At 62.3% G+C, this 56,591-nt stretch carries 53 protein-coding genes, 8 tRNA genes and 1 riboswitch (2 of these 62 cut by a window edge); of the genes, 27 read left to right on the top strand and 34 right to left on the bottom strand.

The features are described from left to right. From AC6I99_RS09500 to AC6I99_RS09490, 3 genes are all read right to left on the bottom strand, one after another. On the bottom strand, positions 1–1,549 hold the 5' portion of the coding sequence (locus tag AC6I99_RS09500) for an ATP-binding SpoIIE family protein phosphatase (RefSeq protein WP_497960854.1). The gene continues 179 nt to the left of window position 1, outside the view; only the first 1,549 of its 1,728 coding nucleotides appear in the window; the start codon lies at positions 1,547–1,549; its stop codon lies off the left edge, out of view. An 845-nt stretch (positions 1,550–2,394) separates the two neighbouring features. Continuing rightward, on the bottom strand, positions 2,395–3,525 hold the full coding sequence (locus AC6I99_RS09495) for a tyrosine-type recombinase/integrase (RefSeq protein WP_497960853.1): 1,131 nt from the start codon (positions 3,523–3,525) through the stop codon (positions 2,395–2,397). An 87-nt stretch (positions 3,526–3,612) separates the two neighbouring features. Beyond that, a tRNA-Leu gene (locus AC6I99_RS09490) sits at positions 3,613–3,694 on the bottom strand. 198 nt (positions 3,695–3,892) lie between these two features. Between AC6I99_RS09490 and AC6I99_RS09485 the strand changes: the two genes are divergently transcribed. Further along, a complete protein-coding gene (locus AC6I99_RS09485) occupies positions 3,893–4,498 on the top strand; it encodes an ANTAR domain-containing response regulator (protein ID WP_216923235.1) in 606 nt (201 codons plus the stop codon). 137 nt (positions 4,499–4,635) lie between these two features. Here the strand turns inward: AC6I99_RS09485 and pyk are convergent, their stop codons facing one another. The 11 genes from pyk to hisI form a co-directional block, all read right to left on the bottom strand. Further along, positions 4,636–6,126 (bottom strand): pyruvate kinase, encoded by a 1,491-nt coding sequence (gene pyk, locus AC6I99_RS09480; RefSeq protein ID WP_309931740.1) that lies wholly within the window; start codon positions 6,124–6,126, stop codon positions 4,636–4,638. 55 nt (positions 6,127–6,181) lie between these two features. After that, positions 6,182–7,639 (bottom strand): glutamate synthase subunit beta, encoded by a 1,458-nt coding sequence (locus AC6I99_RS09475; protein WP_224089680.1) that lies wholly within the window; start codon positions 7,637–7,639, stop codon positions 6,182–6,184. Beyond that, complete coding sequence (gltB, locus tag AC6I99_RS09470; protein ID WP_224167133.1) at positions 7,632–12,245, bottom strand: glutamate synthase large subunit; 4,614 nt, start codon at positions 12,243–12,245, stop codon at positions 7,632–7,634. The genes AC6I99_RS09475 and gltB overlap by 8 nt, the downstream gene beginning before the upstream one ends. 260 nt (positions 12,246–12,505) lie before the next feature. After that, complete coding sequence (lgt, locus tag AC6I99_RS09465; protein ID WP_497960852.1) at positions 12,506–13,660, bottom strand: prolipoprotein diacylglyceryl transferase; 1,155 nt, start codon at positions 13,658–13,660, stop codon at positions 12,506–12,508. A gap of 23 nt (positions 13,661–13,683) precedes the next feature. Then, positions 13,684–14,496 (bottom strand): tryptophan synthase subunit alpha, encoded by an 813-nt coding sequence (gene trpA / locus AC6I99_RS09460; protein ID WP_497960851.1) that lies wholly within the window; start codon positions 14,494–14,496, stop codon positions 13,684–13,686. Then, the gene (gene trpB / locus AC6I99_RS09455) at positions 14,496–15,872 is read right to left on the bottom strand and encodes a tryptophan synthase subunit beta (RefSeq protein WP_497960850.1); all 1,377 of its coding nucleotides are present in this window, start codon (positions 15,870–15,872) and stop codon (positions 14,496–14,498) included. The genes trpA and trpB overlap by 1 nt, the downstream gene beginning before the upstream one ends. A 113-nt stretch (positions 15,873–15,985) precedes the next feature. Further along, on the bottom strand, positions 15,986–16,804 hold the full coding sequence (gene trpC, locus AC6I99_RS09450; protein ID WP_497945336.1) for an indole-3-glycerol phosphate synthase TrpC: 819 nt from the start codon (positions 16,802–16,804) through the stop codon (positions 15,986–15,988). 2 nt (positions 16,805–16,806) lie between these two features. Next, positions 16,807–17,079 carry an HGxxPAAW family protein gene (locus AC6I99_RS09445; RefSeq protein ID WP_216923214.1) on the bottom strand — a complete coding sequence of 91 codons (273 nt, stop codon included), beginning with the start codon at positions 17,077–17,079 and terminating at the stop codon, positions 16,807–16,809. A gap of 131 nt (positions 17,080–17,210) precedes the next feature. After that, on the bottom strand, positions 17,211–17,813 hold the full coding sequence (locus AC6I99_RS09440) for a Trp biosynthesis-associated membrane protein (RefSeq protein ID WP_497960848.1): 603 nt from the start codon (positions 17,811–17,813) through the stop codon (positions 17,211–17,213). Beyond that, complete coding sequence (locus AC6I99_RS09435; RefSeq protein ID WP_497960847.1) at positions 17,810–19,393, bottom strand: anthranilate synthase component I; 1,584 nt, start codon at positions 19,391–19,393, stop codon at positions 17,810–17,812. The genes AC6I99_RS09440 and AC6I99_RS09435 overlap by 4 nt, the downstream gene beginning before the upstream one ends. A gap of 57 nt (positions 19,394–19,450) precedes the next feature. Further along, complete coding sequence (hisI, locus tag AC6I99_RS09430; RefSeq protein ID WP_224089670.1) at positions 19,451–19,867, bottom strand: phosphoribosyl-AMP cyclohydrolase; 417 nt, start codon at positions 19,865–19,867, stop codon at positions 19,451–19,453. A gap of 89 nt (positions 19,868–19,956) precedes the next feature. Between hisI and AC6I99_RS09425 the strand changes: the two genes are divergently transcribed. After that, on the top strand, positions 19,957–20,601 hold the full coding sequence (locus AC6I99_RS09425) for a TIGR03085 family metal-binding protein (protein ID WP_224090954.1): 645 nt from the start codon (positions 19,957–19,959) through the stop codon (positions 20,599–20,601). A gap of 83 nt (positions 20,602–20,684) precedes the next feature. On the opposite strand, the gene hisF is transcribed toward AC6I99_RS09425, so the two are convergent. From hisF to AC6I99_RS09340, 17 genes are all read right to left on the bottom strand, one after another. After that, positions 20,685–21,461 carry an imidazole glycerol phosphate synthase subunit HisF gene (gene hisF / locus AC6I99_RS09420; protein ID WP_497960845.1) on the bottom strand — a complete coding sequence of 259 codons (777 nt, stop codon included), beginning with the start codon at positions 21,459–21,461 and terminating at the stop codon, positions 20,685–20,687. Positions 21,462–21,505: 44 nt separating this feature from the next. Continuing rightward, entirely contained in the window at positions 21,506–22,366 is an 861-nt protein-coding gene (hisG, locus tag AC6I99_RS09415; protein ID WP_224089667.1) for an ATP phosphoribosyltransferase, read from the bottom strand. Between the two features lie 84 nt (positions 22,367–22,450). Then, complete coding sequence (locus AC6I99_RS09410) at positions 22,451–22,714, bottom strand: phosphoribosyl-ATP diphosphatase (protein ID WP_497960843.1); 264 nt, start codon at positions 22,712–22,714, stop codon at positions 22,451–22,453. A 111-nt stretch (positions 22,715–22,825) separates the two neighbouring features. Beyond that, complete coding sequence (ribH, locus tag AC6I99_RS09405) at positions 22,826–23,311, bottom strand: 6,7-dimethyl-8-ribityllumazine synthase (RefSeq protein ID WP_223948696.1); 486 nt, start codon at positions 23,309–23,311, stop codon at positions 22,826–22,828. Between the two features lie 18 nt (positions 23,312–23,329). Then, complete coding sequence (ribA, locus tag AC6I99_RS09400; RefSeq protein WP_224167125.1) at positions 23,330–24,034, bottom strand: GTP cyclohydrolase II; 705 nt, start codon at positions 24,032–24,034, stop codon at positions 23,330–23,332. Further along, positions 24,031–24,726 (bottom strand): 3,4-dihydroxy-2-butanone-4-phosphate synthase, encoded by a 696-nt coding sequence (ribB, locus tag AC6I99_RS09395; RefSeq protein WP_497960841.1) that lies wholly within the window; start codon positions 24,724–24,726, stop codon positions 24,031–24,033. Before ribB ends, ribA begins: the two co-directional genes overlap by 4 nt. Next, entirely contained in the window at positions 24,723–25,421 is a 699-nt protein-coding gene (locus AC6I99_RS09390; protein ID WP_224089665.1) for a riboflavin synthase, read from the bottom strand. The genes ribB and AC6I99_RS09390 overlap by 4 nt, the downstream gene beginning before the upstream one ends. Then, a complete protein-coding gene (ribD, locus tag AC6I99_RS09385) occupies positions 25,421–26,512 on the bottom strand; it encodes a bifunctional diaminohydroxyphosphoribosylaminopyrimidine deaminase/5-amino-6-(5-phosphoribosylamino)uracil reductase RibD (RefSeq protein WP_224090953.1) in 1,092 nt (363 codons plus the stop codon). Before ribD ends, AC6I99_RS09390 begins: the two co-directional genes overlap by 1 nt. A 41-nt stretch (positions 26,513–26,553) precedes the next feature. Then, entirely contained in the window at positions 26,554–27,246 is a 693-nt protein-coding gene (gene pnuC / locus AC6I99_RS09380) for a nicotinamide riboside transporter PnuC (protein WP_224167122.1), read from the bottom strand. 87 nt (positions 27,247–27,333) lie between these two features. Then, positions 27,334–27,488: riboswitch (FMN riboswitch) on the bottom strand. Between the two features lie 77 nt (positions 27,489–27,565). Continuing rightward, complete coding sequence (gene rpe / locus AC6I99_RS09375) at positions 27,566–28,252, bottom strand: ribulose-phosphate 3-epimerase (RefSeq protein WP_224089664.1); 687 nt, start codon at positions 28,250–28,252, stop codon at positions 27,566–27,568. 127 nt (positions 28,253–28,379) lie between these two features. Then, positions 28,380–29,930, bottom strand: coding sequence for an RsmB/NOP family class I SAM-dependent RNA methyltransferase (locus AC6I99_RS09370; RefSeq protein WP_497960839.1), 1,551 nt, complete (start codon positions 29,928–29,930; stop codon positions 28,380–28,382). Next, positions 29,927–30,847, bottom strand: coding sequence for a methionyl-tRNA formyltransferase (fmt, locus tag AC6I99_RS09365; RefSeq protein ID WP_497960837.1), 921 nt, complete (start codon positions 30,845–30,847; stop codon positions 29,927–29,929). The genes AC6I99_RS09370 and fmt overlap by 4 nt, the downstream gene beginning before the upstream one ends. Continuing rightward, positions 30,844–31,416 (bottom strand): peptide deformylase, encoded by a 573-nt coding sequence (def, locus tag AC6I99_RS09360; protein ID WP_224089662.1) that lies wholly within the window; start codon positions 31,414–31,416, stop codon positions 30,844–30,846. The genes fmt and def overlap by 4 nt, the downstream gene beginning before the upstream one ends. A gap of 50 nt (positions 31,417–31,466) precedes the next feature. Continuing rightward, the gene (locus AC6I99_RS09355; protein ID WP_497960835.1) at positions 31,467–32,420 is read right to left on the bottom strand and encodes a cytochrome; all 954 of its coding nucleotides are present in this window, start codon (positions 32,418–32,420) and stop codon (positions 31,467–31,469) included. Positions 32,421–32,457: 37 nt separating this feature from the next. Continuing rightward, positions 32,458–32,637: a hypothetical protein gene (locus AC6I99_RS09350; protein WP_497960834.1), complete on the bottom strand. Its 180-nt coding sequence runs from the start codon at positions 32,635–32,637 to the stop codon at positions 32,458–32,460. 237 nt (positions 32,638–32,874) lie between these two features. Further along, positions 32,875–34,356, bottom strand: coding sequence for a SpaH/EbpB family LPXTG-anchored major pilin (locus AC6I99_RS09345; protein ID WP_497960832.1), 1,482 nt, complete (start codon positions 34,354–34,356; stop codon positions 32,875–32,877). Between the two features lie 107 nt (positions 34,357–34,463). Further along, positions 34,464–36,701, bottom strand: coding sequence for a CLIPPER-2 domain-containing protein (locus AC6I99_RS09340; RefSeq protein ID WP_497960831.1), 2,238 nt, complete (start codon positions 36,699–36,701; stop codon positions 34,464–34,466). A 1,121-nt stretch (positions 36,702–37,822) separates the two neighbouring features. Between AC6I99_RS09340 and AC6I99_RS09335 the strand changes: the two genes are divergently transcribed. The 6 genes from AC6I99_RS09335 to AC6I99_RS09310 all read left to right on the top strand — a co-directional run bounded on the left by AC6I99_RS09335 (position 37,823) and on the right by AC6I99_RS09310 (position 42,056). Next, on the top strand, positions 37,823–38,254 hold the full coding sequence (locus AC6I99_RS09335) for a LexA family protein (RefSeq protein ID WP_497960829.1): 432 nt from the start codon (positions 37,823–37,825) through the stop codon (positions 38,252–38,254). Beyond that, entirely contained in the window at positions 38,247–39,545 is a 1,299-nt protein-coding gene (locus tag AC6I99_RS09330; RefSeq protein WP_497960827.1) for a Y-family DNA polymerase, read from the top strand. Before AC6I99_RS09335 ends, AC6I99_RS09330 begins: the two co-directional genes overlap by 8 nt. 271 nt (positions 39,546–39,816) lie before the next feature. Next, the gene (locus AC6I99_RS09325) at positions 39,817–40,101 is read left to right on the top strand and encodes an FAD-dependent oxidoreductase (RefSeq protein WP_497960825.1); all 285 of its coding nucleotides are present in this window, start codon (positions 39,817–39,819) and stop codon (positions 40,099–40,101) included. Continuing rightward, positions 40,059–40,934 (top strand): NmrA/HSCARG family protein, encoded by an 876-nt coding sequence (locus AC6I99_RS09320; protein ID WP_497960823.1) that lies wholly within the window; start codon positions 40,059–40,061, stop codon positions 40,932–40,934. The genes AC6I99_RS09325 and AC6I99_RS09320 overlap by 43 nt, the downstream gene beginning before the upstream one ends. 75 nt (positions 40,935–41,009) lie before the next feature. Beyond that, positions 41,010–41,486 carry a sigma-70 family RNA polymerase sigma factor gene (locus tag AC6I99_RS09315; RefSeq protein ID WP_224089646.1) on the top strand — a complete coding sequence of 159 codons (477 nt, stop codon included), beginning with the start codon at positions 41,010–41,012 and terminating at the stop codon, positions 41,484–41,486. A gap of 213 nt (positions 41,487–41,699) precedes the next feature. Further along, positions 41,700–42,056: a hypothetical protein gene (locus AC6I99_RS09310; RefSeq protein WP_224089645.1), complete on the top strand. Its 357-nt coding sequence runs from the start codon at positions 41,700–41,702 to the stop codon at positions 42,054–42,056. On the opposite strand, the gene AC6I99_RS09305 is transcribed toward AC6I99_RS09310, so the two are convergent. Next, a tRNA-Val gene (locus AC6I99_RS09305) sits at positions 42,027–42,101 on the bottom strand. The two genes, AC6I99_RS09310 and AC6I99_RS09305, sit on opposite strands and share 30 nt — an antisense overlap. Before the next feature lie 270 nt (positions 42,102–42,371). Here AC6I99_RS09305 and AC6I99_RS09300 point away from each other — a divergent pair. The 9 genes from AC6I99_RS09300 (at position 42,372) to AC6I99_RS09260 (ending at position 46,319) form a co-directional block, all read left to right on the top strand. Next, positions 42,372–42,444: transfer RNA gene (locus AC6I99_RS09300), tRNA-Gly, on the top strand. Positions 42,445–42,489: 45 nt separating this feature from the next. Continuing rightward, a tRNA-Cys gene (locus AC6I99_RS09295) sits at positions 42,490–42,560 on the top strand. 38 nt (positions 42,561–42,598) lie between these two features. Continuing rightward, positions 42,599–42,673: transfer RNA gene (locus tag AC6I99_RS09290), tRNA-Val, on the top strand. Between the two features lie 56 nt (positions 42,674–42,729). Next, positions 42,730–42,802 (top strand) — tRNA-Gly (locus AC6I99_RS09285). Positions 42,803–42,826: 24 nt separating this feature from the next. Beyond that, positions 42,827–42,901 (top strand) — tRNA-Val (locus AC6I99_RS09280). Between the two features lie 57 nt (positions 42,902–42,958). Beyond that, positions 42,959–43,034: transfer RNA gene (locus AC6I99_RS09275), tRNA-Gly, on the top strand. Between the two features lie 176 nt (positions 43,035–43,210). Continuing rightward, positions 43,211–44,665, top strand: a complete 1,455-nt coding sequence (locus AC6I99_RS09270) for an amino acid permease (RefSeq protein ID WP_216923133.1) — start codon at positions 43,211–43,213, stop codon at positions 44,663–44,665. Between the two features lie 83 nt (positions 44,666–44,748). Further along, positions 44,749–44,982 carry an antitoxin gene (locus tag AC6I99_RS09265; protein ID WP_224167109.1) on the top strand — a complete coding sequence of 78 codons (234 nt, stop codon included), beginning with the start codon at positions 44,749–44,751 and terminating at the stop codon, positions 44,980–44,982. A 116-nt stretch (positions 44,983–45,098) separates the two neighbouring features. Next, positions 45,099–46,319 (top strand): benzoate/H(+) symporter BenE family transporter, encoded by a 1,221-nt coding sequence (locus AC6I99_RS09260; RefSeq protein WP_497960822.1) that lies wholly within the window; start codon positions 45,099–45,101, stop codon positions 46,317–46,319. A 13-nt stretch (positions 46,320–46,332) separates the two neighbouring features. Here AC6I99_RS09260 and zapE read toward each other — a convergent pair whose 3' ends face one another. Continuing rightward, complete coding sequence (gene zapE / locus AC6I99_RS09255) at positions 46,333–47,373, bottom strand: cell division protein ZapE (protein WP_497961946.1); 1,041 nt, start codon at positions 47,371–47,373, stop codon at positions 46,333–46,335. 211 nt (positions 47,374–47,584) lie between these two features. Between zapE and AC6I99_RS09250 the strand changes: the two genes are divergently transcribed. The 3 genes from AC6I99_RS09250 to ybaK are packed head-to-tail and all read left to right on the top strand — an operon-like array spanning position 47,585 to position 49,569. Then, positions 47,585–48,511 carry a sulfurtransferase gene (locus AC6I99_RS09250; RefSeq protein ID WP_224089642.1) on the top strand — a complete coding sequence of 309 codons (927 nt, stop codon included), beginning with the start codon at positions 47,585–47,587 and terminating at the stop codon, positions 48,509–48,511. A gap of 37 nt (positions 48,512–48,548) precedes the next feature. Next, positions 48,549–49,016 carry a SufE family protein gene (locus AC6I99_RS09245; RefSeq protein ID WP_224089641.1) on the top strand — a complete coding sequence of 156 codons (468 nt, stop codon included), beginning with the start codon at positions 48,549–48,551 and terminating at the stop codon, positions 49,014–49,016. A gap of 58 nt (positions 49,017–49,074) precedes the next feature. Continuing rightward, positions 49,075–49,569 carry a Cys-tRNA(Pro) deacylase gene (ybaK, locus tag AC6I99_RS09240; protein ID WP_224167106.1) on the top strand — a complete coding sequence of 165 codons (495 nt, stop codon included), beginning with the start codon at positions 49,075–49,077 and terminating at the stop codon, positions 49,567–49,569. A gap of 2 nt (positions 49,570–49,571) precedes the next feature. Here ybaK and AC6I99_RS09235 read toward each other — a convergent pair whose 3' ends face one another. Beyond that, on the bottom strand, positions 49,572–50,840 hold the full coding sequence (locus AC6I99_RS09235) for an alpha/beta hydrolase family protein (protein ID WP_497960820.1): 1,269 nt from the start codon (positions 50,838–50,840) through the stop codon (positions 49,572–49,574). A gap of 135 nt (positions 50,841–50,975) precedes the next feature. On the opposite strand from AC6I99_RS09235, the gene AC6I99_RS09230 reads away from it, so the two are divergent. The 7 genes from AC6I99_RS09230 to AC6I99_RS09200 form a co-directional block, all read left to right on the top strand. Then, positions 50,976–51,467: a hypothetical protein gene (locus AC6I99_RS09230; RefSeq protein WP_216923124.1), complete on the top strand. Its 492-nt coding sequence runs from the start codon at positions 50,976–50,978 to the stop codon at positions 51,465–51,467. Between the two features lie 14 nt (positions 51,468–51,481). After that, positions 51,482–51,940 (top strand): peptide-methionine (R)-S-oxide reductase MsrB, encoded by a 459-nt coding sequence (msrB, locus tag AC6I99_RS09225; RefSeq protein ID WP_497960818.1) that lies wholly within the window; start codon positions 51,482–51,484, stop codon positions 51,938–51,940. Positions 51,941–52,125: 185 nt separating this feature from the next. Then, complete coding sequence (locus AC6I99_RS09220) at positions 52,126–53,493, top strand: DUF6421 family protein (protein WP_497960817.1); 1,368 nt, start codon at positions 52,126–52,128, stop codon at positions 53,491–53,493. Further along, on the top strand, positions 53,493–54,242 hold the full coding sequence (locus tag AC6I99_RS09215) for an SDR family NAD(P)-dependent oxidoreductase (protein ID WP_497960815.1): 750 nt from the start codon (positions 53,493–53,495) through the stop codon (positions 54,240–54,242). The genes AC6I99_RS09220 and AC6I99_RS09215 overlap by 1 nt, the downstream gene beginning before the upstream one ends. 10 nt (positions 54,243–54,252) lie before the next feature. Continuing rightward, positions 54,253–55,371: a threonine aldolase family protein gene (locus AC6I99_RS09210; protein ID WP_309930699.1), complete on the top strand. Its 1,119-nt coding sequence runs from the start codon at positions 54,253–54,255 to the stop codon at positions 55,369–55,371. Between the two features lie 69 nt (positions 55,372–55,440). Further along, positions 55,441–56,100, top strand: a complete 660-nt coding sequence (locus AC6I99_RS09205) for a DUF3000 domain-containing protein (RefSeq protein WP_216923118.1) — start codon at positions 55,441–55,443, stop codon at positions 56,098–56,100. 59 nt (positions 56,101–56,159) lie between these two features. After that, positions 56,160–56,591: the beginning of an HRDC domain-containing protein gene (locus tag AC6I99_RS09200; RefSeq protein WP_224089632.1), read on the top strand. Its footprint extends 912 nt past the window's final position; only the first 432 of its 1,344 coding nucleotides appear in the window; its start codon is at positions 56,160–56,162; its stop codon lies beyond the right edge, outside the window.

The following is a 56,591-nucleotide window of genomic DNA, read 5'->3' as shown; positions in this document are numbered from 1 at the left end:
CGGAATCGAGGCGGCGTCCCCGCCCGTAGTCCGTGATCTCGACCGTCACGACTTCTGGAGAGCGGCGCACTACGACGTCGACGTCCACTTCGGGACGGGATCGGTTACCGTGCTCAATGGCGTTCATGGCTGTTTCGGAGACCGCGGTCTTGAGAGCCTCGAGACGTTCGTGCGGGAGAAGGTGGCGGACGACCGTTGCCACGCGGTCCATCACATCGCGCTCATTGCCCGCTACGCTCGGAACGCTGAACGAAACCGTGTCCCGAGAACCGCCTGCGTGTCCGCGATGGAGCGCGACGAGAGTAATGTCGTCTTCCTGCTCGAGGTCTCCGGCGAAATCGCGAAGGCCTGCCACAGCAGTAGCCACGAGATCGTCGCCTGAAGAGGCGGCGGCGACGAGCTTCTGCGTCCTGCTGAATCCGAACATCTCGCCGGCGTTGTTGTGTTGCTCGGTGATGCCATCGCTGTAGAGGAGAACCAGGTCGCCGGGCTCTATAACGGTCTGGATTTCGTCGTACTTGCTCCCCGCCATGAGCCCAAGAGGCATGCCGCGCGCTCTCAGCTGAACGACGCTGCCGCCCCGCCGAACGTAGGGCAGGTTGTGCCCGGCATTCGCGAACTGGGTTGCACCGGTGTCGGGGTCGATCACGAGTACGAGGCAAGTGACAAACATGTTCAGCGGGATCTGAGGGATAAGCAGCTCGTTGACACGCGCGAGCACTTCGCCCGGGGAGGAACAGACGCCGGCCGTCGACCGTAGGAGCGCGTGCGTCGACGCCATAACCAGCGCGGCTGGCACACCCTTGTCTGTGACGTCGCCCGCGACGACCATGATCCGTCCGTCGGATAGCAAGACTAGGTCATAGAAGTCTCCACCCACTGTCCGTGCGGGTTGGTAGAAAGTCGCAACGTGCCACCCGGGCAGGTTGGGCACGTCGCCCGGGAGGAATTGTTGCTGGATGAGCTGCGCGACATGCAGTTCCTGATCCATTCGCTCCCGCGCCCGAGCTTCGATCTCCTGACGCCGAATAAGCTGCGTAAGCCTGAGAGCGGGGGCGGCGTACCGGCCCAGGCTGTCAAGTAGCTTCCGGTCGTTGCGCGTGTAGCTGCGCTCCGAGCGGCGCGGGCCGAGCGCGAGCACACCAACAAGCTCGCCGGAGGCTACGAGCGGGAGCACGATCTGGGTCTCTTGGTCCCGAAGATGCACGACTGCAGGGGAAGATGGCGGAAGATCCGCGATGTCGACAGGACCGAGAGCGGTCGCCAGGAAGGACAGGAGAGGATCACCCGGCTCTATCTGAACGTCGATCGCGGCGGCGCGGCTGACTGAGGCCCCGCCATTGGCGCGTACTTGGGGGGGCCCGGCGCTCGTCGAAGCCCCTGCCGTACGGCGCTCCACTGGGGCCGGGACCAGCGGCAAAACGGTCTGATACGAGTCACCAGATTTCGCCTGCTCGTCGACTCGGCCTGAATGCCTTCGATTTCGCGGCACGGACGGGAGCTGCTCACCGAACGGAGAGCCCGAACCCGTATCCAGAGTGCCGGCCATCGCCCCTCCTCAGCCCCGCGGAATTCGGGAATATCACCCATGATCCTCGCTTGACTTGCGTTATGGAATAGGTCCAGAATGCGGCGAAACCTACCTGCGAGTCAGTGCCGACCCCCCCCGCCGGGCTGTCACGGACTGGGGGGACTTCGCGCTGACCGGTCGCAGCGCCGAACAGGATGCGTTGGATACGTGGAACGCCTCGTCTAGAAGCCGTTGAGGCCACGCCCGCGCCGGGCACCCGAGCGGTGTCCGCTGCGGCGCGGGCGCTGTCTGCTGGGAGGTGGGAATGCTGCCTTCCCACGATGCTCGGCCAAATCTTGATTCCTCTCTTCAGCCATGAACATCGTGGCCTAGTCAAGTACACTCTGCTCGGAGAAATGTTCCCATTACAGACACACATAGCCGGGCGTTGGAAGTGGCGTCGTTCTTTGCATTTGCTCTGGTGGCACTAGCTCAGATCAGAATTGGGAACGCCCATGTTAACTTCCATCATGTTCCTTGGCGCAGAAATGCGAATGAACTGCCGAGAACAACGAACACGAGCGGGCTGACATGGACTTGGAATTCTTCGAACCTGCTGAAGCTGCAGCACTCATGCGCTGCAGCGAAGGTTGGCTGCGTGACGGGGCTGCCGCCGGGCGCTTCCCACACGCCTGTTGGGGCAAAGGCAAGATCGTCTTCACGTCTGAGCACATCACGGAGATAGCAAGGCTCAGTGAGATTTTGCCCGGCGCTCGGTCGGCTTCCAACCCCCGCGAGAGAAGCAACACCAACAGTCGTCTCATTGGGACTAGGGCCCGCACCCGAATGGCGTCCTAGGGTAGCGCTACGACGCACTTGATGTGTCATCGCATGAACGCGGACACCGACCGCTCCGTCGCATCCGCTCCGGCCTGCAAGGCTTCCGGCATAAGATGCCCATAAACGCCCTCGGTAGTCCTGGTCGATGCATGCCCCAAGCGACGCGAGATCGTGAAGATAGGGACACCGTCCTGAATCAGCCACGAGGCGTGAGTGTGCCTTAGATCGTGAATACGTGGATTCTTACGCAACCCGCGATCCTGGGCAGCCTTTACTGCCGGCACCCAGTAGTGGTGCCAGAACAGCTTGTGCACTATCCGCTCACCCTTGGGTGTTGTGAAAAGCAGTTCGCTGCTCGGCCGTCCCGCCACCAAGGGAATCAAGAGGTCAACCAGCGCAGGGTTCAACCCGATGGTCCTCTTGCCGGCGCCGGTCTTCGTCGGCCCAATGTAGAACTGGTTCCGCCCATCCCGCTTCCACGCCTTGTTGATACGGGCGGTTGCTGGCTTACCCAGCAAGTCAATGTCCGCGACGGTGAGCGCCGTCGCCTCCCCGAAACGCGTCCCTGTCATGACCAGGAAATTGGTGAAGTCGCGGTACCGCTCCCCCATGCCGTCCATGATTAGGCCGAACTCGGCGTGGGTGAGGAACATCATTTCGTCCTCGGCTTTCTCGATGCTCGGCAACTGAACGCCGCGGCAGGGATTGCGCGTGATGTACCCCAGCATCTCCGCGGTGTTCATCGACGCGGAGATCAGGCCGTGGACATTCTTGATCGTCTTGGGCGATCGCCCCTTGGCCAGCATCGACTTCACCCAGTAGGCAATCAGTCGGTAGTCGAGCTTATCCACCGGGACGTGGCCGACGACTTTCTTCACATGCAGATCGAGCATGGTTTGATACGTCTTCACTGTGCCGCTAGACGGCCGAATCAGGAGGTCTATATGTTCCTGAATAACCTCACTAACGGTCGGCACGCGCTTCTGGTTTGTGAGGATCGCGTGCTGCGCGATTTCAAAGTTCTGGCCGTTGGCATCGAGCAGACGCTTGAGCGTTTCTGCTTCGGATTCAGTGGCCACAGTAAGACCCTGGGCTTTGCCAGTCTTGGGGTCACGCCAGCGGACCATAAAGGACTGAGAACCGTCCTTTTTGGGTCGTTTAGAGATGCTGGCCATGCATAAAACGCTACGCCGCTGTACACACTTTTAGGGCTTTTGTCAACAGTCAGGGGCCATATAGGCCCCTGACCTGCGACAACATCGTGCCCGAGGTGGGACTCGAACCCACACACCTTTCGATACCGCATTTTGAGTGCGGCGCGTCTGCCAATTCCGCCACTCGGGCGCGGATTACCGGGAAGTTAACTCTCGCTGACTGCCCTCATTCCTGTGAGCAACGCGATCCTTTCCCAGCACGCGAAACTACTCTACATGCAGATAGGCTAAATCAAAGAACCGGGCACGCGAGTGCAACAAAATCATGTGCCGCAGCGGTCCACACTAAGATGGACATGAACCCGCCGAACCTTTTCAAGGAGATCCCGTGACCGAACAGACGGAGTCCACACCCGCAGCCCAGCCGGCCCGACGCGTCGTCGTAGCCGAGGATGAGACCCTCATCCGCTTGGACATTATCGAGATCCTGAAGGGCGAAGGGTACGACGTCGTCGGCGAGGCAGACAACGGCGAGAAGGCCGTGCAGCTGGCCGAAGAGCTGAAGCCGGACCTTGTCCTCATGGATGTGAAGATGCCCGTGATGGATGGCATCTCGGCGGCAGAAAAGATCGTCAAGGCCCGCATCGCCCCCGTAGTCCTGTTGACTGCTTTCAGCCAGAAGGAACTCGTGGAGCGTGCCCGCGACGCCGGTGCCATGGCCTACGTCGTGAAGCCGTTTACGCCGGCTGACCTCATCCCGGCCATTGAGATCGCGCTTTCCCGCCACGAGGAGATCAAGGCCCTCGAAAACGAGGTGTCCGACCTCCAGGAGCAGTTCGCCACACGCAAGCTCGTAGAGCGCGCCAAGAGCCTCCTGACTACGAAGATGGGCCTCACCGAGCCGGAGGCCTTCCGCTGGATTCAGAAGACGTCCATGGACCGTCGCCTGAGCATGCGTGAGGTTGCTGAAACGATCATCAACCAGGTCAACTAGCACCAAGCAGCAAACGACGGCGGCCGGTCACCTACGCGAAAGGTGACCGGCCGCCGTCGTGCCTGCTTAAGAGACGAAACAAGACAAAACAAAGCGGGCCCCGCCAAACGGCGGGGCCCGCTTTCAAACCGAGGGGACTACGCCCTGGTCTTGCTCTTCTTTTCGGGCCACGGACCCACAGGTTCCTTGCGCGACGCGTCAACCTTGGAAGTGTCGGCGAGGTCGCCCACCTTGTGGACCTTCAGCGAGTTCGTGGAACCGGCCTGTCCGGGAGGGGAACCGGCAGCGATGACAACGAGGTCGCCTTCATCGACGATCTTCATGTCCAGGAGGCTGCGGTCAACCTGTGCGGTCATTTCGTCGGTGTGGCCAACGGAGGGAACCAGCACCGGCTGGATGCCCCAGGTGAGGGCAAGCTGGTTCCACACGTGCTCAACAGGCGTGAACGCGAAGACCGGCTTGACCGGACGCAGACGCGACAAACGGCGTGCCGAGTCACCGGACTGGGTGAAGGTACAGATGTACTTTGCGTCCAGCTGGTCGGCGATTTCGACGGCGGCACGGGTGATGGCGCCACCACGGGTCTTGGGCTTGGTGCCCAGCGGGGGGACGCGCTCGAGGCCGTGTTCTTCGGTGGACTCGATGATCCGGGCCATGACCTTGACGGTTTCGATGGGGTACTGCCCCACTGAGGTTTCGCCGGACAGCATGACTGCATCGGCGCCGTCGAGAACTGCGTTGGCGCAGTCAGAAGCCTCGGCACGCGTCGGACGCGGGTTGTCGATCATGGATTCCAGGACCTGCGTTGCCACGATGACGGGCTTGGCCCAGCGGCGTGCCAGTTCAATGGCGCGCTTCTGGACGATCGGCACCTCTTCGAGCGGGAGCTCAACGCCGAGGTCGCCACGGGCAACCATGATGGCGTCGAACGCATCGATGATTTCGTGGAGCTGGTCCACGGCCTGGGGCTTTTCGATTTTGGCGATCACCGGAACGCGGCGGCCTTCTTCGTCCATGATTTCGTGGACGCGCTTGATGTCGGAGGCATCCCGGACGAAGGACAAGGCAACCAGGTCCACGCCACGCTTGAGGGCCCAACGGAGGTCGTCCTCGTCCTTTTCGCTCAGTGCGGGGACGTTGACGGCAACACCGGGCAGGTTGATGCCCTTGTTGTTGGACACCTTGCCACCGACCGTAACGGTGGCGACGACCTTGACGTCGTCAACCTCGATGGCGCGAAGGGCAACCTTGCCGTCGTCGATCAGCAGGGCGTCGCCCACGTTGACGTCTTCGGTGAGGCTCTTCAGCGTGGTGGAGCAGATGTCCTTGGTGCCGGGGACGTCTTCAGTGGTGATGGTGAACGTGTCGCCAACGGCGAGCTCGTGCGGGCCGTCGACAAAGCGGCCAAGGCGGATCTTGGGACCCTGGAGGTCAGCCATGATAGCCACGGGCTTGTGCAGTTGCGCCGCAGCCTTGCGGACATTCTCGTAGGTGTTGTCGTGCACGGAGTAGTCGCCGTGGCTCATGTTCATGCGGGCAACGTCAACGCCGGCTTCCAGCACTGCGAGAGTGTTGTCGTAGCTGGAGATTGCCGGGCCGAAAGTTGCCACAATTTTCGCGCGTCTCATATACCTACCCTAAGTAGTGTGCTGCTGATTGAGTTAAAGATCATTCCTACCGGCGTTATAAGACCGCGATTGCCCGGTCAGTGGGGGCGACCGGTGCCGGAAGGATTGTGCTTCCCATGAGGAACTTGTCCACTGCCGCCGCGCATGCACGGCCTTCGGCAATAGCCCACACAATCAGGGACTGGCCACGTCCGGCGTCACCGGCAACAAACACACCCTCGGTGTTCGTCATGTAGTAGCCGTCGCGGGCTACGTTGCCCCGACCGTCGAATTCTGCACTGACTTGCTCGGTGATACCGGACGGCTCAGCACCGGTGAAGCCGAGGCTCAGGAAGACGAGGTCAGCGGGAATGATCCGCTCGGTCCCCGCCTTCGGGAGGCGCTTGCCATCCACGAACTCCGTCTCGGCAACCTTGACCCCGGTGAGCTTGCCATTCTCGCCAACAAACTCCACGGTGGAGGCCAGGTAGGTACGCTCGCCACCTTCTTCGTGGGCGCTGGCGACCTCGAAGAGTGTGGGGAACGTCGGCCACGGCTGGTGCCCGGCACGCTCAAGAGGCGGCTGCTTGCCGATCGCGAGCGTCGTAACTGAAGCCGCCTGGTGACGGTGCGCTGTACCGATGCAGTCCGCGCCGGTGTCGCCACCACCAAGGATGACCACATGCTTGCCACGGGCGTCGATGTGATTCTCCGGGCTCTCCCCCGCCACCACGCGGTTGGATGGAACCAGGTAGTCCATGGCGAAGTGGACACCTTCAAGGTCACGGCCCGGAATGGGCAGGTCCCGCGGAACCGTTGCACCGGTGGCGATCACAACGGCGTCGTAACGGCGGCGCAGTTGTTCCCAGGTCACGTCCGTACCGACTGCGACGCCGGTGCGGAAGCGGGTGCCTTCGGCTTTCATCTGCTCCAGGCGGCGGTCAACCTGTTCCTTCTCCATTTTGAAGTCGGGGATGCCGTAGCGGAGCAAGCCGCCGATCTTGTCGTCACGCTCGTACACAGCAACAGTGTGGCCAACACGCGTCAGCTGCTGGGCAACTGCCAAACCTGCAGGACCGGAACCCACCACGGCGACCGTCTTGCCCGTGAGGCGCGTCGGCGGAAGGGGGTGGACCCAGTCGTTGTCGAAGGCTTCATCAATGATGGAAACCTCAACCTGCTTGATGGTCACGGCAGGCTGGTTGATACCGAGCACGCAGGACGCTTCGCAGGGTGCCGGGCACAGACGGCCGGTGAACTCCGGGAAGTTGTTCGTGGCGTGGAGGCGTTCAATCGCTTCCTCACCCTTGTCCCGCCACACGAGGTCGTTCCACTCAGGAATGAGGTTGCCCAGCGGGCAGCCCTGGTGGCAGAACGGCACGCCACAGTCCATGCAGCGGCCGGCCTGGCTCTTCAGGACGCCCTTTTCCTGTGCTTCGTACACTTCCTTCCAGTCCATGATGCGGACCGGAACGGGACGGCGTGGCTGCGTTTCGCGCTGCCGGACTTTCAGAAATCCGCGTGGATCAGCCACCGGTTACCTCCAGGATTCGAGACCATACTTCTTCGCCGTCGGGGTCAAGGCCCTCTTCGATGGCGTCGAGACGGGTTTGCAGGACTGCGGCGTAGTCGCGCGGCAGTACTTTGGTGATGCGGGCGGCGGTGTCGTCGAAGTTCTCGAGCAGACGGCCGGCCAGGACGGATTCGGTTTCCTCGGCGTGCTTGGTGAGCAGGCCATGGACGATGTCGCGGTCCTCGGCGTCCAGCTCCAGGAGCTGAAGTTCGCCGGAGTCCAGCGCATCCTTGTTGACGCGCTCATGCTGCAGGTCCAGCACGTAAGCGGTACCACCGGACATGCCTGCACCGAAGTTGCGTCCGGTACGGCCAATGATCAGTGTTTGGCCACCGGTCATGTACTCGCATCCGTGATCGCCAATACCTTCGACGACGGCGGTTGCACCGGAGTTACGCACCAGGAAGCGTTCACCGACCTGGCCACGCAGGAACATCTCGCCGCTCGTTGCGCCGTAGCCGATGACGTTGCCGGCAATGACGTTTCGCTCTGCCTGGAACACGTTGGTGCGGTCCGGGCGGACGATGATGCGTCCACCGGAGAGGCCCTTGCCAACGTAGTCGTTGGAGTCACCGTACATGCGCAGCGTGATGCCGGCAGGCAGGAAGGCGCCAAGTGACTGGCCGGCCGTGCCGTTGAGCGTGATGTCGATCGTGTCCGTCGCCAGCACGTCGGTACCGAACGTCTTGGTCACTACATGGCCGAGCATCGTGCCCACGGAACGGTCCGTGTTGATGACGTCCAGGGTGATCTTGACGGGCATGCGGTCGCTGAGCGCTTCGGCGGCCATGGTGATGAGCCGCTGGTCGAAGTGCTTGTCCAGCTCGTGGTTCTGGGTGGTCATGTTGCGCAGCGGCACGTCGTCGTCAAACTCAAGACCGTGCAGGATCGGGTCCAGGTCCAGGCCTTCGGCCTTCCAGTGGTCGATCGCTTCGCGGGTGTCCAGTACCTCGGCGTGGCCGATCGCCTCTTCGAGGCTGCGGAAGCCAAGCTCGGCCAGGATTTCGCGGACTTCTTCTGCGAGGAACTCGAAGAAGTTGACCACGAATTCCGGCTTGCCGTTGAACCGCGAACGCAGTTCCGGGTTCTGGGTAGCAACACCAACGGGGCAGGTGTCCAAGTGGCAGACGCGCATCATGATGCAGCCCGAGACAACCAGCGGAGCCGTTGCGAAACCGAACTCTTCGCCACCCAGGAGGGCGGCAATGACCACGTCACGGCCGGTCTTGAGCTGGCCGTCGACCTGGACGACAACGCGGTCGCGGAGTCCGTTGAGCATGAGGGTCTGCTGGGTCTCGGCCAGGCCGAGTTCCCACGGCACACCCGCGTGCTTGAGCGAGTTCAGCGGCGAGGCGCCGGTACCGCCGTCGTGTCCTGAAACAAGCACGACGTCGGCCTTCGCCTTGGTCACGCCGGAGGCCACCGTGCCGATCCCGACCTCCGAAACCAGCTTCACATGTACACGGGCCGAAGGGTTGGCGCGCTTGGCATCGTAGATGAGCTGCGCGAGGTCTTCGATCGAGTAGATGTCGTGGTGCGGGGGCGGGGAAATGAGTCCGACGCCGGGCGTGGAGTGGCGGGTCCGGGCTACCCACGGGTAGACCTTCTGGGCCATCAACTGGCCACCCTCGCCGGGCTTGGCGCCCTGGGCCATCTTGATTTGGATGTCGTCGGCGTTGGTCAGGTACAGGCTGGTGACACCGAAGCGGCCGGAAGCGATCTGCTTGATGGCAGAGCGGCGCTCCGGATCCAACAGACGGTCAACGTCCTCGCCACCTTCACCGGTATTGGACTTGGCGCCCAACCGGTTCATGGCGATGGCGAGGGTCTCGTGGGCTTCCTTGGAGATGGAGCCGTAGCTCATCGCGCCCGTGGAGAAACGCTTGACGATGCTGGAGACGGGCTCCACTTCCTCCAGCGGCACGGCCGGACGGACGTCGCTCTTGAACTTGAGCAACCCACGCAGGGTCATCAGGTTCTCGGACTGATCGTCAACGCCCTTGGTGTAGGCCTTGAAGATGTCGTAGCGACGCTCACGGGTAGCGTGCTGCAGGCGGAACACGGTCTCCGGGTTGAAGAGGTGCGGTTCACCGTCACGGCGCCACTGGTACTCGCCGCCACCCAGGAGCGGACGGTGCGGGTGCTCTATGCCGCCTTCGGGGTACGCCATCTGGTGACGTGCCGAAACTTCCGCAGCAATAACGTCAAGGCCCACGCCACCCAGTTGGGAGTGCGTACCCGAGAAGAATTCGTCAACGAGTTCCTGCGACAGGCCCAGTGCCTCGAAGGTCTGGGCACCGGTGTAGGAAGCAACAGTGGAGATGCCCATCTTGGACATGATCTTCAGGACACCCTTGCCGAGGCCCTTGATGAGGTTGTAAACGCCGTCTTCCGGAGTCACGCCCTCGACGTCGCCGTTGGAGATCAGCTGTTCAACCGATTCCATGGCGAGGTAGGGGTTGACGGCCGATGCGCCATAGCCAATGAGCACGGCAACATGGTGCGTCTCGCGGACGTCGCCGGCCTCAACCACGAGTGCCGTCTTGGTGCGGTTGGCACTGCGGAGCAAGTGGTGGTGGACAGCGCTGACCAGCAGGAGCGATGGAATGGGTGCCCATTGCGCGTTCGAGTCGCGGTCGGACAACACAACGTACTGCACGCCACGGTTGATCGCGCCGGAAACCTGCTCACAGATTTCCGTGAGGCGGGCACGCAGTGCCGCTTCCCCACCCTCCGGGCGGTAAAGGCCCCGAACCTTCATGGCGATGCGGTCGCCGTCGGCGTTTTCGATGTTCGAAATCTTGGCGAGTTGATCGTTGTTGATCACGGGGAACGGCAGGGAGATCTGCGGCTGGCGAACCTGCTTGCCATCCAAGAGGTTGCCGTTGGGGCCGATGGCGCACTTCAGTGACGTCACCAGCTCTTCGCGGATGGCGTCGAGCGGCGGGTTGGTGACCTGGGCGAAGGACTGCACGAAGTAGTCGAACAGCAGGCGCGGACGCTTGGACAGCACGGCAACCGGGGTATCGGAACCCATGGCGCCCAAGGGCTCGGCGCCTGTACGGGCCATCGGGCCTAGCAGAATCTTCAGTTCTTCGGTGGTGTAGCCGAAGGTCCGCTGCCGGATGTTCACCGATGCAGCGGTGTGGCGTACGTGCTCACGCTCGGGGAGCTCGTTGATGTCGATCAGGTTGTCCTTGAGCCATTCGGCCCACGGGTTGGCTGCTGCGACCTCGGCCTTGACCTCGGCGTCGTCAATGATGCGGCCGGCTTCGGTGTCAACCAGGAACATCTTGCCCGGGGCAACCCGACCCTTCTTGACCACGTTGGAAGGCTCGACCTCGATGACGCCCACTTCCGAGGCAAAGACGATCAAGCCGTCTTCAGTGATCCAGTAGCGTCCCGGGCGCAGGCCATTGCGGTCCAGCGTTGCGCCGACGAGATTACCGTCAGTGAAGGAGACAGCGGCGGGACCATCCCACGGCTCCATGAGCAGCGAGTGGTACTCGTAGAAGGCGCGGCGTGCAGGATCCATCGTGGCGTGGTTCTCCCACGCCTCAGGGATCATCATCATGATCGAGTGCGTGATCGGCCGGCCGGAGAGCCAAAGGAGCTCGGCTACTTCATCGAAGGAGGCAGAGTCCGAGGCACCCGGGGTGCAGATCGGGTACAGCTCTTCAGGGGTGTCGCCAAGCAGCGGGCTGGCCAGCTGCGACTGGCGTGCACGCATCCAGTTGCGGTTGCCCTTGACCGTGTTGATTTCGCCGTTGTGGGCGATGGTGCGGAACGGCTGTGCCAGCGGCCACGACGGGAAGGTGTTCGTGGAAAAGCGTGAGTGGACGATGGCAAGCTTGGTCTTGAAGCGCTTGTCCGACAGGTCCGGGTAGAACGGCTCCAACTGTGCCGTCGTCAGCATGCCCTTGTACACAATGGTGCGCGAGGACAGCGACGGGAAGTACACGCCGTACTTGTTCTGGGCGCGCTTGCGGATCCGCCAGGCGCGGGAGTCAAGTTCGTTGCGCTCAAGCTGCTCGCCGGTAGCGGATGCAAAGAAGGGCTGCGAGAAGTACGGCATACATGCACGCGCCATGGCACCCACCAGGTCTGCGACCACGGGAACCTCGCGCCAGCCAAGGACCGTGAGGCCCTCGTCCGCCGCCAGCGCTTCGATACCAGCCTTGGCCGTAGCTGCTTCGCGCGATTCAGCAGGAAGGAAGGCCGTGCCCACCACGTACTGGCCGGGAGCGGGCAATTCGAATTCGGTGACGGCCCGGAAGAACTCGTCCGGAACCTGCATCAGCAAGCCCGCACCGTCGCCCGTACCTTCATCGGCGCCCACGGCGCCGCGGTGTTCGAGATTGCGGAGGGCAGTCAGAGCCGCTTCCACGATGTCGTATCCCGGTTCCCCGCGGAGCGTGGCAATAATTGCCAGGCCGCAGGCATCCTTCTCCTTGTCCGGGTTGTAAAGACCCCGGGCCTCCGGAAGCGCAGCAAAGCGCTTGAATGGAGACATGGCACCCTGCGGTTCGATATTTTCGGACCAACCGGGGTTATGAAGATGGGTCATGGGAGACGTCCTTCCTCGTGATCGTGCGTATGGAAGGGACAACGTTGGCCCCACCTTGCATGCCCTTGTGATGGGCACAACAAAGCGCTAGTTATTGGAATTGTAGGCCAGCCAATCAAGCGCAACTAACAGTTACGCAGACCACTGGCCCCGGCTTGACCAGTGAACATCGGTATGCTGCGATCCGGTTTCCGGGGTGCCACGACGCTGTGGACTGGGCCCTACGAGCGGTGACTCTGTTGCCCCTTTGCCGGAAACGACTACTTGGTGTCGTCAGCTTCCAGCGAGGATCCGGGGGCCTTCCTTGCGGCAGTCGCAGCAGATTCGGACTCCGCCTTGGACGTGCCGTCCTTAAGGGAATCCCCTGCTGCATCCTGCGGCTCGTCAACGTGGCCCGGATCGCTTTGGTTATCTGGGAGATTACCACGGGAACCAGTATCCGAGACAGATGGGTCCACATCATGACTGGTGACTCTCGTCACGGATGCCTCATCTTTGGCAGGTGTGGATTCCGGGTCGCGACCCGGCAAATAAGGGGTGTCCGGCTCCGGCCGGCCTCCCCTGCCGAGAACAACGAAGATAACCAGCGCCGCAACAAAGACGAAGATACTCGTCCATACATTCAGCCTGGTGGTGATTCCGAAGAGGCTGATTTGCTCGGCATCGTCAATCCGGAGGGCTTCGATCCACACCCGGCCAAGTGTGTAATACATCGCGTACAGCCAGAACAGGCGTCCCCGGCGGAAGTGGAACTTCCGGTCCAGCAGAAGAAGTATGGCAACGCCCAGGATGTTCCACAGGAATTCATAGAGGAACGTCGGATGGAAGAGCGTGTCCGCCGGCATGCCCGCTGGGAAGTTTGCGTTGGCGGGGTCAATCTGGAGTCCCCACGGCAATGTGGTGGGGGCGCCGAAGAGTTCCTGGTTGAACCAGTTGCCCCAACGTCCGATCGCTTGGGCAAGCAGCAACCCGGGGGCTGCGGCATCCAGGAACGCGGTGAGCTTGACGCCCGCCCGACGGCAACCGATCCAGGCGCCCACGGCACCAAGCAGCACGGCACCCCAAATACCGAGGCCGCCCCGCTGTATCTGCGGAATCAGGGAGAGGTCACCTGTGCCGTCGAACCCAGGACCGAAGTACGCATCCGGCGACGAAAACACGTGGTACAGGCGGCCACCGATAATGCCGAAGGGAATCGCCCAAATAGCGATATCCCACAGGCTGCCCTCCGGGGCTCCCCGTCGCTTCCATCGGGAAGACGTCAGCCACAGGCCGATGATGATTCCCGCCAGGATGCAGAGGGCGTACGCGTGGATACGCAGCGTCCCCCACGGCAGCGGAATGTCGAAACCGGACCACGATGGGCTCGGGATGCTTAGTGGAACCATTGCCGCTGCGTGGAGGACGGTCTGCATTGGGCTTCGCTGTTTCCTTTTTCCTAGGCGTCTGCAGCTGCGCGGCCCAAGCCGGCGCTGAGGTTCTTCGTGAGTTGGCCGACGGCGTCAACGCCGCCGTCGCGGAGGGCCGCCACGAGAGCGGTGCCGACGATCACGCCGTCCGCGTACTCAGCTATCTCGCGGACATGGTCCGGGTTGGAAACACCGAGGCCAACGCAAACCCGTTCTGCACCTGCAGCGTGGGCACGCGCCACGACGTCTTCGGCTGTGCTGCTGACAGACTGGCGCGTACCGGTCACGCCCATAATGGAGACGGCATACACGAAGCCGCGGCTGGCCTTGACAGTCATGTCCAAGCGTTCAGGCGTGGATGACGGGGCCACCAGGAAGACCCTGTCCAGTCCGTACTTGTCCGAAGCCTCGAACCACTCACTGGCCTCATCCGGAATAAGGTCCGGAGTAATAAGGCCGGCTCCACCGGATTCAGCCAGGCGGCGGGAGAATTCATCCACGCCCATGCGCATGACCGGGTTCCAGTAGGTCATGACCAACACGGCGACGTCAGTTGCGGCTGTGATCCCTGCAACGACGTCGAAGACATTGGCGACGCGGAAACCGTTGTTGATCGCTTCCGTGGTAGCAGCCTGGATTACAGGCCCATCCATCACGGGATCGGAGTAGGGAATGCCGATCTCAATGAGGTCCGCACCGTTCCGTGCCAGGGCAATGCCTGCATCGATGCTGTCCTGGACCGTGGGGTAGCCTGCCGGAAGGTATCCGACAAGGGCAGCCCGGCCCTCGGCCTTGGCGCGGTCGATGGCGGCAGCGGATTTGCTGGCGAATTGTTCAGTCATCAGTTCTGGTCCTCGTTTACGTCCACGGCTGCTTCGGAGGTGCGCTCTGCAGGACCCTTGGGCTTGCGGGTAGAAAGCGTGGTGCCCTTGACGTGGCCTTCTTCGTCCAGCATGTTGAACCACGCGGCTGCTGTTTCGACGTCCTTATCCCCGCGTCCGGACAGGTTCACGATCACGGAGATCTCGGACGGGTCCTCTTTACCCTCGGTGAGGCGCTCGCCCACTTTAATGGCACCGGCAAGCGCGTGCGCAGACTCGATAGCCGGGATGATGCCCTCCGTCCGGCACAGGAGGCTGAAGGCATCCATGGCTTCGGTGTCCGTGATGGGCTCGTACGTCACGCGTCCGATGTCCGCCAGGTACGAGTGCTCGGGTCCCACGCTGGGGTAGTCAAGTCCGGCAGAGATCGAGTGGGATTCGATGGTCTGGCCGTCTTCGTCCTGCATCAGGTACGAACGTGCACCATGGAGCACACCGGGACGTCCCAGGGAGATTGCTGCGGCGTGACGCCCCGTCTCAACGCCATCGCCACCGGCTTCAAAGCCGTAGATCTTCACGGAAGCGTCGTCAAGGAAGCTGTGGAACAGGCCGATGGCGTTGGAGCCACCACCAATGCAGGCACAGACGGCGTCGGGCAGCTTGCCGGTCTGATCCAGGATCTGGGCGCGGGCTTCCTCGCCAATCACTTCGTGGAAGAAGCGGACCATGGCAGGGAACGGGTGGGCTCCGGCAGCGGTACCCAGCAGGTAGTGGGTGGTCTCCACGTTGGAAACCCAATCCCGCAGGGCGTCGTTGATGGCGTCCTTGAGGGTCTGCGAACCGTTGGTCACGGGAACCACAGTGGCGCCGAGCAGTTGCATGCGGGCAACGTTCAAAGCCTGGCGGCGGCAGTCCTCGGCACCCATGTAGACAACGCACTCCAGGCCAAGGAGGGCGGCTGCCGTGGCGCTGGCAACGCCGTGCTGGCCTGCGCCGGTTTCAGCAATGACCCGGGTCTTGCCCATGCGCTTGGCCAGGAGGGCTTGCCCCAGGACGTTGTTGATCTTGTGGGAACCGGTGTGGTTGAGGTCTTCACGCTTGAGGAAAATCCTGGCTCCACCGGCGTGCCGGGAGAAGCGCTTGGCCTCTGTCAGCAGCGAGGGACGCCCGGAGTAGTTCTTGTTGAGGTCCTTCAACTCCGCGAGGAAATCGGGATCGGCTTTCGCTTTCTCGAACGTGTCCTGGACTTCGTCGAGTGCGGCGATAAGTGACTCGGGCATCCAACGGCCACCGTAGTTGCCGAAGTACGGCCCGCTTGCGTTGCGCAGCGAATGGCCACCTTGCAGGAATGCGTCGGCCGCATTCTCTTCCGAGCTGGCTGTTGGCGCGTCCACCATCAGTCTCACCGTCCTGTTCCAGTTAGTTCTTCGGGTAGTTCCACGTGCCACAAGGCAGCCGCAGGCACAAGCCCGGGCTGCCTCATGGCTGTCGCCTTGCTTCAGGTACTGCCTCAGTTCCTGACGGCGATGGCGGCAGCTCCAGCTGCCTTGAATTCGGTGATGCGTTCGCGCGGGGTTGAGTCGCTGACCAGCGCCTCCCCCACCAAAATGGCGTTGGCGCCACTAGCGGCATAGTGTGTGACGTCCTCGGCCGTCCGTACGCCGGACTCCGCCACAATCACTGCCTCAGCCGGAATCAAACCGGCCAGTGAACCGAAAACTGAGCGGTCGACGCCGAGCGTCTTCAGGTTGCGGACGTTGATACCGATGATTTTGGCCTGCGCAGCGACGGCACGCTCAATTTCCTCTTCGGTATGCGTTTCCACCAGCACGTTCATGCCAAGCTCATGGCTGAGGGCGCTGAAGTCAGCCAGCTCCGAATCAGACAAGGCCGCAACGATCAGCAGAATGAGGTCCGCACCATGGGCGCGGGCTTCCCAGATCTGGTACTCGTCCACCGTGAAGTCCTTGCGCAGCAAGGGAATATCGACGGCGGCACGTACGGCATCGAGATCCGCCAGCGATCCACCAAAACGTCGCTTTTCGGTAAGGACGCTGATGACCGAAGCTCCGCCATCTTCGTACTGCACCGCAAGCGAGGCGGGGTCATCAATGGGTGCAAGGTCGCCTTTGGACGGGCTTCGACGCTTGATTTCAGCGATGACCTTGAGATCGTCACGATTCGAGGAGGGACCACCCAGCGCAGCCCAGGCGTCACGCGCGGGTGCCGCGGCTGCAACGCGGTCCTTCAGCTCAACGAGGGACACAAGCCGGCGGCGGGCCTCCATGTCCTCCTTGACGCCGACGATGATGTCGTCAAGAACGGTCACGATTAGTGGCCGTTGTTCTGCAGCTTGCTGCCACCCACTCCGTAGCCGGCCTTGCGCATGGCCCAACCTACGATGAGGCCGGCCACCATGACCACAACACCACCGATGAAGATCGGGGTGCTGGCGATGACGAAAGCAATGGAGGAAATCAGGGCGCCGACCAGCATCACAATCACGCAGGTCCAGGCAGCCGGGCTGTTACCGTGGCCGATGGCATCAGCGTGGCTGGCCATGGTGGAGGTAGCTTGGTTTGCGGACACTGTGGTTTTGCTCATGTGGAATCTCCTCAGGATGAATACTGCTTACATTCTGCCATTTATTGACGGCGGCCGGGACATCGTCCGACGTCAGGACCAGCGCCGGCGCTTATGTTGCGCCAGACCGGCCCGAAAGATTGCTGGACCGCCTACGTTGGGTCTTCGCCGCGGGAAAGACTGTCCCAGCTGTCGATCTCGTCCACGGGTCCGCTACCGCGTTCCTTGACGGCAGCGGCGTCGTACTTGGTCCGGGTTTTCCAATGCCGTCCTGCCAGCGGCAAGACCACTGCACAGACGGCAAGCAGGGCACCGGCCACGATAGCCAGGACGGGGAAGACCGTTGTGGCCACGCTCGCCTGACCTCCCGAAATGCCCGTTGCCGCAGCGATGGAACCCTGGGCAGCGCCGAGAGGATCGGACAGGACCGTAGCGGCTGCCAGGATTATCCCGGCAGCGGACAGGGCAAGGAGGGCCGCGATGATCCAGCGGGCGACCCGCCCTGCGATGGAAGCCGCCAACCCACCGGCAAGCGCTACCAGGGCCAGGGCGGTAACGGCCGTGGCTGCCTTGCTGCCCTGGACGTGAAGGTCGCTGTTGGAGGCAGCCGTGGGATCAAGCCGGACCTCGATCCAGGTCTGCGTGGTGGTTCCAAAGACAGCCAGTGCCAGGAGTGCCGTTGCAAGAACAAGCGTTGACTTCCGTGCCCAACGCGGCGGTGTGGTCGCCGCGGGTCCCGGTGCTTCAGCGGTCATGAGGCGGGCGTCCCGCCGTCGACGATTCCTGCGTCCCGCACTGTCTCGGCGGAAATGTTCTGCAAAGAACCGGCCGTGTGCACGGCCCGAAGCGGCGCAGCGGCCTTGTTCACGGTTTCAAGGGCTTCCGATGGCTTGTGGGAATCGGCAACGATCCCGCCGCCGGCCTGCACGTAGGCACGGCCTTCCCGCAGCAACGCAGAACGGATGGCAATCGCCATGTCCATGTCACCGGCGAAGTCCAGGTAGCCCACCACGCCACCGTAGATACCACGGCGGTGCGGTTCAAGTTCGTCCAGGAGGCGCAACGCCCGCGGCTTCGGGGCTCCGGACAGCGTGCCCGCGGGGAAAGTTGCCTTGAGGACGTCGTAGGCCTTGGCTTGGGGAGCCAACTCTCCCACCACGGTGGACACCAGGTGCATGATGTGGCTGAACCGCTCCACCTCCATGAACTGGGTGACGTCAACCGTGCCGGCCACGCACACCTTGGAGAGGTCGTTGCGTGAAAGGTCAACCAGCATAAGGTGCTCGGCGCGCTCCTTCTGGTCGGCCAGCAGTTCCGTGGCCAGGGCTTTGTCAGCTTCAACAGTCTTGCCACGCGGACGCGATCCGGCGATGGGGTGCGTAATGACTTCGCCGCCGGTTACCGTCACCAATGCCTCCGGTGAGGAACCTACGATCGAGTACTCGCGGCCGTCAGCATCCTCAAGGCTGAAGATGTACATGTAGGGGCTCGGGTTGGTGTTGCGCAGTACGCGGTAAACGTCCAGGGGGTCGGCCTTGCACTCCATTTCGAAGCGACGCGAAATGACGACCTGGAAGACCTCGCCATCGACGATCGCCTCCTTGCCGCGATCGATGGCTTCCAGGTACTTGGCCTCGTCCCAGCGTTCCTGCACGCTCGACGCAAAATCCAGTGCGGCCGGCTCCAGCACCGAAACCGGCTGGGCGACAGGCGTGCTGACCTGGTCCAGCAGCGCTTTAACCCGCGCCACGGCGTCGTGCCAGGCGTCGTCCACACGCTCGGAACTGTTGTCGAAGTTGATCGCGTTGGCGATCAGCAGGACAGTGCCATCCACGTTGTCGTGCACTGCCATGTCGGTGACCAGGTTCAGGGCCATCTCAGGCAGCTGCAGGTCGTCCTCCGGCGGTGCCGTCAGCTTCTCCCAATGGCGCACGGCTTCCCAGCCCAGGAACCCAACGAGCCCTGACGTAAAGGGCGGCAGCCCTTCAAAACGATCAGTTTGCAGGGCGGCGATGGTGTCACGGACTGCCTCCACCGGGTTGCCTGCCACGGGCACGCCGACCGGTGGCTCACCGATCCAGTGTGCCTGGCCATCCTTGGTGGTCAGGGTGGCGCGGGACTTGGCACCAATGAAGGAATAGCGGGACCAGGCCCCGCCAACGGCTGCCGACTCCAGGAGGAAAGTACCGGGCTGGCCCTTGGCGAGCTTACGGTACAGGCCGATGGGGGTCTCGGCGTCGGCCAGGACTTTGAGTCGGACAGGGATGACACGGCTGTGGACGGCGAGTTCGCGGAACTCTTCCAGGCCCGGGCTGATGATTCCAAGGTCCTGCATGGCTATTGTTCTCCGCCTTTGGTCTTAGGTGGTGCGTCAGGGAAACTAGGGGATGCCTTAATCGCGGTGGCCCGTTACAACCGAAAAGTCGCGCCCGTCGAAGCAGGTCCGGGTACCGGTGTGGCAGGCTGCGCCGATCTGGTCAACGCGGACCAGGAGGGCATCGCCGTCGCAGTCAAGGGCGACTGACTTCACGAACTGTACGTGCCCGGAAGTGTCGCCCTTGCGCCAGTATTCCTGGCGGGAGCGCGAGTAGAAGGTCACGCGTCCCGTGGTCATGGTGCGGCGAAGTGCCTCGTCATCCATCCAGCCCAGCATGAGGACCTCATGGGTATCGTGCTGCTGGATGATGGCGGCTACAAGGCCTGCGGAATCGCGCTTAAGGGCGCTGGCGATCTCCTGCGGCAGGGTGTCCGCGGGGTCGCTGGAGAGCTCCACGGCAGGAGTTGGACTGGGGGCGGACTGCTCTGACATCAGATCAAGTCTAGTGCCTTTGATGGGAGCCGTATTCTGCGGCGGTTCCACTGCGCAACCTTGCCCTGATCGTGCTAGTTTCACAAGTGATGCATTTCGTCGATCCTTCCCGAGAAGTACTGGCCGAAACCCTGCTGGCGGCCGGACCTGACTCCCCCACGCTCTGCCAAGGGTGGCTCACCCGGGATCTTGCGGCGCACCTCTACCTGCGGGAGCGCAAAGCGGCCGTGGGCATTGGGCTCCTGATCCCCAGCCTCGGCAAGGCTTCGGACAAAGCGACGGCCAAACTTGCCGCCAAGCTCAAGACCACCGACGACTACGCGGAACTCGTCAAGACGTTCCGTGCAGGACCGCCGGCCCTTTCCCCTCTGAAGATCAAGGCGCTGGACGAAACGTCGAATCTCATCGAATATTTCGTCCACACCGAAGACATCCGCCGCGCAAGTGACCGCTGGGCGCCCAGGGCCCTCGACGAAGCGTACTCGGATGCCTTGTGGGATGAACTGATCAAGCGGGCGGCTTTCCTTTACCGCGGCGTGGACCTCGGCATCGTTCTGGTGCGGCCCTCGGGCCCCCGGCACGTTGCCAAACGCGCACCGGTGTCGGTTGCGATTGTTGGCGAACCCGGGGAACTGCTGATGCATGCCCACGGCCGCACTAGCCAGGCCCTCGTCACCTTCGAAGGCCAGCCGGACGCCGTCGCGCTTCTACAAACCGCAGACATCGGCCTTTAAGACAAGCAACGCGGGGTCACTTAGGGCCCATCATCCTTGCGGAGATGGGCCGGAAGTGACCCCGCGTTGCTTTGGCGATGGAGCTACCTGACTTCGAAGCCAGCCTCGCGAATTGCTGCTTTGACTTGGGCGATCACGTCATCCGGACCGAAGTGGAACACCGAAGCTGCCAGCACCGCATCGGCTCCGGCTTGCACGGCTGGAGGGAAATGCGCGGGCTTCCCGGCACCACCGGAGGCGATGATCGGTATGTTGACTGCCCCACGGACAAGACGGATCAGTTCAAGGTCGAATCCGTCCTTGGTGCCGTCAGCGTCGATCGAGTTCAGCAGGATTTCTCCCACGCCCCGGTCCGCGGCTTCCTTGGCCCAGGCGATGGCGTCGATTCCCGTTCCGGTCCTGCCACCGTGGGTGGTGACTTCAAAACCGGACGACGTCGGGGCGTCGCCTTCGCGGGTCCGGCGCGCATCCACGGAGAGCACCAGGACCTGGGAGCCGAAGTGGCGCGTGATTTCATCGATGACCTCAGGCCGGGCCACAGCCGCGGTGTTGATCGATGCCTTGTCAGCGCCGAAGCGCAGGAGCTTATCGACTTCGGCCACGCCACGGACGCCGCCACCCACGGTCAGCGGAATGAAGACTTCCTCGGCCGTGCGGCGAACGACATCGAACGTGGTTTCGCGGTTGCCCGATGATGCGGTGACATCCAGGAACGTCAGTTCATCCGCACCGCCATTGTCATAACGGTGCGCCAGTTCCACCGGATCTCCGGCGTCCCGCAAGCCCTCGAAGTTGACGCCTTTGACCACGCGGCCGGCATCGACGTCCAGGCAGGGAATGACGCGTACGGCTACAGCCATGTGCTTACTCCTAGAATTCTGCTCTGCTCGATGGTGATGCTGGATCAGATACGGCAGGCGTGGATGCTGCTGACCAGGATGGCGCGGGCGCCCAGATCGTACAGCTCGTCCATGATGCGGTTGGTTTCCTTCTTGGGGACCATCGAACGCACGGCCACCCATTCCGAATCCCGCAACGGGGAAACGGTGGGTGATTCAAGGCCAGGGGTGAGTGCGGCAGCATCCTCCACCAGATCCTTGCGGATGTCGTAGTCCATCAACACGTACTGCCGCGCCACAAGGACGCCCTGCAGACGGCGGATGAGGACGTCGATTTCCTTGGCGGTGCCATTCGCGGCACCACCGGGACCTGTGCGCCTGATCAGCACGGCCTCGGACTTAAGAATGGGATCACCGAAGATTTCCATTCCGGCTGCCTTGAGGGTGTTGCCCGTCTCGACCACGTCGGCAATGGCGTCCGCGACGCCGAGCCGCACCGATGATTCGACGGCCCCGTCCAGTCGGACCACCTTGGCGTTCACGCCGCGATCCGCCAGATAGTCGCGCAGGAGCCCGTCGTAACTGGTAGCGAGGCGCTTGCCTTCGAGCTGCTCGACGCCGGTGAAGTCACCTACGGGGCCGGCGAAACGGAAAGTAGAAGGGGCAAAGCCCAAGGGAAGGAGTTCTTCGGCTTCCACCTTCGCGTCCAGCAGGAGGTCGCGTCCGGTGATTCCGACGTCCAGGGTTCCCTGGCCCACATACACCGCAATGTCGCGGGGGCGCAGGAAGAAGAACTCAATGTCATTGTCGGGATCAACCATGACCAATTCGCGGGTGTCGCGGCGCTGGCGGTAGCCGGCCTCGGACAACATTGCAGAGGCGGCTTCTGACAGGGATCCCTTGTTGGGGACTGCTACACGGAGCATGGGGAGACTTTCTGTTTGGAATGGAGGTTTTCAGGCACTTCGGCCACGCAGCTGGCTCCGCCTATTGAAGACGGAGTGGCGTGGCTAGAGATGCTTGTAAACGTCTCCCAGGCTGAGGCCCTTGGCGAGCATGAGGACCTGCAGGTGGTACAGCAACTGGGAGATTTCCTCGGCAGCAGCTTCATCGGATTCGTACTCGGCGGCCATCCACACTTCGGCGGCCTCTTCGACCACTTTCTTACCGATGCCGTGGATTCCGGAGTCCAGTTCGGCAACCGTGCGCGAGCCTGCCGGGCGGGTCGCTGCTTTCTCACTCAGTTCTGCGAACAGCGTCTCGAAATTCTTCACGCCCTACAGACTACTTGCTTAGGGGCTGGCACCGCTTGTTGGGGCGTTGCATGACGAAGGGGATGTGAGTGAAGACACACCCACATCCCCTTCAACGCCTGCTGACCAGTGTCAGCTGTACTGCTTCAGCGTCACCGCCGTGGCAAGGGCCGCGGTCACTGCCTCGTGTCCCTTGTCTTCATTGGAGCCCGGGAGGCCCGCCCGGTCCAAGCCCTGCTGTTCCGTATCGCAGGTCAGGACGCCGAACCCGACCGGAACGCCGGTGCGGACGCTGACATCGGTGAGTCCCGACGTCGCGGCCTGGCAAACGTACTCGAAGTGCGGCGTACCGCCGCGGATAACAACACCGAGGGCCACGACGGCGTCGAAGTGCGGTGCGAGCCGGGCCGCGGCAACCGGGAGTTCGAAGCTGCCGGGGACGCGCAGCAGGGTGGGCTCGGCGATGCCGGCTTCCTTCGCCGCGCGGAGGGCACCATCAACCAGTCCATCCATGATCTGGGTATGCCAGCTGGCTGCCACAATGGCGAGCTTGAGCTGCGAGGTTTCCTCGGGCTTGAGGGTGGTGAGGTCGATAGTGGGGGCGCCGTGTCCGCTCATTGTTTGATGGAATTCCGTTCAGTCTTGTTCGTTGTCAAAGGGGCTTCGGGACGGGGTCTTTCCGTTGCCGACGGGCTCGGTTTCGAGCGTCAGACGGTGATCCATCCGGTCTTTCTTGGTCTGCAAATAGCGAACGTTCTGTTCACGCGAAGGGACCTCGGTGGGAACCATTTCCACCACCGAGACGCCAGCCTGGGCCAGGCGGTTTTGCTTGTCCGGATTGTTGCTGAGCAAGCGGACTTCATGCAGGCCCATCTCGGCCAGGATCTGACCCGCGGCACTGTAAGAGCGCGCGTCTACGGGCAATCCCAGCTGTTCGTTGGCTTCGACGGTATCGAAACCGGCTTCCTGCAGAGCGTAGGCCTTGATCTTGTTGGCCAGGCCAATGCCTCGCCCTTCCTGGCCCCGCAAGTACAGCAGCGTCCCACCTTCAGCGTGGATGAGCTCCAGGGCAAACGCCAATTGCTCGCCGCAATCGCAACGATAAGATCCGAAGACGTCACCGGTGAGGCATTCGGAATGCAGGCGCACCAGTGGCGCCTGGCCATCCTTGGGCGCGTTGGGGGAACTCACGGCAAGGTGTTCCACACCCGTAACGTGGTCCGTCCAGGCCTGGGCTACAAAGTCACCAAAGGCGGTGGGCAGCTGGACAATCGGGCCGCCGCTCACCGGGTGGGGCGTGGGCTCGGTGTCGTCGCTGCTGCGCGTTGTCGGTGCGGTCATCGCTTCTCCTCGTCTGCCACTGAAACGTGTGCCGTCTGGGACTCTACCGCGTCAACGTATGCCACCAGATCCTCAATTGAGATGAGGGGGCATCCGTGTTCGGCGGCGAAATCGCGCAAGCTGTCAAGGCGCATCATTTCACCATCGTCATGTACCAACTCAGCGATCACGCCCACCGGAGCAAGCCCGGCAAGCCGACACAGGTCCACGGCTGCTTCCGTGTGTCCCGGACGTTCACGCACTCCCCCCTTAACCGCCCGCAGCGGGAAAATATGCCCGGGGCGTGTAATCGCCGCCGGAGTGCTCTGCGGGTCGGCGAGGATCCGGGCCGTCAATGCGCGGTCCGTGGCCGAAATACCAGTGCTCACTCCGATCGCCGCATCGCAGGAAACGGTGTAGGCGGTGCCTTTGGCGTCCTCATTGACTGCCACCATGGGCGGAAGCGCCAGGGCGTCCGCCCGTTCCTCTTCAAGCGGAACGCAAATGACGCCCGATGAATACCGGATGGTCCACCCCATGAGGGCGGGCGTGGCATGTTCGGCAGCGAAAATGATGTCGCCTTCGTTCTCGCGGTCTTCGTTGTCCACCACGATGACTGCCTGGCCGGCAGCCATCGCCGCGATTGCAGATTCCACGGGATCCAGGCCTGTACGACCCGACGCCGTCGAGACCGTCTTGGTCGGCGTGCTCATCGCGCAACCTCCTGGTTTTCGGCAGACTCGCTGGCTGTTTCCGCGCTGGCCGTCTCTGCGTTGGCGCGGTGCGCCGGGGAGCCCTGTGGAGCAAAGGACAGGAGCCGCTCCGTGTATTTAGCGAGTACATCCACTTCCAGGTTTACCCGTGCGCCAACCGGCTTGGCCCCCAGGCCTGTCTCCTCCAAGGTCGTAGGAATGAGCCCTACCTCGAACCACGGAGCCGCTTCAGCAGCCGCGCTCACTGCCGTTACAGTCAGTGAAACACCGTCGACGGCGATCGAACCTTTCTCGGCAATGTACCGTGCCAGCGGCCCGGGGACGCCAAACCGCAAACGATCCCAGTTGCCCAGCGGCTCCCGTTCCAGCAGCTCACCCACGCCGTCAACATGTCCTTGGACCACATGGCCGTCCAGACGCCCGCCAGCAGGGACGCAGCGCTCGAGGTTCACGGTGTCGCCCGCGGCCAACTCGCCGATGGTGGTGCGGACCAGGGTCTCCCCCATGACGTCGACGCTGAAATCCTGCCCGTCAATCCGGGTTGCGGTGAGGCAGACTCCGTTGACTGCGATGGAACCTCCCAGGGCCAGGCCCTCGGTGCTGGTCGGGGCTTTCAGCCGCAACGTCGCGCTGGCATCGCCGTCGCGGTCAATACCCAGGACGGTGCCCTGTTCGGCAACGATTCCGGTAAACATCAGTGTCCTCCTGTGACGTATTCCGCAGCTTCACTGCGCGGAATGGAATTCTTGGTTGTGCTGGCCGCTGCTGTAGCGACCGCTGATCTCATTGACCGCAGATGCAGCCGAAGGTCGTTGCCGAGGGTCTGTACCGCCCCGCCACCGGCATCGTCCCAGGCCCAGTGTTGGGCATCGGCCAGCGTGGTGATGCCGAGGTCGTTCAGCGCAGGCGTTCCGGATCCCAAAAGGGTTGGAGCAAGATAGACGATCAGTTCGTCCACCAATCCAGCAGCAAGGAACGTACTGAGGATGCTGGAACCGCCTTCCACCATGAGGTGCCTGACACCTTGATGGAACAGTTGGCTGAGCGCTTCCGCCGGATCCCTGGTCTGCAGGTGCACGAAACGGCCATCGGTTCCGCGTACTGCAGCGTCTTCGGGAACGTCCCGCAAACCCATGACGGCGCGGAGTGGCTGGCGCTGCGCGAGGCTGCCGTCGGATGCCCGGGCCGTCAGACGTGGGTTGTCGATAAGTACCGTGCCAGTGCCCACCAGGATCGCATCGATGAGGCCCCGCAATCCGTGGTTGTCCGCGAGGGACTCAGGACTGGAGATCCATTGGCTGGTACCGTCCACAGCGGCGATACGGCTGTCCAGCGTCTGGGCGATGTGCAAGGTGACGAACGGACGTTGGGTTGCGACGGCGTCGAACCATTCCCGATTGAGGTCAAAGGCCTTGTCGGCGCCGAGGCCGGATTCGACGTCGACTCCCGCGGCTTGCAGCGTGCGGGCACCGCCCGCGGCGGGATCGTGGGGATCATCGACGGCGTAAATCACCTTGGAGATCCCTGCCTCAATGATGGCCTGTGCGCAGGGACCGGTGCGGCCCACGTGGTTGCAGGGCTCCAGGGTGACCACCATGGTGGTTCCTGCAAGATCCACGCCCTGACGGCGTGCCTCAAGAATGGCATCTGCCTCGGCGTGGGCTGTGCCGGCTCCCCGATGGTAGCCAACGGCGAGCTGTTCTCCTCCGGGGCTGAGCACAACGGCGCCCACCAACGGGTTGGCTCCACGCGGCCCGCCCAAGGCAGCTGCAAGGGCCACATCCATAGCCGCAGCCTCGGCGGTATTGAAGAGTTTGGGGTTCAGAGTCACGGAGCGACTCCTACTACAGCAGGGGCCGTGACGGTCGTGGCGCGTTCGCGCTTCTCTGCCCGCCACCACACGAAGAAACCGGTCAACGTAAAGAATCCATAGAAAAGATACATGACGGCACTGGCGTAGTACCCGGCGCTGAAGAGCAACGGGACGCCGACTATGTCAACGGCCACCCAGATGAGCCAGAACTCGGTCCATCCCCGGGCCATACCGTATGTGGCCAGCAGGGAACCTGTGAAGGTCCAGGCATCAGCCCACACGGGCGGGTAGGAGCCCAGCGCGTCGAAGAGGGGTGTCAGGGCGGCCGTTCCGGCCACCATTGCCCCAAGGAGGGCGATGCGGACTTTGTTACTGGCCCAGCCCGGGACGATTGCGCGTCCCTGGTTGCTGGCCTGCCGCCCTTGCTGCCAGCGGTACCAACCGTAGACGGCCACCGCTATGAACATAATCTGCCGTGCGGCCTGTCCCCATAGGGTTGCCGGGGTGGCTGCGCCGAAAACGTTGCCGAGGAAGACCGTCAGCAGGAGGATATTTCCCAGAATGCCTACAGGCCACGCCCAGACTTTGCGGCGCATTCCGCCGAGGGCGCTGGCGAGCCCAAAGATGTTGCCAAGCACTTCGCGTAAAACAAGCGCAGATCCTCCAACGGGAATCTGTGCTTCGAAGAGCCATCGCAGAAAGTCCATGCCGTTCCTTCCCAGTAAGCCGCGATGGCTCCGGGGGTGTACGACAGCGCACTGCGCGGCGTCCCTAAGGACGCACACAGCATGACTGTACGTGCTTCTCCCATCCAGACTTTAACTGTCGGTACCGGAATTCCACCGGTTCAACCGTTTGCCAGCGGGATTCCAATGACTTGGATCCCAAGGCGCGCGGGTCGCGGACTATAACCGCCGGTTCGGACTTACACCGACCCCGGAGCACGTATGTGTGTTGCTATTCTGCCACAACTGCGGAGATGCCTGAGCTATTCCCCGCAATCTTCGTAACATCTGATGACGGTCGTCACGGTTTCGCCGAGCCGCCCGCCATTGCTGCCTTGGACCCGGCCGCTCGGAGCCGATCGATTGCCGCGGCAGGGTCTTCATCCCCGTACACGGCTGAGCCTGCCACGAAGACGTTTGCGCCTGCTTCAGCTGCGCGAAGGATGGTTTCCTCGGTGATCCCGCCATCCACCTGAATGGCCACGCCGATTCCGGATCCGTCAATGGCTGCGCGGGCGCGGCGGATCTTGGGCAAGGTGATATCCAGGAAGGACTGGCCACCAAAGCCCGGTTCAACCGTCATGATCAGGAGCATGTCCAGTTCGCTGAGCATGTCCAAATACGGCTCAACCGGAGTGGCGGGCCGCAATGCCATACCCGCTTTTGAACCACGGGCCCGCAGTTCACGGGCAAGCTTGACAGGCGCCATGGCAGCCTCGACATGGAACGTCACCGACGCGAGGCCTGCGTCCGCATAGGCAGGTGCCCACCTGTCAGCATCTGAAATCATCAGGTGTGCGTCCAAGGGAACCGGGCTGACGGCTTGGATCCGCTGTACCACCGGCAGGCCAAGCGTCAGGTTTGGAACGAAGTGGTTGTCCATGACATCCACGTGCACGGCATCGGCGTTGCCGATCCGCTGCAGCTCCGCTTCAAGGTTGACGAAGTCGGCGGACAGGATGCTCGGGTTGATACAGCACTGAGACAAGGCAGCCCCTTTGGGTCAGTTGTTTTATCGATTTGTGTTCAAGCGAGGGTGGCGGAGCCAGGACTTTTGCGGAGCCAGGACTTTTTGCGGAGCCAGGACTTTTTGCGGAGCCAGGTCTTTTGCGGAGCTAGGGCTTTTTGCGGATGAGCGCCATGAACATGGCATCCGTGTGGTGAACGTGCGGCCAAAGCTGGGCCGTAAGCTCGTGCCCGGCCCCAAGGCTTCCGGTGAGGCTTACAGCGTCCAGTGCCTTGCCGGCGTCGAGCAGCTCAAGGTCATCACGCTTTCCGAGGACATCACCCACAACGGCTGTGGTTTCCGCCGGGTGGGGTGAACACGTCACATAGGCCACAACGCCTCCGGGCTTGACGGCGTCGATAGCCGAAACCAGGAGTTCACGCTGCAGCGGACCAAGGTCCGCGATGTCCTTGGGTGCACGGCGCCACCGTGATTCGGGACGCCTGCGCAAGGCACCAAGACCACTGCAGGGAACGTCCACCAATACCCGGTCAAAGGAGTCGGGCTGTTCGTCGCCGACCTCACGTCCATCACCGGTCCGCACCGTCCAGGATTCCGCAGGTACCGCAGACAGCGCCTGCTGGACCAGCTTGGCGCGGTGCGGTGCAGGCTCGTTGGCGAGCAAGGTGGCGCCATCACGGTGAGCCAGGGCGGCAAGCAATGCAGCTTTGCCTCCCGGCCCTGCGCACAAGTCCAGCCAGCGCTCCCCTTCCGCGGCGGGGGCTCCCAGATCGACGCTTGCAACTGCGCGGGCTACGAGTTGTGAGCCGACATCCTGAACGCGGGTAGTTCCCCTCCGGACCGACTCGAGCCGGCCAAGATCACCTCCGGCCGACAGCGCGGAGTCCTCTACCAACTCTCCGGCCGCAGCGCCGTTTTCGAAAGCTTCCTCAAGGCTCCCCAGCCCTGGCAGAGCAACCAGATTAACCACAGGCGCCGCGTTGTCGGCCTCCAGCAGGGCTTCAATCTCGGTTTTGGATCTTCCATGGTTCACCAACGACTGTCGAAGTGCGCGGACGATCCATTCCGGGTGTGCGTGACGCAGTGCAGCAATCCTGGTCGCGTCAGTCTCCTGCTCAAGCAGGACGTCCATCCACTCAGCCATGGTGTGGGCAGTGACTTTCCGCAGGACGGCGTTGATGAGCGCAGACGGCCCGGCGCCGATAACCGCGCGGGCAAGGCCCACGGTTTGGTCCAGCGCAGCATGGGCAGGAACGCGCATGGAAAGCAGCTGATGTGCGCCGATGCGCAAGGCATCAAGGATCGCTGGGTCGAGTTGCTCGAGGGGACGGTCCACGCAGCGGGCCAGGATGGCATCGTAGGTGCCCTGCCCCCGCAAGGCACCGTAGCTCAGCTCGGTTGCAAAACCAGCGTCGCGGCGGTCCAGCCGATGTTCCCGGATTCTGGCAGGAAGGACAAGGTTGGCATACGCGTCTTCCGAAGCAACGGCACGTAGGACTTCGTAAGCTACCAAACGCGCAGGATCAGCACGACGAGTGCGCTGCGACGGGGCGTTATTGGAGTAACCCCGCTGGGGCCCCCTGTTTCGTTCCCTCCCCTGGGCATTGCGCTTGCTGTCGCTACGGCCTCCACGATTGGCGTGTCCGCCACCGTCCCGGCTCCCGCTGTTGTTGGGGCCTCGCCGGCCGGACTCGCTCATTGGAATACCACTTTCTCAGGTGCAGCCAAGCCGCGGGCCCAGTCGGCCGGCGACATCATCTTTTTGCCGGCGGGTTGAATCCGCCCCAATTCCACTGCATGGGAACCAGTGCCTACCAGCACTGACTTTCCATCGACCCGGACGGCTCCGGGAGCAATGCCCTTGACGTCGGGCCGGAGCCCCACGGGTTCAAGCTTGATCCTTTGACCCTCCAACGTGGTCCACGCGCCGGGCTCGGGCGTAACGCCACGTGCCCTTCGATTCAGGGCAAGGGCCGGCTGTTGCCAGTCCAACCGTCCGTCCTCGAGCGAGAGTTTGGGGGCCAGGGAAACCTCGCCGGTCTGCGGCTGGGGCGCCGCCTGACCGGCGTCGATGGCCGACAGCGTCTGGCTGAGGAGGACGGCGCCACTCACGGAAAGGCGCTGAAGAAGATCACCAGCGGTGTCAGCCGGGCGCACGGTTTCGGTTAGCGTCCCAAACACCGGGCCGGTATCCAGCCCTTCTTCCAACTGGAAGGTAGCCGCCCCAGTGACGTCGTCACCTGCGATGATGGAGCGCTGCACCGGAGCAGCACCACGCCACGCGGGCAGGAGCGAGAAGTGGAGATTGACCCAGCCGTGCCGGGGAACGCCCAAGGCAGCGCGAGGCACGAGTCCCCCATAAGCCACGATGGCGGCGACGTCCGGAGCAATTTCAGCAATTCGGGCCGTAGTGTCAGCGTCCACCTTGGCAGCGCGAATGACCTCGATGCCAAGTTCCTCGGCCCGGGCGGCAACCGGTGACGGCGTCAGAACCCGCTTGCGTCCCAACGGTGCATCCGGGCGGGTCAGGACAGCAACGACGTCAAAGCCAGCCTTGACCAAGGCATCCAAGGATGGGACGGCGACTGCCGGAGTACCTGCAAAGAGGACCCTCACTCGGGAGCCCCGAAACTGCCGCCACCAAAACTGGAACCAACAGAGCTTGCCCGCTTGGATGTGGTCTGCTCCGTCACAGCGTGGTAGTTGGCGTTTCGGATGGCACGCAGCGCGGCTTTTCGGTCTTCGCCCTCCAGCCTGTCCGTATAAAGGACGCCGTCCAGGTGATCGGTCTCGTGCTGGAAGCAACGTGCCAACATACCTTCGGCCTCAACCTCTACGGGATTGCCATTGAGATCCACACCCGTAACACGCGTTGCGCGGTGACGGCGCACGGGAAAACCAAGGCCGGGTATGGAGAGGCAGCCCTCAACTTCATCCGGTTGGAAATCTTCGCTGTTTTCCAGGACCGGGTTGATGATGTGTCCCTCTACACCGCCAATGCGATAGGTGAAGACCCGCTTACTAACGCCCACCTGGGGTGCGGCGAGGCCTGCGCCTTCCACGTCCTCCATGGTTTCCATCATGTCTGCTACCAGCTTGGCGAGCTCCGGACCGAATTCAGTAACGGGATCGGCTACGGTGCGCAACACCGGATCCCCAATGATTCGGATACTCAAAATTGCCATCTGCTGTCAGTCCTCACGATCGTCACACTCTGGTCCGGCTGTTGCGGAGCCTAAGCCAGTTTAGTTGAGTGCAAGCTGCTGCCGCTGTCCCTGGTCCCAGCGCCTGCAGGCACCAGCGAGGCGGACTCCGACGACGGCGACGCGGGCTCCAACGAGGGCGAGACGAACGACGGCGGCGGGACGGGCATGAGTGCCTGCCCAGCCGCAGTTACATCGGCAGACATCTCCCACACCCGTCTCAGGGCACAGAACTTCCACCAATGGTGCTTAAGGACATCCGGGTTTGCTCGTTGAGGCCTTACTTCCGTTTCTCCGATAGCCACGGCCAGCAGCATTGGATTCGCACCAAACTTCCACGGCTCCCACTCCCCCGCTACCGGGTCAACGAGGCTCTCTTCCGCCTTCATTCCCGCTACCAGTTGCATGACGACTTTGTCGTCGAGTGCCTTTACAGTGCCATCGCGGGTGGTGCCCTTTGTCTTGTAATCGATCAGGCAGATGCGCCCGTTAATCCTCGCAACGAGGTCCAGCGTGCCGGCATAGCCAACAGTCTTGTTCCAGACAGTGATTTCCGGAGCCAGCGGCTCCACCCTGTACAGCTCCCACCATTCGTCAAAGCGGGCTGCAAAGGCCTGCTCACCATGGGAGGCGAGCTCATCGCGGCATTCCTGCATCCGATGCGGACGACCCAGCGCGCGCAAGGCCACCTGCTCACAGTAATTGTGGACGCGATCGCCTCTTGCCGCAGCTTGGTCCCTGTAGACCTCAGCTGCCTTGGAAGCTTTGTTGACCGCCTGCCGGATCCTCGCCGGGCTGCCAAGCAAGGCTGGAAGTTCGGGATCTGCGGCCAAGCTGCTTGCCCCCATATAACTGAACCAACCGTCCAGGGAGTGCGCCTGTTGCCCTATCACCGTGGTGATGGAGGGGACAGAGAATTGCTCCGTTGTGGAGCGGGCGTACATTCGTCCGTAGTCGGTTGCGTGGGCAAGAAGTGGAGCAGTCATACAAAGACTCTGACACAGAGCACCGACAGAATTCCCCTCAGCTGCCAGGCGCGCCCGCTCTTGCCGGGCGAATTCCGCCTTCGACGGGCCGTTCACCAAAGATCATGGCCGCCTGTTCAGCTGGCAGGCGGGCGAGCTTTGCCGCAAGGATGGGCGACGTCGTGGCCAAGTCCTTCAGGAGTGCCTCGGAGTCTTCAGGTTCCGTTGTTACATTCATGTTGATGCTGTGCACTGGCCGGCATTTTTGTGACGCCGGAATGCTCCGTATGCACCGTATGTGGCTCGGTATCGCAGCAGTTGACCATCAACAGGGCTGCGGCGGTTTTGAGGTGCAGCAGTTATGGAGACTGCAGAAGGGAATGCAAGTGGGGAAGAGCGCCTGGTTGGCGTTCTTCCCCACTTGGGGTTGCTGCGGGGGCCGCGGTAGCGGCCCCCACAGGTGTTGGTGTGGGTGTTAGTTGTTGTTGGTGCGGCGGTTGCGGACGAGCATCAGGGCTGCGCCGGCGACGAGGAGGGCTCCTGCTGCGTAGAGGATGCCGGTTCCGACGCCACCGGTCAGCGGCAGTTCAAAGCCGCTGTTGGAGGGGATGTTCTTGACTTGCAGGTCGATCCCGACGCCGGTGGTGGTGCTGTTGATCAGGAAGGACACCGGCTCGGCGAGCAGTTCATAGCCTGCCGGGGCGGTGGTTTCCACGAGGTAGTAGGTGCGGTAGTCCGGGGTTCCGGGTGCCACGGCTGCGCCGTTGGCCCAGTCCGAGTAACGCAGGCCCGAGATCGTCAAGGTGCCGTCCGCGGCGACGGTGAAGACGCTTTGGCCGTTGAGGTCTACCGGGTTCGTTCCGGCTTTCGCGTCGGCTTCGTTGGTGTAGACGGAGAACGCGGCACCGGCAAGGGCTGCACCGTTCTCGTTGACCTTCTGCAGGGTCATTTCTCCCCACTTGGTCACGACCGGGGGCGTGACGACCGGGCCGCCGGGCTGGCCCGGGGCGATGGTGAAGCTGGCAGCGTTGGGGTAAACGAGGGCTTCGTTTTCGATTTCACCGATGGTGTTGACCTTGGTGTTGACCATGACCTGCACGCGGGTGTCGGTGTGGGCTGCCAGTTTGGCCAGGCCGGCGGGGGTGAAGATGACCGAGACGGTGTTGTTCGCGGCGTCGAAGTTCACGGTGTAGTCCGTGCCCGCGGTCAGGGGTGTGCCGTCAACGAGGGTCGCGGACGCGCCGATGTAGGTCAGCTTCTGGTCCAGGACGTCCACGATCTTGTAGCCATCGATGACGGCTTCGTTCGGGATGTCACCGGTGATGGTGAAGTCGATCTGGTCCCCGAGCTTCACGTCCGGGGCGTCCGTGACGGTCTTTTCAGCACCGGCAACGGAGTTCTTCGGGTAGACGTGGACGTCGTAGATCCAGTTGTCCTTGTTATCCGGGTCCGTCAACGGAACGGAGACCAGGAACGGGGCCGAGGGCGTCACACCGGCCGGGTAGTTCGTTTCCGTCACCAGGTACAGGCCCACCGGCAAGGCGGTGAAAGCTGCGGTGCCGGCAGCGTCGGTGGTCTTCACCTGGGCAGCACCCAGGGTGTACCCGGCGCCGGTGATCGAACCGGCCGCGTTGGCCGGGGCGAAGACGCTGGAGAGGTTGTGCGCGGCGTCCCAGCCGGCGTTGGTGGACAGGTCAATGGTGTTGACCTGCTCGATGGTGAACTCGATACCGGCCAACGGTGTCAGGCCGGTCGTGTCCACGGACGTGCCGTTGTTCGGCAGGCCCGTCGGGGTGGAGGGACGTTCGAACTTGTGGACCGTGATGGAACCGGTCGTGTCCCCGTCAACCAGGGGCGCAGCCGAAGCCGGGGCCACGGAGAAGGACATCGCCAACACCGCCCCGGCGATCGTGGCGGCGGCGGTCTTCCAAAGCCGCCCGGTGTGGTGATTACTCACAGTGTTTTCCTCTTTCATCGTGATGGTTCTTCCTACAGGTGGTACTCGGAGATGGACATGCACCGCCCCGCCCCGCAACACGCACAGGACCAGGAGGGAACTCTTCTTTAGGTCGTGACCGGCTCGTCCCGGGGGGTCGTGGATTCCTGCTGCCGGCGGTGGTTGGCGGTCAGGGCCAGGGCCAGGGCGGCCAGCAACAGGGCCGAGCCTGCGGTGGTGAAGGGCCACCAGCCGATACCGCCGGACTCGGGCAGCTCCAGGGCCGGCACGTCCCGGACCGTGAGCAGGAAGATCCCGTCACCATCGGCGTCGGTACTGGTCACCACCCCACCCGTAGAGCCTTGTCCCAGGGTCACGGTGCCGTTGGTGGCGATGGTGAATTTCACCGGTTCGGCCAGGAGGTTGAAGCCGGCCGGGGCGGTGGTTTCTTCAAGCCAGTACGTTCCGGGCTGGATTCCTTCGAGTTGGAACCGGCCTGTTTGCCCGGCCACGGCGGTCACGGTGGGGCTGGCCAGCACGGCACCGGGGGTGCCGGCGTTATCGACGTGCACCGCCCAGGTGGAGCCGGCCATCGGCACCCAGGTCCCGCCGGAGGACTCGCCGATCTTCTCGATCAGGACCTTCGCCGGCGTCACGTGTGTGGTGGTGCAGTCAGGGCCCGGCGCCCCGGAAGAGGGTGCGCAGGTCTGCGGGGGTGTGGTGGTGGCGGTGCCCGTCACGACGTTGACGAGTTGTTCGTTCCACGCCCCGGCTTTGACCAGCACACTGTATTTCAGGGTGGCCGTCTGCCCGGCCGGCAGCGTGAACGCCGCCGTGGTCAGCAAGGTGGAGGGTGGTACGGGGTTGGGCACGGGTACGGGCGCTCCGGTGCCGATGACCAGGGTCGCTGACCCGGACACGAACGTCGCGTCATCCAGGACCTCTGCCAGGTTGTCCTTCAGCACCACCCCGGTGATGGTGCCGCTGATACTGGACGCCGTCACCGTGTACACGATGGTCTGGCCAGGGCTCACGGACTGGTTTGCGGGAACGGACCCGTTGACCGTGGCGCTCTTCTTGATCTTCCACGCAGCCGGCGCGGTGACCTGCGCATCATCGGTTGCCGAAACAGGCAACCCCAGGGGCGGGTTCCCGGTGACCTTCGCCGTGTTGGTCACCAACCCCGTGGTCACATCCGAGACCGTGACCACATACGTTGCGGTCGCCGTCACGGACTGCCCCGGCAAAAGCACACCCGGAAGACCAGGCCACGCATACGACAAAGCCGACATCGTGCCCGTTCCGGAGAACAGGGTCTCGGTGATGACCACCGAGGTCAGCGTCACGTTTCCCGTGTTCTTCGCCACGAACGTATACGTGGCCGTTTCACCGGCCACCAGGGTGGTCTTGTTCACCGTCTTCACCAACGTGATCGCCGGAGCAGCGGCAGGAGCAACAGTGAAGAGGTAATCCTCCACCTCACCGGAATCAGATGCACCGATCGGGACCTGGACCTGGGCGGTGGTGTAACCGATCCGGAACCGCGCATACGTCGTCCCCGCACCCACCCCGGCAGGGACCACCCAGGTCAGCGTCGCCGACGTCGCACCCGCGGCGAACGAGGCGCAGGCCCGCTCGGTAGCGCTGTCGAAAAGCCCGTTCCTGTTGAAATCAATCCACCCACACGTCGTGCCCGGCTTGCTCGCCCCGCTGATCGCCACCGTCGTGGAATAACCGGTAGAACCCTGCACCATCGGAGCCAGAACCACGCCGTCGTCCATCAGGTCCAAAGCCGCCGTCGCACCCGCATTCGGCGAAACCGTGCCGTTCGCCACCGACGCGTTGTCCTCCGTGACATTCGCCCCCAACGTCACATCCGACAGATCCGCCCGCGCAGCATTGTTTTGATCGTAAGTAGCAGGCGCATCACCAAAATCCTGCGGAACAGTCACCGCCATGACGAAGTTGTCCGCGTTATGGTTTGGATCTTGGGCGTCGTTGATCGTGTATGGCGGAAGCGCGCTGGTGGTCTGGACGAAGACCGCGCTGATATCGAACGTCAACGAGGTCACAATGCCATTGATACGGACAGACCCACAGGCCGCAGTCGCTTGGGCATTTACAGGCTGAGGATCGTTCGTTTGGGTGGTCGTCTCGCACCGAGTACCTGCGTTGTCGTTAGTGGCCGTAATGGCATTTCCCGACACGCTAAGGTTTCCACCGGAGAGCTTGGTCATCGTCAAGCCCGTGGTTGCGAGATTCAACACGGCGTGGAGCTGGGACTGGCGGTCGACAGGTCCTTTCTTGTTTTCGTACCAAGTCACGTTTCCACCGAGGCCAGCGATGTTGAGCACAGGATTCTTCACGGGCTGGCTAAACGCGATCGTGACCGTCCCCAAGCCGCTACAAGGACCGGTTGCCGCGCAATTATTGACCGCGTTGGTAGCGAATTCAACAGCCGGGGACCCAGCCCCTATGTTTTGTGAGAAATCAGAGGCCACATATCCACGGCTGCCCATCGTTGACTGTCCCACGAGGTCAGTCAGTCCGGATTGATCATAGGTGGCCGTAAGACCGGATCCTGGCATCGTCAAAATAGCCGCTCCGCCGGTAACGTTTGCCTGGTTGGTTGCTACTTCGTAGGCGTGAGCTGATGGACTTAGGTGGAGCACCCCCATTGAAAGTGCCCCAAAAACGACCATTAATACGGCAACGAAGGCTGTTATTTTCCCAAGCAGATACTTCAAGGGATTCTCTCCAATGAACAGTGACCGACAGACCCCACAGCCGACGGCCAAACATATGTTGCGGAGCCTGACCGATTGCGTCCGGCAAGGTCGGGTCTCCAGTCAAAGGAGTGCGGGATTGGAAAAGTTCATGTCGCGAAAAGCGAAAGCTCTTTGAGAAGCTCGCGGCTCCCCAGGAAGGCGACCGGGCGGGAACTCGGACCTTCTGGCCGGATCCGGAGCTGGCCGGAAGAGGCTGTCATCTGGAACAACAGCCGGGTGGACTTTGATGCCCTCCAGCGCAGGATGGTTACTGCCAAAGCCGAACTACCGGCTCTGGCGCATCAGCTGCCGGCAACCTTTTGCGGCCTTCGATGCCCCGGAGTGCTGGATGAAATCACCACCGAGGAAAGCTTTCTGAGAAAACGCGTCACTACCCTCTGCTAACGCGCACTACGTAGACGCGGGGCTCAAAGGCCACGGAATCTCTGTTAGCAAAACAGACTGTGGCTTCTGGCCCCCGTCACAAGCGCACCGCCTGCACAGTTTGTCCGGACTGAGTACGCAGGTCAGTGCGTACGCACGTTGAACAGGGGGACAACCCCCCGTCCTGGCCAACGTGCAGTGTGGCCGGTCACCTCCGGTTGGCCGGTCACACACCCCCGGGCATAAGGCACCGAATGCGACTTGGTGGAGTCCCTATTCTGTCGGTGGAACGGCGTACACTTTAATTCGAACATATATTCGAAAAAAGGTGTGTTGTGGGCGTGATAGTTGGCCCCCGTGTGATAGATGCGGGACTCTCTCTGGTAGCTGTACTGATGGCACCGGTAGCGGTTGCTGCCGGCTACCCCTCACCGGCCCAGGATTACTTCGACGGTCGCATTGACCTGAACGAGCACCTCATCAAGGACGTGACCAGTACCTTCATTGTCCGAGTCACCGGGCAGTCCATGCAGCAGGCCGGCATCAGCGACGGCGATGAGCTGATCGTCAACCGCGCACTGGAGCCCAAGGACGGATCTGTCGTTGTCGCTGTTCTTGACGGCGAGCTGACCATCAAGAGGCTAAGGATCACCGCCCACGGTGTCGTCCTGCAGGCCGACAACCCGGACTTTCCTGACATCAAGGTTCCTGGGCTCTCGGACCTGACCATCTGGGGCGTTGCGACACGGTGTTTGCACCATGTCTAAGCCCGCAATCATGCGCCGGATGCAGGAGATAGCGCATGTGGACGTGAACTGCTTCTATGCCTCAGCCGAGCGTGTCTTCAATCCCGCACTGGAGGGTAAACCGCTCATAGTTCTCTCCAACAACGACGGCTGCGCGGCCACCCGTTCACCGGAAGCCAAGCGTCTGGGCATTGGGCTCGGCGAGCCGTGGTTCAAACTGCGCCCCCGGGCCAAGGAATGGGGCCTGGTGGCCCTGTCCAGCAACTACGAACTGTACGGGGACATTTCAGCCAGGGTCATGGAGCTGCTGGGCAGGTATTCAGCCTGGCTGGAGGTCTACTCCATCGACGAAGCATTCCTGGGCGTCAAGGGTGAACCCGATGAGCTGCTGCAGCTGGGCCGGACGATGAAAGAAGCCTGCAGGCGCCACGTCGGCGTGCCTGTCTGTGTGGGCATCGCGCCCACGAAAACACTGGCCAAGCTGTGCAACAAATGGGCCAAGAAGAACCCTTGGTTCGATGGCGTCTGCCGCTGGGAATCTGTACCCGTCGAGCAACGGGAAGCACTCATGGCGAAGCTGTCGGTGATCGAAATCTGGGGCGTGGCCACCAGACTCACCAAGCGCCTGAACGCGATGGGAATCTTCTCGATCCTGGACCTCACCCGGGCTAATCCTGTGGCGATCCGCGACAAGTTCTCCATTGTCATGATGCGCACAGTTCTGGAGCTGCAAGGCACTCCGTGCATTCCCATGGAGGAAGAACGCATCGGCCGGGACCAGCTGATCTTCTCGCGGTCCTTCTCCACACCAATCACCACCGGTGCCGGATTGCGGCAGGTCATGAGCGTCTACGCGCAGATGGCCAGTGCCCGCTTGGCCAAGCATGACCTGCAAGCCAAAGTTCTCACCGCGTTCGCAGCAACGTCGCACTTCAACCCAAACGAAAAGTCCTTCCCGTCGGTGTGTTTGGCGCTGCCGATGCCCACTGCTGATCCTGTGCTCCTGACCAGGGCAGCCCACGCCCTACTCCCCCAGGTCCACGAGGGAGTGAAGTACGTCCGCGCCGGGATCATGGTCACCGACCTCCGCCCAACCGGTAATCAGAAGCCCCTGGAATTGTTCGAGAACCCGCACGAAGAACGCGGCATCGGCATCCTCGTCGAAGAGGTCAGCAAACGATACGGCCGTGGCTCCATTGGACTGGGCCATGCCGGCATCAAAAACGGGCCGGACTGGTCCATGAAACGCGACATGCTCTCCCCCAGATACACCACCCACTGGGATGAACTCCCCCTCGTCAAAGCCGCCTGACCGGCTGCAACAGCAGAAAGGAAACCCCAGTGACTCTCGCACCCGAAGCCTGCACCGCGTAGCTGTCGGCGCCGGGGACGTCGCCAGCGTTGAGTACTGGCAGGTCCAGGCTCGACCATCTGGAGCCCAGGCAGAGCTGCATACGTTCACGCTGCGGCGGGAGCCGCCGGCCACCGGGTGGCAGCTCGAATCCCCGCTCCCGGGAAGCTGTGGGAGCGGGCCTGGCCTGCCTGAGTGCAGCGCGGAAGCTGGTTGAGGCCGATGCGAGCGCTTGGATCCAGTACGGTGGTTGCTCGCTCCAGCCGTAGGCCAGATCCACTGGGCAGGCGCACAGACCACAACAGTCTGGAGCGGCTACATGGATGGCGCCGCCCGCTCCGGCCGCCGAGCCGCCGAGCCGCCGATGAAATCCTCGAAAAACTCTCGCAACCGACGCTCTCATCCGCCCGGACGGGGCGTGGGCTGTTCCTTCCGCCCCGGGTCAAATCCTCGGCCCGAATGGGATACTGAGCTATGGTTTTTTCGTCGGGCAGGGGCACTCCGGGTGTGGTGGTAGTGGTCGGTGCGACCGGCCGGCAGGGATCGGCCGTGGTCCGTCACCTACTCAAAGACGGTTGGCAGGTGCGCGCCCTGACCAGAAATCCGTCCAGTGACGCTTCACAGGCCCTGCGCGCGCTCGGCGCCCAGGTTCCGCAGGCGAACACCGAGGATCCCGGCTCTCTTCGGACGCCGTTCCAAGGGGCGTACGGGCTTTTCAACGTCCAGAATCCCATGACCAGTGGAATCGACGCCGAAGTCCGGCAAGGCAGCAACGTGGCGGAGGCCGCCGCTGAAGCGGGCATACGCCACGTGGTGTACGGGGCGGCAGGAGTCAGCGACCAGCCAACAGGCGTCGGTTCCTGGGACTCGAAGCTGGTTATCGCCCGGCGCTTTCGCGAACTCGGACTGCCGCTCACCGTGCTCCGGCCAATGGCGTTCATGGAACTAATGACGGACAAAGGTTACTATCCGCAGTTTTCCACCTGGCACCTGATGCCAAAGCTAATGGGCCCGACCCGGCCGGTGGGCTGGCTCTGTGTTGACGATCTGGGTGCCATCGCCGCCCGGATGTTCGCCGACCCCGAACGGTGGAGCGGCGCGGTGCTGGGACTGGCATCTGACGTGCGGTCAATAGACGAGTGCCGCATCTTGTGGCGGGAACGGACCGGACGAAAGCCCCGTGGTTTGCCGATGCCGGAGAAGCTGTTTGAACGGTTCGTGGGGAAGGACCTCACCACCATGTGGCGATGGCTGCGGACCGGGCAGTTCGACATGAGTACGCAGGCAACGCGCGAGGTCCTGCCGGAGGCCCGGACCGTTAAGGAATGGCTGATACAACGGCCAAAGTGAGCGGTACTGAGCACCGCGGAGACCGCGGGGCTGCCGCTTACCTTACCTGGCGGAGGTCGGGGCTCGAACTGCTCCTTGGTTGGAGGAAGGCACGACGCCGAAGACGGCACGGCAGCCGCTTTCCTTGAGTTATGGCGCCGTCGGGAAGGCGTCAGGCTGGTTGATGGTTCGATCCTTCCGTGGCTGTTGGTTACAACGACAAACACCACCAGGAATCTTCAGCGATCAAAGGTCCGCCATCGAAGGCTCTTAGACGCCATTCCCAGACGCAGAGAAGCCGAAGCGGAACTGGATCCGGCCCATCCAAACCACGACTCGTCGATGAATGATGAGGTCGCAGCGGCGTTGGCTGTCTTGAAGCCCTTGGACCTCAGGCTGGTCAGCCTTGTCGTTTTCGAAGAGTTGCCCTTGCCAGCGGCAGCTGAAGCACTCGGGATTTCACCCGGGGCAGCTAAAGTCCGTCTGCACCGTGCCCGCCGGAAGCTGAAGGCTGTGCTGCCTCGATCACCTCACCATGTCCATTCGCCAGTATTGAAAGGAGACCCGTCATGAACCCCCTCGACTGCCGTTTACAGCGGCACGGCAACGATTGACCTTGGACAGGCTCCCGCTGGTGCGACGGGTGTTGAGGTGGAACTCACCTGCCTCACCGAAGGTAAGTTCGTTTTCCCGGATGGCGCCAACGTCTCCTGCTCTTCGTCCGATCTGGGAACACGCGGTGCCTGGTCAAAATGTGTCGTTGCTTTGGAGCCCTCAACACAAGGGGTGACCATCACAACCGATACTGGGAACAGGTGGCAGATCAGCGCCAGATACATCGCACAAGCTCCTACCGAGTGGAAAATCAACGCGAAGGGCGAGAGCTATGGCGTCGAGGTGCCAGGACGCGAAGCCCCGGACCTACTCGCAGTAATCGCCACCAACGGAGCAAAGGGCTACGTGTACTCGGACCAGATGAACGGAACCGATCCGGCAAGCCCGGAAGAAGCTGCCAGGAACCTGCCTAGACACCAACGCGAAATCCCGGTTTACCTCAGCGATGGCACCACGCCTGAAAACAAAGAAACCCCCGGAAAATCCGGGGGTTTCTGTTGGTGGGCGATACTGGGTTCGAACCAGTGACCTCTTCGGTGTGAACGAAGCGCGCTACCACTGCGCCAATCGCCCCGGTACAACGGGTAAAAGCTGCATCAACTCGCTGATGCATACAGAAGACTAGCCCACCCGGGCTGGATTGCAAAACGCGCTCAGACCACTGAACCACAACGGTGGAATTACAGCCGTGAAACTCCCCAAGAGGCCCGTAAATTCAAGGATCCAAGCCCCTTGGGAAGCAAAAGCAAGCAACCGATTTGGAGTTTGAAGCAACCTCCTATAGAGTTTTTACTCGTCGGAAAGCGACGGAATGCCTACTGGGCAGGCCGGCGTAACGGCACTGCGGACGTAGCTCAGCTGGTAGAGCACCACCTTGCCAAGGTGGATGTCGCGAGTTCGAATCTCGTCGTCCGCTCGCAAGGCACTGTCAAGGCAAGAATTCCTCGGAATCTGCTTACACGGTGGGTTGGCCGAGAGGCGAGGCAGCGGCCTGCAAAGCCGTATACACGGGTTCGAATCCCGTACCCACCTCGGTGAAAACCATGTCTTCCAGTCACGGCTGGATGCATGGGCGATTGGCGCAGCGGTAGCGCGCTTCCCTGACACGGAAGAGGTCACTGGTTCGATCCCAGTATCGCCCACCAGAACAAGGCAACTTGTTTGTTGTTGAAGGCCAGGCATTGCCGGGCAGGCAACATGTGCGGACGTAGCTCAGCTGGTAGAGCACCACCTTGCCAAGGTGGATGTCGCGAGTTCGAATCTCGTCGTCCGCTCTCCTTTCATTAGGACCCGGAAACGGGCGATTGGCGCAGCGGTAGCGCGCTTCCCTGACACGGAAGAGGTCACTGGTTCGATCCCAGTATCGCCCACCAGAACAAGGCAACTTGTTTATTGTTGAAGGCCAGGCATTTGCCGGGCAGGCAACATGTGCGGACGTAGCTCAGCTGGTAGAGCACCACCTTGCCAAGGTGGATGTCGCGAGTTCGAATCTCGTCGTCCGCTCCAACGAAAAAGGCAGCTCCTCGGAGCTGCTTTTTTTTATGCCCACGCGGAGCCAAATGCCATTCATCATTTGAGGTAACTGATACACCTAAGAAAAAGTCGCTTTATCTAATGTGATTCCTCTCGCACAATGTAATGCGAACTCATCACCGTTCCACGCCAACTGGCAGGAGTACCCCATGAATCAACAGACGGCTTCCCAATCCGTCATGCGGCGCAAGCCCATCGACGATATCGAGGAAGAAAGCAAGCACAGTGGACTCTTCAAGAGTCTTGGACTCTGGCAACTGACGGCCATCGGCGTCGGCGGCATTATCGGCGTCGGCATTTTCTCGCTGGCTGGCCTTGTAGCCCACGGCGACGCCAACAATCCGGGCGTAGGCCCTGCAGTGCTCGTCTCGTTCCTTATCGCCGGACTCGCTTCCGGCGCGGCCGCTCTGTCCTATGCCGAATTTGCCGGCATGATCCCCAGGGCCGGCTCCGCCTACACCTATGGCTATGTGGCTTTGGGCGAGATCATTGGCTGGTTCATTGGCTGGGATCTCCTGCTTGAATACATCGCCATTGTTGCCGTTGTGGCAATCGGCATCTCCGGCTACTTCGATGCCTTCTTGTCCGGCATCGGAATCCACATGCCTACCTGGATGACGTCCACAGTGGATGAAGGCAAGGGCGGCATCATCAACCTTCCGGCGATCCTGGTGTGCCTCCTGGTGACCTGGATCCTCAGCAGGGGAACCAAGGCTTTCGGCCGCTTCGAATTGGTGGCTGTTGCCATCAAGGTGGTGTTGATCCTCTTCATCATCGGGTTGGGCATTTTCTACATCAACACTGAGAACTTCAATCCGTTCATGCCCAGTGGTTTCGGCCCGGTCTTTGCCGGTGCAGCCACGGTGTTCTTCGCTGTCTTTGGTTACGACGCCATGAGTACAGCCGCGGAAGAAGCCAAGGACGGCAAGAAGCACATGCCCAAGGCGATCGTTCTGTCCCTGATCATCGCCATGCTGCTGTATGTGGCAGCTACGCTCGTCCTCACCGGCATGCAGAACTACAAGGACATCGATCCCAAGGCTGGCTTCGCATCGGCCTTCACCGGGGTTGGCCTGCCTATCATCGCCACCATCATTTCGGTCTTCGCTGTCCTGTCCATCCTGACCGTGATGCTGACCTTCCTTCTGGGCGTTACCCGCGTATGGTTCTCCATGAGCCGCGACGGCCTGCTGCCGGGATGGTTCGCCCGTACCGACCGTCACGGCACACCCCAGCGGGTGACCTGGATCGCGGGCATCGCCTCAGCGTTCCTCGCCGGCGTTTTCCCGATCAAGGAAGTGGCCGACCTCACCAACATCGGCATCCTGGCAGCATTCGTTGTGGTTTGCATTTCCGTCATCGTCTTCCGCTACAAGAAGCCAAATGCCCCCCGCACCTTCCGTTTGCCGTGGATGCCCGTAGTTCCCGCCTTCGGCGTGCTGGCTTCCGCGTTCCTGATGTCCCAGCTGCATTGGGAAACCTGGCTACGTTTTGCCGTCTGGCTCATTGTTGGCTTGATCATCTACTTCTCCTACGGCCGCAAGCACTCGCTCATGAATCCGGACAGCCCACGCCACCTTGAGCTCAGTAAGCCCTTGGCGTAGCGCCCTTGGAATCCTTGGCACGTCCAGGATCTGGTGTTAGGGTCGGACGCGGAGGAGCGAACTGGCTCCGCGAAGGAAGGGAGGTGCCCGTGGGTTTAATTGACGACCTGAAGGGTAAGGCTCAGGGTCTCATTCAGGGCAACGAAGAAGCCATTCAGAATGGCATCGAAAAGGCCGGAGACTTCGTCGACCAGAAGACAGGCGGCAAGTTCGCAGGTCAGGTTGACGCGGTTCAGAATGCCGCTTCCGACTTCGTGGCTTCAACAGACGGGAACGCCGCACAGGCTCCCGTCACGGATGAGCCTAAGCAGCTGTAGCTGCCTGAGCCCGCCGTACCAGATACGTCAAGGGGGCACCGGTCCCGCCGAGAGGCGCCACCGGTGCCCTTGGCGTTTAACCGGTCTCCAGCTTCCAGTCCGGTATTTTGGTCCTTATGCCATCAGCCTCTTCCGCAGTCCAGCGTCCCTCCCCCCAGGACACGGTGGGGCCGCCCATCTCGGCTGGCATCGTCACCGCCCTCGTCGGTTTCACGTCCTCGTTCGCCGTGGTCCTTGCCGGACTGCGGGCTGTGGGAGCCAACCAGGCGCAAGCCTCCAGCGGCCTGCTGGCCCTCACACTCACGTTCGGACTGGGCATTTTATGGCTGGCGTGGCGGTCGAAAATGCCTGTCACCCTGGCGTGGTCCACGCCGGGTGCCGCGCTGCTCGCCTCTGCAGGAATGGTCGACGGCGGCTGGCCGGCAGCGGTGGGTGCGTTCGTCGTCGTCGGGGTGCTGATCGTCCTGACGGGGTTACTCCCCAGCCTTGGCAGGCTCATGGCGAAGATACCCACACCGCTTGCGCAGGCGATGCTCGCAGGCGTCCTCCTCCCCCTGTGCCTGGCTCCTTTTAGATCCCTGGGAGAAGCGCCGTTGCTGATTGGCCCGGTGGCCCTTTGCTGGTTGGTGATGACGAAGTTCGCGGCCCGCTGGGCGGTCCCGGCCTCACTCGTGGTCGCCCTCGCCGTCATCGGCATCCATATCGTGGCGAACGGCGTTCAGATTCCCGGGGATGACCTGTTGCCGCGGCTCGAGTGGACCACTCCAACATTCACGGTGGAGGCAGCGGTGGGGCTTGCCCTTCCCCTGTTCATTGTCACGATGGCATCGCAGAACATTCCCGGCGTCGCCGTGCTTAAATCCTTTGGCTTCACAACACCCTGGCGGGCATCGATGGTGGTCACCGGAGCCGGAACCATTGCGGGCGCTCCATTCGGAGGCCACGCGATCAACCTTGCTGCTTTGAGCGCGGCATTGGCGGCCGGAGAGGAAGCAGGGAAAGACCACAGCAGGCGCTGGATCGCGGCATTCGTGGCTGGCCTTGCCTACCTGATACTGGCAGCCTTCTCGGCAGCCCTTGTCACAGTGGTGGCTGCTGCACCCGCCGGCTTGCTTGAAGCGGTCGCAGGATTGGCCTTGTTGGGCACGCTGGCCTCAGCCATCTCCTCCGCATTGGCAGTTGCCGAAGAACGCATACCCGCGTGCATCACCTTCCTGCTTGCCGCCTCAGGGATCAGCTTCGCAGGAGTGGGGGCTGCCTTCTGGGCTTTGGCGGGAGGCATCCTGGTCCGCTGGTTGCTGAAGGACCGGGAACCGCTGACACCTTCACACAAGTAGAGGCGGAACCGGATCAGGCAGGTTCGTGGTTCTGTCCCTCGCGGGCGAGAGCCGTAAGCCTGGACACGGCACGGAAGTACTTCTTCATGTATCCCCCGGTCATCATCTCTTCGGTGAAGAGTTTGTGAAAGGGGACGCCGCTGGCAAGAATCGGCACATCTTTGTCATAGAGGCGGTCGGCGAGGACCACGAAGCGCAGCGCTACTGCCTGCTCGGTAATCGTCTCGACGTCGCGCCACACCACGGCTTCGATACCTGAGATCAGCTGGCGGTACCGGCTGGGGTGGACGCCGGCAAGGTGGTGCACGAGAGTGCGGAAATCATCAACGGCAACTGTTTGTCCGTCGAACTCGGCGTGCATGCGGTGCTTGAGTTCTTCAGTCTTCAAAGGCGATGGAGCTGCGGGCAGGCCACGGTGACGGAAGTCTTCGCCGTCGATCCTGACGACGTCGAACTGGTCGGCAAGGACCTGGATTTCCCGCTGGAAGTCCACGGCTGCGAAGCGGCCTTCGCCCAAGGAACCCGGCAGGGTGTTGGAGGTAGCGGCCAACTTTACGCCGGCGTCGGCCAGTTCGCGCATCAGGCGGGACATCAGCACGGTGTCGCCGGGATCATCGAGTTCAAATTCGTCAATGCAGACCAGCTTGTAGTTGCTGAGGGCTTCCAAGGTCTTGCGGAACGAGAGCGCGCCCACGAGGTTGGTGTACTCAACGAATGTGCCAAAGGCCTTGGGACCAGGAGACCTGTGCCAAAGGGAGGCCAGGAGGTGGGTCTTTCCGACGCCGAAGCCTCCGTCAAGGTAAATGCCGGCCCGAGTGGCGGGGGTCTTCTTGGCGAACAACTTCTTGAACAGCCCGCCGCCGTCATCGGCGCCCACGCCATCGGCAAAAGCCGACAGCAGCTTGACCGCATTGGCCTGGCTGGGCTGGGCGGGGTCCGGGCGGTAGCTGTCGAACGATACCTCTCCGAATCGTGGAGACGGGTAGAAACCCTTGAGGAGTTCCTCCACGGAGACTGCCGGTGTGCGGGCAGCCAGTTGTTCGATCTGTACCACGGTGGTCCGTTCTTCCAGTATTTGGGTCCCCAGCAAGAATACCGGCATCGGGCGTCCCGAAAACGGCGACGTGACCAAGGCCATGTTTCACCATGTGACCAGCGGGGAAGCATTCCTCGCGGCCCGTGGTTAGTGTTGGAGCACGCCGGGCCGGCAACTGATGCAGCTTCCAGGGCCTGGCTCCGCCCGTTGTCAGTGAAAGGCCATCATCATGTCCTACCCCGTTGAACAAAACGAAAAGTTCGCTTCCTACGCGAACCCTGAACGACTCGTGTCCACGCAGTGGCTTGCCGCAGCACTTGCCGAAGGCGCCATCGCCGACGGCAAGCTGGTAGTCGTGGAGTCCGATGAGGACGTCCTCCTGTACGAAACCGGCCACATTCCGGGTGCCGTAAAGATCGACTGGCACACCGACCTGAATGATGAAGTGACCCGCGACTACGTGGACGGCGCCGCATTCGCCTCCCTGGCTGCATCCAAGGGCATCTCCCGCGACACCACTGTGGTGATCTACGGTGACAAGTCCAACTGGTGGGCAGCCTACGCCCTCTGGGTCTTCACGCTGTTCGGACACGAAGATGTGCGCCTGCTGGACGGTGGCCGCGACAAGTGGATCGCCGAAGGCCGCGAATTGACCACGGACGTACCGACGCCGGCCCCGGGAACCTACCCCGAAGTAGAGCGGAACGACGCTCCCATCCGCGCCTTCAAAGAGGACGTCCTGGCTCACCTGGGCAACCCCCTGATCGACGTGCGCTCCCCCGAGGAGTACACGGGCCAGCGCACCCACATGCCCGCGTACCCGGAAGAAGGCGCGCTGCGTGGCGGCCACATCCCCACTGCTGCTTCGATCCCGTGGGCCCGCGCAGCCGCTGAGGACGGCACCTACCGTTCCCGTGAGGAACTGGAAGCCCTCTACCTGGGCGAAGCCGGTTTGACGGCGGGCGACGACGTCGTGGCCTACTGCCGCATTGGCGAGCGGTCCAGCCACACCTGGTTCGCACTGAAGTACCTGCTGGGCTTTGAAACCGTCCGCAACTACGACGGTTCCTGGACCGAGTGGGGCAACGCGGTCCGCGTCCCCATCGTCAAGGGCGCCGAGCGCGGATCCGTGCCGGCCGCCTTGGTCCGTAACTAGCAATGCAATCAGCGCCGTTGTGCGTAAGCTGGAAGTGATGAGTACCAACACTTTGCCCGCCGCACTGGCGGAAATCGTCGATGACTTCCAGGCACTGACGGAGCCTGACCGCCTGCAACTGCTGCTCGAGTTCTCGCGTGGGCTGCCGGAGCTTCCGGAGCGCCTCAAGGACCACCCGGAGTTGCTGGAGCAGGTTGTGGAGTGCCAGTCACCTTTGTTCCTCACGATCGAATCCGAGAAAAACAAGGACAATGCCGAAGGCCCCCGCGCCTACCGGTTGTTTTTCAAAGCGCCTCCGGAGGCTCCCACCACGCGTGGATTCGCCGGGGTACTGCACGAAGGACTCGATGGGTTGACGGCCCGGGAAATTCTGGACGTTCCGGATGACATGCCGGAGTTGCTGGGATTGACCAGGGCCATCACTCCCCTGCGTATGCGCGGCATGACCGCCATGCTGGGCAGGATCAAGCGGAAAGTGGCGGCAGCAAGCCGTTTGGAACGCTAAGCCTTTCTGCAAGGCAAAGCCACTTTCTGCACAGCAAAGGTGAGAGGCGTCCTGGCACATGGCCAAGAAGATGGCATCACAGGGAACGCCGGCCACTGCAGCACTAGCTGCGGCCGGCGTTCCCTTCGTGCTGCACCCGTATTCCCATGATCCATCGGCCGCAAGTTATGGGCTGGAAGCTGCCGAAGTCCTGGGCATCGATCCCAAGCGGGTTTTCAAGACTTTGATGGTTGAAGTCGAAGGCAAACTCGCCGTCGGCATCGTCCCCGTTTCAGGAACCCTGGACCTCAAGTCCGTGGCGGCAGCCCTGGGTTCGAAGAAGGCAGCCATGGCGGACCCCAAGGCGGCCGAGCGCCGGACCGGCTACGTCTTGGGCGGAATCTCCCCTTTGGGCCAGCGCCAGCCCTCCCCTACAGTCCTGGATGATTCCGCGTTGTCCTTTGACACCATCCTGGTGTCCGGCGGGCGACGCGGTCTCGACATCGAACTTGCCCCAAAGGACCTGGTCCGGCTGACCAAGGCCGTGACCGCCCCGATCGGCGCCAAGGGCTAGCGTCACCCGACCTGCCCGTCACCCTCTGTTTGCCCGGGATTGTTCCGTGGAGCCAATTGACGCTGAAGCCACGAGCGAACCAGCCGTTCCCATTTCTCCGGGTCAACGTTCCACTCCTTCGTGTGCCGCGCTCCGTGGAACGGTTCGAACGTCACCATTTCAGGGTTCTTCTCCGCAAGGCTGGCAGAAGGCTCAAAGGGGACGTAGTCATCATCGACACTGTGGATCAGCAAGGTTGGGGTTCGTAGCTCAACGGCTCGTGCTTCCCAGTCCATCGCTTTGAAATCCACGGGAGCGGATAGCCCGGTGAGCCGGCGGCCCAGTGGATGTCCGAGCATCAGCTGTCCGTATCGGCCTACGTTGTAGGGGATCCTGTTCATCTCTGCATGGTGGGCCATCACGTTGACCCAATTAATCACTGGCGCGTCCAGCACCAATGCACGGATCAGGTGCCTGTGCTTGGACAGATCGGCTGTTTGGAGGCTGATGGCTCCACCCATGGACCACCCGAACAGGACCACTTCCCGGGCGCCGTGTGCCATCGCATATTCGATGGCGGCTTCCACGTCGCGCCACTCCGTGGAGCCCAGGCCGTACCGCCCGTCAAGTGCCGAGGGCGCAAGTCCGTCATTGCGGTATGAAATCAGCAGGCTGTCCAGTCCCAACTCCCGCGCGGTCCGTACAGCCCTGAGGCCTTCAAGCCTGGTGGCACCGCGGCCGTGCACCATGATCGCCCAGATTGGAGCGTGGGTAGCTGCATCCGCCCGGACCAACCACGCTGGCGCCTTTCCGACGTCGAGGTCAATCTCCACGTCCTCGGCGGCCAGGCCGATGGCAGCGGGATCCGGGTAGGTCGCGCCGCTCCACCATCCCCGGCGGGCTTCAGCCAGATTGCCGCTGTAGACCTCTTCGACCTCGCGCAGCACCGTTTGTTCAGCCGGTGAGTAAGACACGATCCTGCCAATCCTGGCATGGCCTTTACCGCCCTCGAAGAAGAGGCTGAACACGCCGTCGATGGTGGTGTCCGGGGTGGCCGCAAGGATGACCTGCAGTCCCTTGTCTCCACGGATGACGGCGAGAACCTCCTGGTCCTCATGACGGGCAGCGGGCGTAATGACGCGCCGGGCAAAATACACTGCGAGCGCTGAAGATCCGGCACCGACGAGTCCTGCGAGTGTCCCTCCGGTGAGGATTCCTGCGATGGCCCATTTGGTGCGCAGGGACATTTTCTTCTCTGCAGCGTCGCTCGCTGACCGGGTATTCAATGCCATGGCTCCATTGTCGCCGTTCAGTGGCCGTGGTCCATGCACGTGGAGGCAGCGCGGCGGATTGCTTGCGGGAATGGGCTGGGAGAATTGAGGGCCGAAAATCTGCGTCGTGCTGTTCGTCGGGACTACGCTGTAGCCATGAGCGATCCCATCGTCATCCTGACAGAAGAGCCCCTTGGTCCCGACGACCGCGTCAATATCGCCAAATTGGTCGACGGCGGCGACGCACCCCTGGTTGTCCTGGTCCCGGCCAATACCGAGCGACATCTCCTGGTTGATTTCCTGGAGAACCTTTCCATGCTCGATATTGCCAAAGCGTTCCGGGAACTTGGCGGCCAGTCCCCCAACCCGGATGCTGAGAGGGCGGAGGCGTCGGAAACCCTGGCCACTTCGTTGGCTGCGCTGGAAGGTTTGGGCGGGGGTGTCACGGGCGAGATCGTCGACGGCGGTGCCGTGGCCGGCTTGGTAGCGAAGGTCCGGGCACTGGATGCCGCGCAAGCTGTGGTGGTAACACGTCCGCACGCAATCGCGGATACTTTCCACACGGATTGGGCCAATAAGGCGCAGGACCAGTTGGGGCTTCCAGTTCTTCACTTGTATGCGGGTTCGGGATTTATCGGCGACTCGTGAGCGTTGCATAAGACATGAACACTCCTGAGAACACCAGCAAGACCACGGCCGTGCCCATGGAGAAGTCCGATGCCCAGTGGCGTGAAGAGCTGACTCCGGATGAGTACCGCGTGCTTCGCCAGGCCGGTACTGAGCGGCCTTACACCGGCGAGTACTGGGACACTCATACCGAAGGCGTTTATCAGTGCCGCGCTTGTGGCAGCCAGTTGTTCACCAGCCACGAAAAGTTTGATTCCCATTGTGGTTGGCCGTCCTTCTGGGCACCGTTGGCCGAGGGCACGGTGCGTTACCTCCATGACCGCACGATGGGGATGGACCGGGTGGAAGTCCGGTGTGCCAACTGCGACTCGCATTTGGGCCACGTGTTTGAAGGTGAGGGCTACGGCACTCCCACGGACCAGCGCTTCTGCATCAACTCGATCTCGCTGCGGCTTGCGGAGTCGAAAGAGCCGGCTGGACCCGAAAAGAAGTAGGCCCTTCCGGGGCGGTCTCGCGTGCGGTGCCCGTCCCGGAAAGCGCAGCTGCTGCATCTCGGACGCTTTGAAACAACCGTTTCCACCAGAGTTTCTTATGCTCAACCGTTTTTTGGATTAGCTAAACTTTTCGGTTGCTACGCTCACATCAGAAGCATGAACGACTTCTGAAAGGACGAGCATCAATGACTATCACCGCCACCGCCGCCCTCCCGCGTGTCACTGCCGACGACGCGGAGTGGACTGCACTCAAGGCCGCTGCCACCGCACTCCAGGCTTACCAGGAGCAGGACGGTTCCATTAAGGATCCGGCTGCCCACGCTGAAGCCGCCCAACTGGTGGCAAGGATTTCGGACGCCATCAACACGCTGGCCCCTCATTTCCCCCACGACGCCCGATACCTTGAACTGTTGGTGGAAGACTTCAGCCGCTGGGTCCAGGACGGCTTTGGAGTTCCGGATTTCCTGGACTCCCTCCAGGCCTTCCAGCCGCAGGAACAGCGGGTGGATGGACTCCAGCATCTGGTGGTTTTCCCGATGTACACCCAGAACGGCAGCACCAACCGGCTGGTGGAGGCTGTCTTGATCGAGGTCATTTGGCCGGAGTTCATTGGCGGACTGGAAGCTGGCGAGTACTCCAACAAGCTGTTCGTTCCGATCCGTTTTGTGGATTTCACACCGGGCTACGACACCAACTCGGCAGTCCTCTTCCCGGAGACAGTGGCTGTCCGGGAGACGCCGACATTCACGTGGGGCGCCATCTTTGCAGACCGCGAAGCGGCCCGCTTCCGGCGCGTACTCAAGGCTGCGGCGGCCACCACGTCACTTGAGCTCCCTGCGGACGCCGCGGAGCTCCTTGAAGACCAGGATCTCACCCAGCGCACCTTCGTCATGTGGGACTTGATCCACGACCGCACGCACATGCGCGGCGACCTTCCCTTTGATCCGTTCATGATCAAGCAGCGCATGCCGTTCTTCCTCTACTCTTTGGAGGAGCTCCGATGCGACCTGACGGCCTTCCGCGAGTCCGTTCGCATCGAAAAGGACGAGAACGCCGATCCTGATGCCCGCAAGCACGCCAAGCTCGTGCAGTACGCGGTGATTTTTGACCGGATCTTCCGGTTCGCCATCACAGGCAGCCGGGTCCGCAATTACGACGGCCTTGGTGGCCAGCTCCTGTTCGCGTGGATGCACCAACACCACGTGCTGCACTGGACGGACAGCAAGCTCCGCATCGACTGGGACGAAGCGGCAGATGTGGTCATCGAACTCGGTGCCAGGATCGAAGAGCTGTACTGGCGTTCCATCGACCGCCCGAAGGCTGCCCACTGGCTTGCGGCCTACGAACTCATTTCCGGTACAGTGACTCCACACCCGGCATCGATCTGGGCCAAGGGCCCTGATGCCTTGCCTTTGAGCGGTGCCCCCCGCGGCCTTACCGATCAAGTCCTGGACGATGAGTTCCCGCTGTCCATGTTCTACGAAGCATTGGAGAAGAAAATGCGCCCTGTTATCGAATCCACTACCGGCATCACTGGCGCGATGGCGGCCTGATGAGCCCACTGACAGTCCTCGTGACCGGCGGCAGCAGCGCGTCCGGCGTCGCCGCCGCGCGCGCTTTGGCGGCTGCCGGTCACAGGGTTTTCACCATCGGTTCAGACGACGTCCGCATCAAGACCGCGGCCTTGGAGGCCGGAGATGGCGTGACTCCGCTGGTTTGCGACCTCGCGAGCCTTGACGCCGTCCGCGAGCTTGCAGAGACGATTCGTCAGCTCGGCATCGACCGGGTGGACGGCGTCATCCATCTTGTGGGTGGCTGGCGCAGCGCGACCGGCATCGAGGACCAGTCCGACGACGACTGGGCCTCCCTTGAAGAGGGCGCGATTACCACCCTGCGCAATGTCTCCCGCGTCTTCTATCGCCAGTTGGAAGAATCGCCATATGGCCGTTTTGCCATGGTCTCGTCCACTACTGCGTCTGCTCCCACGGCCGCCACCGCCAGCTATGCGGCTGCCAAGGCCGCTGCGGAAGCCTGGACGCTCGCGGTAGCGGACGGTTTCCGGCAAGCGCAGGCCGGAGACGCGCAAGACCCCGCACCTCAGCAAGCCGTCGCACCGCAGCAACACAGCGCCGCTGTTATTTTCGTGGTCAAATCCCTCGTCGATGCCGCCATGCGGCGCGAGCACCCGGAGCGGCGTTTCCCCGGCTATACAGACGTCGAAGAACTGGCCGCTGCCGTCGTCGAGCTCTTCGACAAACCTGCGGCCACCATCAACGGCCAGCGCATCGTGTTGGCCAAATAGACTTGAAAGCGTGAACGAACCAGTGACGAGCACAACAGAGGCAATCCCCAGCGCCACCGCAGCATCGGGGCAACTCCACGATCCTTCGGTCCGGGGGTTTGCCTCGGACAATTACTCCGGGGTCCACCCGGAGATCCTGTCTGCCCTGGCTACAGCCAACGGAGGCCACCAGGTCTCTTATGGTGAGGACGTTTACACTGCCCGGCTCCAGGAGGTCCTGGAACAGCAGTTCGGCAGTGGCATCGAAACCTTCCCGGTCTTCAATGGCACAGGGGCCAACGTCCTGTCGCTGCAGTCTCTCCTCCCCCGCTGGGGCGCCGTCATTTGCGCTTCCACGGCGCACATCAACATGGACGAGAATGGGGCGCCCGAGCGCGTGGGCGGCATCAAGCTCCTGCAGGTACCCACGGAAGACGGAAAGCTCACGCCCGCCTTGATCGACCGTGAAGCCTGGGGCTGGGGCGATGAGCACCGCGCGCAACCCTTGGTTGTCTCCATCACCCAGACCACCGAGTTGGGCACCTGCTACACCCCTGAAGAAGTGCGCGCCATCGCCGATCACGCCCATGCCAAGGGCATGAAGTTGCACATGGACGGAGCGCGGCTGGCAAACGCAGCAGCACACCTTGGCGTCCCCCTGCGTACGTTCACGCGCGACGCCGGTGTGGACATCCTGTCGTTCGGCGGTACCAAGAACGGTCTGCTTTTTGGTGAAGTCGTGGTTGCCCTCAATCCTGAAGCAGCCGACGGCCTGAAATTCCTTCGGAAAATGAACATGCAGCTGGCTTCGAAGATGCGCTTCATTTCGGCGCAGTTCATAGCCTTGCTGGAGGACGGACTGTGGCTGCGGTCAGCGGCCCACGCCAACGCGATGGCAGCACGCCTGCGCTCGGCGATCGAGGGTATCGACGGCGTGGAGCCCACCCAGGCGACACAATCGAACGGCGTCTTTGCGATCCTGCCCGCCGGAGTCGCAGACCGCCTGCGCTCATCCTTCGCCTTTTACGATTGGGACGCTGCCCGTGGTGAAGTCAGGTGGATGTGTTCCTTCGATACCACGGAGGAAGATATCGATGCCTTCGTCGCCGCCATTAAGCGGGAGCTGGCCAGCGATTTGGCGGCCAGCTAACAAGTGAACAAGGAATTGTCCGGGGCGGCGAGCCTACAGGGATTCGCCGCCCCGGACGCATAATCTGCGATGGTGAACGCCCTCGCCCAGGTTCCCTCGGAATTTCTTTTCGCCTTGGGAACGCTACGAAAAGCACAATGCCGCAGCGAACTGCGGTTGGACGAAATCCCCGCGCCCGCCCGTCTGGCACCATATGCCGTGGCCCTTGGAGCGGAAGTCTTCAGCCCCACGGCAGCTACCCGGCAGGTACCGGTCCACGGCCCTGCAGCCAAAGCATTCGCCGAAAAGCAGAACGCCGGCCCTCCGGACGAAGAGGACGAGGAATTGGCCACGGGCCGTTTCATCCTGCTGTACGATCCCGATGGATCAGCCGTATGGGAAGGCGAATTCAGGATTGTCACGTATATCCGCGCCCAGATGGATGCCGAAATGGGAAACGACACCATGCTGGGTTCCGTCGCCTGGACCTGGCTGGTGGAAGCTCTTGAAAACCATGCTGCCCAGTACCGCGCTGCCGGAGGGACCGCCACAAGGATTCTCTCCGAGAGCTTCGGCACCCTCTCCGATCGCCCCGACACGATAGATATCGAATTGCGGGCCTCCTGGACGCCTGCCACGGCCAATGTGCAAGCACACCTGGAAGCCTGGTCTGACATGGTTTGTACGTTCGCCGGACTGCCGCCCCTTCCACCAGGCGTCACTGGACTACCCAACAGGAGGCTCAATTGAATGCCCTGAATTCGTCCGCGAGGGCCTGCAGCAGCAGGAATCGGTAAGCTTAAGCCACCATGACCCCTGAAAACCTGGATAAAACCACAACCGGCGATCCGGTTGCTGATCCCACGACCCACATCAAAGTTGAAGGCTTCGACAGCCACATCCCTGAAGTCATCGATCTCGATACCCCGCGCGAAGGCGTGCCGCTGGTCATCGATACCTTGGCAGGACTGGAGCGCTGCGCGGCGGCCATCGCCGCCGGAACAGGGCCCGCCGGTGTCGACGCTGAACGCGCTTCCGGATTCCGCTACGGCCAACGCGCTTTCCTGGTCCAAATCCGGCGCGAAGGAGCCGGCACCTGGTTGATCGACCCCGAGCCCTTTGACAACCTGGACATCGTCAATGACGCCCTGCGGGGCGTCGAATGGATCCTGCATGCTGCCACCCAGGACCTGCCATGCCTTTCCGAGCTGGGCATGTGGCCGGACAAACTCTTCGATACC

The organism is Arthrobacter sp. TmtSoilC77, assembly GCF_059739415.1.
Note: the sequence above shows the minus strand (reverse complement) of the source record. Positions and strands in the feature narration are given on the sequence as shown.

Excerpts from the sequence above, each read along its gene's own strand:
- AC6I99_RS09495 (WP_497960853.1), bottom strand. The coding sequence starts at position 3,525 with ATGGCCAGCATCTCTAAACGACCCAAAAAGGACGGTTCTCAGTCCTTT.
- pyk (WP_309931740.1), bottom strand. The coding sequence starts at position 6,126 with ATGAGACGCGCGAAAATTGTGGCAACTTTCGGCCCGGCAATCTCCAGC.
- gltB (WP_224167133.1), bottom strand. The coding sequence starts at position 12,245 with ATGACCCATCTTCATAACCCCGGTTGGTCCGAAAATATCGAACCGCAG.
- lgt (WP_497960852.1), bottom strand. The coding sequence starts at position 13,660 with ATGCAGACCGTCCTCCACGCAGCGGCAATGGTTCCACTAAGCATCCCG.
- trpA (WP_497960851.1), bottom strand. The coding sequence starts at position 14,496 with ATGACTGAACAATTCGCCAGCAAATCCGCTGCCGCCATCGACCGCGCC.
- trpB (WP_497960850.1), bottom strand. The coding sequence starts at position 15,872 with ATGGTGGACGCGCCAACAGCCAGCTCGGAAGAGAATGCGGCCGACGCA.
- AC6I99_RS09445 (WP_216923214.1), bottom strand. The coding sequence starts at position 17,079 with ATGAGCAAAACCACAGTGTCCGCAAACCAAGCTACCTCCACCATGGCC.
- AC6I99_RS09440 (WP_497960848.1), bottom strand. The coding sequence starts at position 17,813 with ATGACCGCTGAAGCACCGGGACCCGCGGCGACCACACCGCCGCGTTGG.
- AC6I99_RS09435 (WP_497960847.1), bottom strand. The coding sequence starts at position 19,393 with ATGCAGGACCTTGGAATCATCAGCCCGGGCCTGGAAGAGTTCCGCGAA.
- hisI (WP_224089670.1), bottom strand. The coding sequence starts at position 19,867 with ATGTCAGAGCAGTCCGCCCCCAGTCCAACTCCTGCCGTGGAGCTCTCC.
- AC6I99_RS09425 (WP_224090954.1), top strand. The coding sequence starts at position 19,957 with ATGCATTTCGTCGATCCTTCCCGAGAAGTACTGGCCGAAACCCTGCTG.
- hisF (WP_497960845.1), bottom strand. The coding sequence starts at position 21,461 with ATGGCTGTAGCCGTACGCGTCATTCCCTGCCTGGACGTCGATGCCGGC.
- hisG (WP_224089667.1), bottom strand. The coding sequence starts at position 22,366 with ATGCTCCGTGTAGCAGTCCCCAACAAGGGATCCCTGTCAGAAGCCGCC.
- ribH (WP_223948696.1), bottom strand. The coding sequence starts at position 23,311 with ATGAGCGGACACGGCGCCCCCACTATCGACCTCACCACCCTCAAGCCC.
- ribA (WP_224167125.1), bottom strand. The coding sequence starts at position 24,034 with ATGACCGCACCGACAACGCGCAGCAGCGACGACACCGAGCCCACGCCC.
- ribB (WP_497960841.1), bottom strand. The coding sequence starts at position 24,726 with ATGAGCACGCCGACCAAGACGGTCTCGACGGCGTCGGGTCGTACAGGC.
- AC6I99_RS09390 (WP_224089665.1), bottom strand. The coding sequence starts at position 25,421 with ATGTTTACCGGAATCGTTGCCGAACAGGGCACCGTCCTGGGTATTGAC.
- ribD (WP_224090953.1), bottom strand. The coding sequence starts at position 26,512 with ATGGATGTGGCCCTTGCAGCTGCCTTGGGCGGGCCGCGTGGAGCCAAC.
- pnuC (WP_224167122.1), bottom strand. The coding sequence starts at position 27,246 with ATGGACTTTCTGCGATGGCTCTTCGAAGCACAGATTCCCGTTGGAGGA.
- AC6I99_RS09370 (WP_497960839.1), bottom strand. The coding sequence starts at position 29,930 with ATGAGCGAGTCCGGCCGGCGAGGCCCCAACAACAGCGGGAGCCGGGAC.
- def (WP_224089662.1), bottom strand. The coding sequence starts at position 31,416 with ATGGCAATTTTGAGTATCCGAATCATTGGGGATCCGGTGTTGCGCACC.
- AC6I99_RS09355 (WP_497960835.1), bottom strand. The coding sequence starts at position 32,420 with ATGACTGCTCCACTTCTTGCCCACGCAACCGACTACGGACGAATGTAC.
- AC6I99_RS09350 (WP_497960834.1), bottom strand. The coding sequence starts at position 32,637 with ATGAATGTAACAACGGAACCTGAAGACTCCGAGGCACTCCTGAAGGAC.
- AC6I99_RS09330 (WP_497960827.1), top strand. The coding sequence starts at position 38,247 with ATGTCTAAGCCCGCAATCATGCGCCGGATGCAGGAGATAGCGCATGTG.
- AC6I99_RS09320 (WP_497960823.1), top strand. The coding sequence starts at position 40,059 with ATGGTTTTTTCGTCGGGCAGGGGCACTCCGGGTGTGGTGGTAGTGGTC.
- AC6I99_RS09270 (WP_216923133.1), top strand. The coding sequence starts at position 43,211 with ATGAATCAACAGACGGCTTCCCAATCCGTCATGCGGCGCAAGCCCATC.
- AC6I99_RS09260 (WP_497960822.1), top strand. The coding sequence starts at position 45,099 with ATGCCATCAGCCTCTTCCGCAGTCCAGCGTCCCTCCCCCCAGGACACG.
- AC6I99_RS09250 (WP_224089642.1), top strand. The coding sequence starts at position 47,585 with ATGTCCTACCCCGTTGAACAAAACGAAAAGTTCGCTTCCTACGCGAAC.
- AC6I99_RS09245 (WP_224089641.1), top strand. The coding sequence starts at position 48,549 with ATGAGTACCAACACTTTGCCCGCCGCACTGGCGGAAATCGTCGATGAC.
- ybaK (WP_224167106.1), top strand. The coding sequence starts at position 49,075 with ATGGCCAAGAAGATGGCATCACAGGGAACGCCGGCCACTGCAGCACTA.
- AC6I99_RS09235 (WP_497960820.1), bottom strand. The coding sequence starts at position 50,840 with ATGGCATTGAATACCCGGTCAGCGAGCGACGCTGCAGAGAAGAAAATG.
- AC6I99_RS09230 (WP_216923124.1), top strand. The coding sequence starts at position 50,976 with ATGAGCGATCCCATCGTCATCCTGACAGAAGAGCCCCTTGGTCCCGAC.
- msrB (WP_497960818.1), top strand. The coding sequence starts at position 51,482 with ATGAACACTCCTGAGAACACCAGCAAGACCACGGCCGTGCCCATGGAG.
- AC6I99_RS09220 (WP_497960817.1), top strand. The coding sequence starts at position 52,126 with ATGACTATCACCGCCACCGCCGCCCTCCCGCGTGTCACTGCCGACGAC.
- AC6I99_RS09215 (WP_497960815.1), top strand. The coding sequence starts at position 53,493 with ATGAGCCCACTGACAGTCCTCGTGACCGGCGGCAGCAGCGCGTCCGGC.
- AC6I99_RS09205 (WP_216923118.1), top strand. The coding sequence starts at position 55,441 with ATGGTGAACGCCCTCGCCCAGGTTCCCTCGGAATTTCTTTTCGCCTTG.